We start from the raw sequence: 56,673 nt of genomic DNA, 5'->3' as shown, positions 1-56,673 counted from the left end.
TCTGGTCGCGGGCAAGAGCTCGGCGCGCAAGCACCGCTGGGCCCTGCCGCTCGTCGCGCGCTACAGCACGTACGGCAGCGCCGCGGTCGACACGCCCGCCACCGCCTTCCCCGACAACAACCCCCGGGCCTGCGGTCCCGGCAACGGCGTCCTGTGTCTGAGCACCCTGAGCATCGACCGCTCCGGCGCCACGCCGGTCCTGGTGTCCACGGAGAACCGGGGCGGGGCGGGCGCGCGCATCGTCCGCTGGCCGCTGACGGCCACGGGCCTGGGCGGCGCCACGCCCACGCAGATCTCCTCGGAGACCACCGGCTACACCTCCCCGGTGTGGGGCATCCAGGGCGCGGCCACCGACGGCACCAGCTACTACATGGCCGGCTCCTGCCCGGCCGGCTGGCCCGGCGAATGGGTACCCGCCACGGAGACCACGCCCGGGTACAACAACTCGTACGCCTGCATCCACAAGGCCAAGCCCGGTGAGGCGCCGTACGTCATCTCGCAGGCCCCGTTCCTGACCCAGGGACTCTCCTGGGACCGGCGGGTCAACCGGCTCTGGGGCCTCAACGAGGCGCTCGACTCGAACGGGGTCGGCCGGCGCGTCGTGTTCTCCGTCGACGCGTACGCCGGACAGGCGGACTCCGAGGGCTACACGTGGCTGGCCAACCGCCACGAGCCGGGCTTCGTCTGCGCGACGCCGCAGGGGAACGGCACCGCCAACGGCACACCGATCACCGTGTGGTCGTGCACGGGGTCGGACGTCCAGCGCTGGAAGTTCGACAACGGGCTCATCGTCCACAAGGCGAGCGGCAAGTGCATCACCCCGCAGGGCAACGCCGCCGGCACGGACGGGACGCTGCTGACCCTGTGGACCTGCAACCCGTCGAGCGACGTGCAGAAGTTCGCCACCAACAACGGCGGCACCGCCAACGCCTGGGGCAAGGCGATCACGCCGAAGGGCAACTCCCTGGGCAACGGCGTCTGGCTGACGCTCTGGACGCAGGGGAACCCCAACCCCGACGTCCAGGACTGGCTCGTGAAGGCCCTGTGACCTGACGGCCGGTCCTTGACGATCGGCCTCCGACGATCGGCATCCGACGGTCGATCCCTCGGGTGATGCGGAGCCTCTCGCCCCGCATCACCCAAGGGACACCAGAGGTTCACCCGAAAGGCAACGTGCCGTCGCCCTCCCGCGCCGGGCCGCCGCGTACCTTGCCCGCCATGCCCTCCCTTCTGAGCAACCGGCTCGCACAGCGGATGCTGCGCCCGGCGTTCTCGCTGGTCGAGCAGCGGATGGAACGCGTGACGACGGCCTTCCAGACCGACCTCGACGCGCTCCACCACGAAGTCGCCGACCTGCGCCGCCGCCAGTACGGGCTGTCGCTCCTGCTCGACCGCGCGGGCCGTGACGGCGACCGGATGCCGACCGCCACGCAGATCGACACCCTGGTCCGCGAGGTCGCCGCCGTCACCGGCCGGGACCGCGACCACGCCCGCCGCGAGGTCACCGTCGCCTACCGCCACCTCGTCGCCGTCGAGGCGCTCGGCACCGGCGGGCTCGCGGGCACCCTCTCCGACGTGTGCGGGCGGCTCGCCGCCGTCCCGCAGCTCGCCCCGCCGAACGGCGAGGTGCTGGAGATCGGCACCGGGCACGGCCTGTTCGCCGCCGCGCTGCGGCGGATGCTGCACCGCGGCGGGGTCGAGGCCCGGCTGACCGTCGTCGACCCGCTCGCCGACGCACCCGATCGCGCCGAGCTGATCCGGGGCAACCTCGCGCTCGGCGGCGCGGACGGAGCGGGCACCGCCCGGCTCGTCCGGGGCGACTTCGCGCGGCCGGAGATCCGGGCCCAGCTCGCCGACCGCCACTACGGCATCGTCGTCGTCAACACCCCGCAGGACGGCCCGCGTCACGACCTGGAGCAGGCCGCCGCACTCGCCGCCCCCGACGCGCTGATCCTCGTCATGTCGACCGACCGCTCCCGCGCCGACTCCCTGCGCCCGGCCGGCCGCATCGCCCAGACCCGCTACCTCCGCACCGCCCCGGCGCACACGGACACCCTCGCCTAGAGCACGCGGAACCGCCCCGCTAGCGGCCCATCTGCCGCTGGCGGTCCAGGGCGCGGCGGAGGTCGACGGCGAGCGGGTGGTACGGGCCGTACTGGAGCTCCGCGTCGTAGAGCAGGTTCTGCATGTGCTGCCCGGCCGCCGTGTGGTCGCCCATGGCGAGCAGCAACTGGCCGATGCGGTGGCGGATGTCGAAGGCGCGCGCCGGGTCCGGTGTGCCGCTCTCGTAGGACGGGAGCAGCGCGCGGTACTCGGCGAGGGCGGCCGCGGTCTCGCCGAGCTGTTCCAGGCACTGGGCGGCGTCGTAACGGAACTGCAGGGTCTGCGGGTCGCCCGGCCCGGCCTCGGCCGCGCGGTCGTCGGCGAGCCGGCGCAGTTCGGGCAGGGCGCGGCGGTACTGGCCGTCGTCCATCAGGGTCGTGGCGTACTGCTTGCGCAGGATGCGGACCACCGGGGAGTGCTCGCCGTGCTCGGCCGCGGCGGCCGGCAGGATCCCGCCGAGGATGTCGACGGCCTGCGTGATGCTGCCCTCGCCGAGCAGCCGCTTGACCTCGTCGACGGCCGCGGCCACGTCCGGCCGGGCCGCGGCGGGCGGCGCGGCCGGCGGTACGGGCGCGGGGGCCGGGGCGGAGGCACGGTCGGGCCAGGGGGCGTGCGGGCGCAGGAACGGACGGGTGGGGTCCATCGGGCCCGCCGGGACGCCGCGCGCGGGCAGCAGCGGGACCAGGTGCTCGTACACCTCCTGCGCGCCGGACGGCCGGTGTCGCGGGTCCTTCGCGAGCAGCCTGAGGACGAGGGCCTCCAGCGGCTCGGGGACCTCGGGGCGGAGCTGTCGGAGCGGCAGCGGCGGCTCGTACAGGTGCCGGTGGAGCACGCCAAGGGCGGTGGAGCCGGCGAACGGCACGTTGCCGCTGAGGAGTTCGTGCAGCAGCGCGCCGAGCGCGTACAGGTCGGTGGCCGGTCCGACGGCGCCGCCCATTGCCTGTTCGGGGGCCATGTAGGCGGGGCTGCCGATGGGCGAGCCGGTGTGGGTGAGGCGCGTGGTGTCGGTGTCGAGCACGGAGGCGACGCCGAGGTCGAGGACGGTGACCGTGCCGTCGGGCTTCACCATCACGTTCCGCGGCTTGAGGTCGCGGTGCACGATCGGCACGGCGTGCACGGCGGCGAGCACCGCGCACAGCTGGGCGGCGACGCTGACGGCCCACTGCCAGGGGTAGGGGTCGTGTTCGGCGAGGTGGTCGGCGAGGTCGGCGCCCTCGACGTACTGCATGACCAGGTACAGGTCGTCGCCGTCGCTGCCGGCGTCGTGGACGGTGACCAGGCCGGGGTGGTCGACCTGGGCGGTCACCCGGCACTCACGGACGAACCTGCGGCGGATCTCGTTCGCGGTCGTGGCGGCGGCCATGTGGTCGGGGCGGAGCAGCTTGACGGCGACGCGCCGGTCGAGCCGGCCGTCGTAGGCCGTCCAGACCTGGCCCATGCCGCCCTGCCCGATGAGCCCCGCCAGCTCGTAACGGCCGCCGATGACCCGTCCGTTCACTTCCCCTCTTCCTTGCGGAGGAGGTCGCTGAGTTCGTCCAGCTCGGCGCGGACCTGGTCGATGCGCGGCTGGGAGTGCGAGGCGGCCGCGGGCTGGGCCGGGGGCTGGGCCGGGGGCTGGGCGGGGGGCGCGGGCGGCTGGGGCTGCGGCGGGGGCGGCACGGGCATCGGGTGGGCGTGCGGCATGGGCTGCGGGTAGCCGGGCGAGGGGACGGTGGCGGAGGTGGCCGGGTAGCCGTAGCCGCCGGTGACCGGCGGCGGCCCGGCCGGGGTGGGCAGGGCCGGGGTGGGCAGGGCCGTCTTCGCGTAGTGCTGGATCTCGGCGACGAGGTAGTACGAGACGGATCCGACCACCAGCGCCATCATCGTGCCGACGCCGATGAACGCCTCCAGATCGCTGCCCTTCTCCTCGGCGGTGACGCCGATGTACGTGAGCAGCGCGATGTCGGCGGCGAGGAAGACCCCGAACAGCACCCAGTCCAGCTTCCGGCGCGTGACGACCGCGAGCCGGATCAGCGGGGCGAACGCCAGGAAGCCGCAACTGAGCATCGCGACCGCGACGAACAGCACGCGCAGCCCGACCAGCACCCCCTGCGAAGGACGGTGCTGCTGCGGCGGCGGGTAGCCGTGGCCGTACATTCCAGCTCCTGGCGGACGAGTCGGTTGCGGAGACGAGCGTATACACCGACACGGACAACGGCCCCTGGGTTGTACGGAACCGTTGTCGAACCGATCACGGTTTCACGGTGCCGTCCGTCAGCCCGTCGTACATGCCCTGCACGAGTTGCTCGCCGAGTCGGCCGGCGAGCCGCAGCGCGTCCTCGAACTCGGCGAGCGCGCGGAACCGCTCCCCGTAGCGCTGTTGCTCCGCGAGGGGCAGCCGCGGCAGTTGGAGACGGCGGACGTCGAGCCGGGTCGCGGTGGAGGCGTAGCTGCTGGCCTGGCGGGTGTTGGCGGTGCCGCGCAGGAAGCCGGCCAGGAACCACGGGTCGAGCGCGGCCGGGTCGGGGCGCAGCAGCTGGAGGTTGCGGCCGAGGGCGGCGCCGGCGGTGGCCACGTCGACGACGCGGGCGACCGCGCCGCCGCCGAGGACGGGGACGACGACATCGCCCGGCGCGACGACGACGGGCTCCTCGGACCGGCCCTCGGGCAGCGTGCCGGAAGGTGCCTGGCCGAGGAGGACGTCGTGGTCGGTGAGGACCCGGCCGGTGCCGGCGCCCGTGCCGCCCGCGCGCAGCTCCAGGGCTCCGGTGCGGGCGAGTTCGCCGACGGTGACCAGGGGGAGCCGGGCGGGGGCCTCCGCGCGGGCCGTGGGCTGCTCGGACGGCGGGGTGAGCGCGGCGGTGCGGCGCAGGGTCTCGGTGAGCCGGTCGCGGACGCCCGCGAGTTCGGCCGCGCCGCCGGCGGCCGCGGGCGGCGGAAGGTGGCGGGCGGGGGCCAGGTCGACGTCGTCGTCGAGGAGTTCGATGACGGGGACGCTGCGGCTGGCGCCGGGGGTCTCGTCGACGGTGCCGTGCTTGTCGAACGGCAGCCAGGCGTCGAGGACCGCGGTGTGCACGGCCTGCCAGTCGAGCTTGTCGCGCCCGCCGCCGGGCGCACCCGCGCCGGCCGGGGCCGCGGCCTGCTCGGCGGTGTCGACGAGCAGCAGCTCCGGGGAGGCCGCCACGCCGGGCGCGGGCCTGCGCAGCACCCACAGGTGGAGCGGGATGCCGTACGGCGGGGCGGCGCCGGCCGGAAGGGCGACGACGGCGCGCAGCGCGCCCTTGCGCAGCAGGTCGGCGCGGATGCGGCGGCCGGAGCGGCGGGAGGCGGCGGCGGGCGGCATCAGCAGGACGGCGGTGCCGCCGGGGCGCAGCCGGGCCAGGGCGTGCTGCACCCAGGCCAGTTCGGACTCGGTGCGGGCGGGGAAGCCGTACTCCCAGCGCGGGTCGTAGGCGAGTTCGTCGTGGCCCCAGTTGCGCTCGTTGAACGGCGGGTGGCAGAGCACGGCGTCGGCGGCGAGCTGCGGGAAGGCGTCGGCGCGCAGACTGTCGCCGGGGCGGACGCGGACCTCGGCGCCGTCGGCGAGGGCGAGGCGGAGCGCGGTGAGCGCGGCGAGGTCGGGGTCGGCGTCCTGCCCGTACAGAGCGGTGGCCCGGTCGACGGCGCGGAGCAGGGTGCCGGTGCCGGAGGCGGGGTCGAGGACGGTCCCGGCGGGGCGGGCGGCGGCGGTGCCGGAGCCCGTGGCGAGGGCGGCCATGAGGGCGGCGGGGCCGGGCGGGGTGAGCGTGTGCTGGCGCGGGTTGGCGTCGAGATGGCGGCCGAGCAGGAACTCGAAGGCCTGGCGGGCGCCGGTCTCGGCGGCGAGGTCCACGACGGCGCGCAACAGGGGGACGGCACCGTCGAGTTCGGCCGGGGCGGGAGTGCGGACGGCCCGCTCGAGCCCGTAGCGGGCGGTCAGGACCTCTTCGAGGGCGACCGGCAGCAGGCCGGCGAAGCGCTCGTCGGAGAGGGCGGCGAGGCCGGGCCAGGCGGCGGGCCGGTCGTGCACGAGCAGCAGGACGCTGCCCGACTGGACGAGGGCGGTGACCGCTCCGGCGGGGTGGCCGGCGATCTGCTGCCAGACCCGCTCGCGCAGCGGGACCTCGGCGAGCTTGCCCTGGGCGCGCAGCCACGACTCCACCTCGGGGAGGGCGAAGGAGGGGCTGGCCTCCGTGCCGCCGACGGGCTTGGGGAAGTCGGCGTGGCGGCGGCGCCAGTTGCTGACGGCGGCCCGTCCGACTCCTGCCAGCCGGGCGATCCCGGCCGCGGTCACCTCTGCTGCGCTCTCCGGCACCTGGCTGACTCCCTTCACGCCCTGCTCCGTCCATCCGCTGTGACGCCGATCTTACCGATGAACACCCCCGACACCACTTCACAGTGTGAGCGGAACGAATTCTCGTGAACCGTGTTGACTCGGTTCACAGTCTCTGTTGTTATTGATCCATCGCTCCACGGGACTCCGTGAGAGCCGGTCACACACCTGCATCACGTCCCATGTCCGGGAGGGCATCCATGTCGCACACCACGCTTCAGCCGACGACCCTGCGCAACGGGCTCGGCACCGCCGCACTGATCCTCGGCGTCATCGGCGCGATCTCCGGGCTGATCCCGCTGTTCTTCTGGCTCGCCGGGATCCTCGGCCTGATCGCGCTGATCCTGGGCCTGTCCGGCCGCGGCCGGGTCAAGCGCGGCGAGGCGAACAACAAGGGCGTCGCGACCACCGGCGCGGTCCTCGGCCTGGTGGCGCTGATCCTCTCGGTGGTCGGCGCGGTGATCACGTTCACGGCCGTCGCTGACGCGGTGGACGAGGTCGACAAGGCGATCAAGGACGCGGCCCCGGAGAAGCCGGGCGGCGCTGCCAAGGGGAAGAGCCTGGCCGGCGGGGAGAGCTCCGTCTACGACAAGGACGGGCTGAAGGTCACGGTCTCCGCCCCCACCGCCTACAAGCCGAGCGAGTTCGCGGCCGGGCACACCGAGGGCAACAAGGCGTACCAGGTCACCGTGGTCATCGAGAACGGCGGCAAGAAGAAGTTCGACGCCACGCTCGTCACCGCGGACGCCCGCGCCGGCAAGGACGGCGTCGCCGCCGAGCAGATCTTCGACGAGAAGGTCGGCACCGGCTTCAACGGCTCGATCATGCCCGGCAAGAAGTCCACGGTCGTCTTCGCCTTCGACGCCCCGGCCGACGCGAAGAACCTCACCGTCGAGGTCAGCCCGGGCCTGGAGCACGAGGCCGCCCAGTGGGACCTGAAGCTCTGACCCGCGCGTAGCGCACCGCTCCCCCACCCCCGCCGTCCCCCCGGAGAACCCCCATGCCTGCCCTCGGCCGCCGCCTCCCGTCCCCCCGCCGCCGCGCCGCCCTCACCACCGCCCTGCTCGTCGCCGCCGTCGCGGCCGGCGCCACTGCATGCGGGCCCTTCGAGGAAGAGGCGTCCGGCCCCTTCAAGGGCCTGACCGGCCCCCAGATCGTGAACAAGTCGATAGGGGCGACCAAGGGCGCGAAGTCCCTCACCCTCGACGTCGCCACCACCTCCGCGGACGGCCCGCTGAAGGCCTACATGTCGATCGACCGGAGCGGGCAGTGCGCCGGCACCCTGTCGGTCGGCGTCACCGGCACCGCGGAACTGATCAGGTCCGGCGGCACCGCGTACATGCGGTTCGACGAGGCGTTCCTGCGGGAGCAGGGCAAGGGCGAGCCCAAGGAGCAGCAGGAGGCGGTCCTGAAGATGCTCAAGGGCAAGTGGGTCGAGACCGACGCCTCCGACCCGGAGGCCAAGGACAGCCTGGAACTGTGCGATCTGAACGCGCTGCTGTCCGAGTTCGAGCAGGGCGTGAACTTCGCCGACGCCGGCGAGGAGACGACGGTCAACGGCAAGAAGGCCCTGCGGCTGACCGAGGGCGCGGGCGCGGAGAGCACCACGGTGTACGTGGCCACGGAGGGCACGCCGTACCTGCTGAAGATCGTCTCCAAGGGCGGCGAGGAGCCGGGGACGATCACCTTCTCCTCGTACGACAAGCCGGTGCCGGCGCGGAAGCCCGCGGCCGAGGACGTGGTGGACCTGGAGGACTGATCGCCGATCGGAACGGACCGGAACGCGAACGGGCCTGGTGGGCCGCCGGACGGGCGGCTCACCAGGCCCGTTCGCACGTCGTGTCGTACGGCGCTCAGAGCTTGTGGCGGACCCAGATGTTGGGCTCGACGTACACCGCGTACCCGCGCGAGGCCTCGCAGTGGACCGGCACCAGCGCGCCCTCGACCTCGACCGGACCGTCCGTGTCGAACGGCAGCCCGGTCCAGGCACGCCACTGCTCCACGGAACCGGACACGGTCATGGACGCCGGCGCCACCGCCTGCACGATGCCGCCGGCCCGGACGTGCACCCGCAGCCACGGGTCGTGCGGGAGACCGTCGGACTCCCGGGTACGGAAGGCGTATTCATGGATGGAACTGCCCGCCTCCAGGTGCTTGCCGTTGGGCCGCACCGGAGCGACGACCTCGGTGAACCCGAGCCGCCGCGCGTTGTCCCGCATCGCTCCGAGCATCCGCGACGAGAGCCCCCGGCCGAGCGCACTCGTGTCGACGGTCACCTCGATCGCGCTGACGGTGTCGGGCTCCGCGCCGTGCCGCAGGTCGGAGAAGGCCCACAGCAGGATCTGGTCCCAGCCGGTGGCGGGCAGTTCGCCCCGCCCGTCGGCACGCAGCCGGAACGGCACGCTGAACGCCCGCGCCACGACCTTGCCGTCCCCGTCCGTGGCCACGAGCACGAACTCGGGGAACTCCCGCACGATCCGCCCCATGTTGGCCCACCCGACCGGGTCGTACATCATGAACTCCGGCCAGAGGTCCTTCATCCCCCAGAGCGCCCCCTCGAGTTCGGGGCGTGCGGCGAGGGTCGTGATGTCCAGTTCCATTCCCGCAGGTTAACGACGCCCCGCCGCCTCGCCCAACGGGTTTTCAGCCGCCGCAGCGATTGAGCATGGTCTTCTTGTCCGCCTCGGTCACCGGCAGGTCGTAGGCGAGGGCGACCTGGGCGAAGCGGACGGCGTAGGCGCAGCGGATGCTCTTGTTCGGGGGGAGCCAGGAGGCCGGGCCCGAGTCGCGTTTGGCGCTGTTCGCGGGGCCGGAGACCGGGAGGAGGTTCAGGGGGTCGTTGGCCAGCCGCTGCCGCTTCTTCCTGTCCCAGCGCGCGGCGCCCATCTGCCAGGCGTACGACAGCGGCACCATGTGGTCGATCTGCACCTTCGCGGCCTGCTTCTTGCGCCACTCGATCGCCTTGCCCGTGTACGGGTCGTGCAGCGTCATGGAGACGACCACGCAGTCCGAGCCCGAGCGGAACCGGAGGTCCTGGCCGTCTCGGCGGATCAGGTCGTTGCGGGTGTCGCAGCCGTTCCGGGCCAGCGGTACGCCGTCGGCCGAGTCCATCCACGCGTACCCGAACTCGTCCCGGGCGTAGCCCGTCCTCGGGCCGCGGCCCTTGGTGGACAGCCGCTCGACGATCCGTCGGGCCTCGGCCCGGTCCGCGTCGGAGGTCACGGGCGCGAGGCCGGGCCTCGTGCCGTCGGGGTTCGCCAGGGGGCTCACGCCCCGGCCGTACGAGGCGTCGCCGCCGGACCCGGACGAGGGGCGGCCCTTCCCGGGCCCGTCGCACCCGGCCACCGCGGCCACGACGGCGGTCGCCACCACGGCCCAGCGGGCGGGCGCTCCACGCCGTCCCGTGCGTCCGCGTCCCATGCGACTCCCCCTGTTGTGCTGTGCCCCGTCGTCAGGCGAAGCATAGAGAGGGTGTTCGACGCGCGGATCCGGATGGGCGGGGGTAGCGTCGAATGCGCTGTATGTCCCCTTCCGAAGGAGTCACGCATGGGGATCATGGACAAGCTCAAGGGCATGATGGGCCAGCATCCGGAGAAGGCCCGGCAGGCCTCGGACGCCGCGGAGCGGAAGATCAACGAGAAGACCGGCGACAAGTACACCTCGCAGGTCGACCAGGCCCAGCGGAGGGCGGAGGGCTCGCTCGGCATGACGGACAAGCCGGAGCAGCCGCCGACCTGACGCGCCGACCGCGTCCGCCGGGCCGACCTGGCCCGGCGCCCGGCTGCGCGTCCGCAGCCCCACGAACCCCGGCCGCGGAGTGCTTCGAGCACTCCGCGGCCGGAGCGTTCGCGCGGTAGAGCGGCTCAGACCTTGCCGATGCCGAGGGTGTTCTCGGCCGGCAGCAGCCCCGAGGCGATGACCGTGAGCCAGGGCTCGCCCAGCAGGTCGGCGAGGCGGGCGGTGTCGTCCGGCCCGAGGGCCGCCCAGGGTCCGGCGGCGAGCTCGTCCGTGCGCCGCTCGACCTCCTCGCGCAGGGCGCGCCCGGCCTCCGTGGCCGTGCCGTCCGGGCCGACGAGCCCACGAGCGGCGAGCCGTTCGCGGGCCGCGGCCCACTCGGCCGCGCTCCAGCCCCGGCTCTCGAAGACCTGCTCCCCCGCCGCGCCGATCGCCGCGAAGGACACCAGCGCCTCCACCGGGTCGAGTCCGGCGGCCAGCAGCGCCACGAGATGCCCGTCGCCGCGGTGCTCACGCAGGATCATCGCGGCCTGCCACAGCACGAGGTGCGGCTCCTCGGGCCAGGGCAGCTCGGCGTTGGCGGCGCCGAGCGGCCGGCCCGCCGTGTCCGCGGCCTCGGCGGCCCGCCGGGCGAGCGCGGCGGCCTCGGCGAGGGCCGGGCCGTCGACGGTCTCGTCACCCAGCAGCGTCCGGTAGACCCGGTCGACGGCGCGCAGCCGGCCGGCCAGCACCGCGGCGGGCGGGGCGGTGCGCCAGGCGTCGCGCACGTACCGGTCCACCATCTCCGGGTTGAAGCTGTAGAACGCGGAGGCGACCGGGCCGGGCCCGACCGGCCCCAGGGGCGCGGCGCGCCAGGCGAAGTAGCTCGACCACCGCTCCTCGACCCCGTAGCCCAGGGCCCCTGCCTCCTCGAAGGCCTCGGGGGCGTAGTAGAGCACGGCGTGCAGCGGCTCCAGGAGGTGCCACATCTGCCGTACGCGCCCGAGGTCCTGGATCACCTGGCCGGCCTGCTGCTGCTGTGCGTCGTGCGTCGCGCTCATGACGTTCTCCGTCCTCCGCTGCCACATCTTGACGCTGACAAGATTGCCCCCGGGCAGGGGAACTTGTCAATGACTAGATTCGGCGTAGGCTGAGTCCATGACCCGGCAGCAGCGCACCTATCACCACGGCGACCTGCGGCAGGCCGTGCTCACCGCCGCCCTCGACGTCATCGCCGCCGAGGGGCCGTCCGCACTGAGCCTGCGCGACCTCGCCCGCCGGGCCGGCGTCTCGCACGCCGCGCCCGCGCACCACTTCAAGGACCGGGCCGGGCTGCTGACCGCCGTCGCCACCGAGGGGTACGACCTGCTCGCGGGGGCACTGGGCGAGGCGACCGACCTGCGGGACGCGGGCGTGCGCTACGTACGCTTCGCCACCGACCACCCGGCGCACTTCCAGGTGATGTTCCAGCCGGAGCTGTACCGGACCGACGATCCCGACCTGCTCGCCGCCCGCGAGCGGGCCGGCGAGCGGCTGCGGGCCGGGATCACGAACCTGCCCGCCGGGAAAGGCGGCCCCGACCCCCGGCTCGCCGGCGTCGCGGCCTGGTCCCTGGCGCACGGCTTCGCGACGCTGCTGCTCAGCCGGAACCTGACCGCGCCGCTGGAAGGCCGGGACCCCGAGGACGTGTTCCGTACCCTGACCGGACTGCTGTTCGCCGCCGAGCCCTCGGGAGGAACTCCATGACCGCTGCCGCCACTTGGGACCCGGACGGCCCCGGCGTCATGCCGCTGCCCTCCGGCCGACTGGTCCGCGGCCGCGGGCTCGGCCGCCCGCTGCCGCCCGGGCCGCGCCCTGACTTCGGCCTCTACCTCGTCGGCAAGCGACCGCCCGAGATGCCCTGGGAGACGCTCTGGGTCCGCTGGACCGACTTCTGGCTGCCCAGCAGCCACACCGCGGCCCGCAGGGCGCTCGGCGAGGCCTGGGAACGCGCCGCGGTCGAGCGCGTCGAGCTGGCCTGCCAGGGCGGTCGGGGCCGTACCGGCACCGCCCTGGCCTGCCTCGCCACGATCGACGGCGTCCCCGCGAACGAGGCGGTGGCGTACGTGCGCGAGCACTACCGCGAGGGCGCCGTCGAGATGCCCTGGCAGAAGCACTATGTACGGCGCTTTCCGGCCAGTTTCTGACCGGTCCGCACTGCCCGGGGAATGCTCGGAGCCGGCCTCCGCTTGAGCCGTTCTGACAACGGAACGTCAGAACGGGCGGATGAAGATGAGCACCTCAAGCACCTTGAAGCGCAGCGGTGTTGCCGTGGTGGCCGCACTCACCCTTGGCGCGGTGCCGTTCGCGGCCTCCGGCACCGCGACGGCCGCCGCACCGCACGACGGCGGTGCGTGGAAGGGCGGTTGGGCCACTTCCCCGCAGAAGCCGACCGCGCCCTTCGGGCCCAACTGGTCGCCGGCGGGCTTCTCGAACCACACGGTCCGACAGGTCGTCCGCGTCACCACCGGCGGCACCAAGGCCCGCATCGAGCTCTCCAACCGGTACGGCACGACCCCGCTGAAGATCACCGGCGCGACCGTCGCCCTCACCGACGAGGGCGCCTCCGTGAAGGCCGGCACGGTCCGCGAACTGACCTTCGGCAAGGGCCGGTCCGTGACCGTTCCGGCCGGCGGCACCCTCCGCAGCGACGGTGTGCCGTTCAAGGTCGGGGCCCTGCAGTCGGTGACCGTCACCCTCTACCTGGCCGACCCGACCGGGCCGGCCACCTTCCACAATTTCTCCTCGGCCACCAGCTACCGGGCGGACGGCGACCACCGCGCCGACCGGGACGGTGCGGCCTTCAAGGAGACCAGCGACTCCTGGTACTTCCTCACCGGGGTCGAGGTCAGCGGCGGCCACTCGGCCCGCCGGGACGGCATCGTCACCTTCGGCGACTCCATCACCGACGGCGTCGGCTCCGGCCTGAACGCGGACAACCGCTACCCCGACGAGCTGGCGGAACGTTTCGCCGCCGCCGGGAAGCCGCGCAGCGTCGTCAACCACGGCATCGGCGGGAACGAGGTCACCAACGACACGACCTGGGCCGGCGAGAAGGGCATCGAGCGGTTCAAGAAGGACGTCCTCACCGAGCCCGGCGTGCGCACGGTCATCGTCCTCGAAGGCATCAACGACATCGGAGGCAGCGGACCGGCCTTCCCCGGCGGCCCCACCCCGGAGGTCTCCGTCGAGCAGCTCATCGAGGGCCACCGTTCGCTGATCCGGCAGGCGCACGCCAAGGGCATCAAGGTGGTGGGCGCCACGCTCACCCCGATCGGGGGCTCGTTCTACGACGACGCCGAGAAGGTCAACGAGGCCAAGCGGAACGCCGTCAACGAGTGGATCCGCACCTCGGGCGAGTACGACGCCGTGGTCGACTTCGACCGCGCCGTAGCGGACCCGGAGCACCCGGACCGCATCCTGCCGGCGTACGACTCGGGCGACCACCTGCACCCGGGCGACGCGGGCTACCGCGCGATGGCCGAGGCGCTCGACCTCGACCGGCTGTAGGACGGACGCGGGGCGTCCGGGGCAGCGGCCCCCGGACGCCCCCGCGCCCTACGAGCCGAGGATCGTGGTCAGGAACTCCCCGGTCCACGCCAGCAGCTCGCGGCCGACGACCGGCTTGCCGCCGATCTTGCCGCTCGTCGGGCGCGGCACCAGGATCTGCTGCGTCGGGGCCTTGATGACCGTCCGCGGGTACAGCCGCTTCAGCCGCAGCTCCTGCGACTCGCGCAACTCCACCGGCGCGAACCGGATGTTCGGGCCCTGCAGCACGATCTCGCCGACCCCGCAGGCCCGCGCCAGCATCCGCAGGCCGGCCACGAGCAGCAGGTTCTCCACCGGCTCCGGCAGCTTGCCGTAGCGGTCGGTGAGCTCCTCGCGGACCGCCTTGATGTCGTCCTCCGAGTTCGCCGAGGCGATCGCCCGGTACGCCTGGAGGCGCAGCCGCTCGCCCGGCGCGTAGTCGTGCGGAACGTGCGCGTCGACCGGCAGCTCGATCTTGACCTCGAGCGGCGCCTCCTCCTCCGCGCCGCCCTCCAGCGAGGCCCGGTAGTCCGCAACCGCCTCGCCGACCATCCGCACGTACAGGTCGAAGCCGACGCCCGCGATGTGACCGGACTGCTCGCCGCCGAGCAGGTTGCCCGCGCCGCGGATCTCCAGGTCCTTCATCGCCACGTACATGCCCGCGCCCATCTCGGTGTGCTGGGCGATCGTCGCGAGCCGCTCGTGCGCGGTCTCGGTCAGCGGCTTCTCCGGCGGGTACAGGAAGTACGCGTAGCCGCGCTCGCGGCCCCGGCCCACCCGGCCGCGCAGCTGGTGCAGCTGGCTGAGGCCGAAGTTGTCGCCGCGCTCGACGATGAGGGTGTTGGCGTTGGAGATGTCGATGCCGGACTCGACGATCGTCGTGGAGACCAGCACGTCGAACTTCTTCTCCCAGAAGTCGACCACGACCTGCTCCAGGGCCGACTCGGACATCTGGCCGTGCGCGGTCGCGATCCGCGCCTCGGGGACGATGTCGCGCAGCCGGGCCGCGGCCCGGTCGATCGACTCGACCCGGTTGTGGATGTAGAAGACCTGGCCCTCGCGCAGCAGTTCGCGGCGGATCGCCGCGCCGATCTGCTTCTCCTCGTACGGGCCGACGAACGTGAGGACCGGGTGCCGCTCCTCCGGCGGGGTGGTGATCGTCGACATCTCGCGGATGCCGGTCACCGCCATCTCGAGCGTACGGGGGATGGGGGTGGCCGACATGGTGAGGACGTCGACGTTGGCGCGGAGCTTCTTCAGCTGCTCCTTGTGCTCGACGCCGAACCGCTGCTCCTCGTCGACGATGACCAGACCGAGGTCCTTGAACTTGGTCTCGGAGGAGAACAGCCGGTGGGTGCCGATGACGATGTCGACCGAGCCGTCCTTCAGTCCGTCGAGCGTCGCCTTCGACTCGGTCTCCGACTGGAATCGGCTGAGTGCCCGGGTGGCGACGGGGAACTGCGAGTAGCGCTCGGTGAAGGTGCCGAAGTGCTGCTGCACCAGGAGCGTCGTCGGCACGAGCACGGCGACCTGCTTGCCGTCCTGCACGGCCTTGAACGCCGCCCGGACCGCGATCTCCGTCTTGCCGTAGCCGACGTCGCCGCAGATCAGGCGGTCCATGGGGATGCTCTTCTCCATGTCCTCCTTGACCTCGGCGATGGTGGACAGCTGGTCCGGCGTCTCCACGTAGGGGAAGGCGTCCTCCAGCTCCCGCTGCCAGGGCGTGTCCGCGCCGAAGGCGTGGCCGGGGGCCGCCATCCGCGCGGAGTAGAGCTTGATCAGGTCGGCGGCGATCTCCTTGACCGCCTTCTTCGCCCGGGCCTTCGTCTTCGTCCAGTCCGCGCCGCCGAGCCGGTGCAGGGTCGGGGCCTCGCCGCCGACGTACTTGGTGACCTGCTCCAGCTGGTCGGTCGGGATGTACAGCCGGTCGCCGGGCTGGCCGCGCTTGGCCGGCGCGTACTCGACGAGCAGGTACTCGCGGGTCGCGCCCTGCACCGTGCGCTGCACCATCTCGATGTACCGGCCGACGCCGTGCTGTTCGTGCACGATGTAGTCGCCGACCTCCAGGGTCAGCGGGTCGATGGTCTTGCGGCGCTTGGCGGGCATCCGCTGCCCGTCCTTGCCGGCCGCCTTCTGGCCGGACAGGTCCGTCTCGGTCAGTACGGCCAGCTTCAGGGCCGGGTCGACGAAGCCGTAGTCGATCGAGCCGGTCGAGACGTGGACGACTGCCGGGGAGATGTCGGCGAGGTTCGCGTCGAGGCGGGCGGCGATGCCCTCGCCGCCGAGCACCTCGACCGTGCGGGCGGCCGGGCCGGGCGCCTCCGTCACGTACACCGTGCGCCAGCCGTCGGCCAGCCAGCCCTTGGTGTCGGCGAGCGCCCGGGCGGTGTCGCCGCGGTACGTCTCCGGGGCGTGCATGCCCAGCTTCAGCGTGTCGGCGTCCAGCTCCTCGTCCGCCGCGAACGGGGAGACCGACCACCACATCATGTCCAGCTCGCGGGCCCGGTCCCGGACGTCCGCGATCCCCCACAGCGAGGCCGCGCCGACGTCGATCGGCGCCTCGCCGCCACCGGCGGTGGCCGCCCACGACGCCTGCAGGAACTCCTGGCTCGTCGCTACGAGGTCCGCCGCCCGCGTCCGGACCCGCTCGGGGTCGCAGACCACGGCCATGCTGCCCTTCGGCAGCACGTCGAGCAGCAGCTCCATGTCGTCGACGAGGACCGGGGCGAGGGACTCCATGCCCTCGACGGCGATCCCCTCGGCGATCTTGCCGAGCAGCTCGCCCAGCTCGGGGTGCTCCTCGGCCAGGGCCGCGGCCCGCTCCTTCACCTGGTCGGTCAGCAGCAGCTCGCGGCACGGCGGCGCCCACAGGCCGTGCTCGGCGACCTCCAGGGAGCGCTGGTCGGCGACCTTGAAGTAACGGATCTCCTCGATGTCGTCGCCCCAGAACTCGATCCGGAGCGGGTGCTCCTCGGTCGGCGGGAAGACGTCCAGGATGCCGCCGCGGACGGCGAACTCGCCACGCTTCTCGACCAGCTCCACCCGCGCGTACGCGGCGGCCGCCAGGCCCTCGACGACCTCGTTCAGGTCGGCCTGCCGTCCGGTGCGCAGGCTGACCGGCTCCAGGTCGCCCAGGCCCTTGACCTGCGGCTGGAGCACCGAGCGGACGGGGGCGACGACGACGGACACCGGGCCCGCGGCCGGGTCGTCGAGCGAGGGGTGGGCGAGCCGGCGCAGCACGGCGAGGCGCCGGCCGACGGTGTCGGAGCGGGGCGAGAGCCGCTCGTGCGGCAGGGTCTCCCAGGACGGGTAGTCGACGACCGTGTCCGGGTCGAGGAGGCTGCGCAGCGCCGCCGCCAGGTCCTCGGCCTCCCGGCCGGTGGCGGTGACCGCGAGCACCGGACGCCGCGCCTCGCGGGCCAGCGCCGCCACCGCGAAGGGGCGCGCGGCGGGCGGGCCGACCAGGTCCACATGCATGCGGTTGCCGTCCGTGGCGGCCTTCACCGCTTCGGCGAGGGCCGCGTCTCGTACGACGGCGTCGAGCAGACCGTGCAGGCTCATCAGGAGGATCCATCCCGGTTGGACTACGGGGGCGGGCAACGCGAACAGCCCGACACGTCTCACGGGCCGGGGGTTCCCAGCCTACGGCGTGGGCCGGACACTCACAGCGCGAAACGGCCCCGGTGGGATGGAGGACATCCACCGGGACCGTCGCGGTCCACCGTATAGCCCGGCCCCCGGCCGGTACGGCGGGACGGGACCACTGGTCGGGCTACTCGCTGGCGATCGCGTTCAGCACGTTCATCCGGCCGGCCCGGAAGGCCGGGACGAGGGCCGCGAACAGGCCCACGAACGCCGACCCGACGAACACCGTCAGGATCGTCGGCCACGGGATCTCCAGGACCCCGAGGCCCTCCAGGGCGAGCAGCTGCTGCGCCGCCGTGCCCCAGCCCATACCGAGGCCCAGGCCGAGCAGGGCGCCGAAGAGGGCGATGACCACCGACTCCAGGCGGATCATGCGGCGCAGCTGGCGGCGGGAGAGACCGATGGCCCGCATCAGGCCGATCTCCCGGGTCCGCTCGACCACCGACAGGGCGAGGGTGTTCACCACGCCGAGGATCGCGACGATGATCGCCAGGGCGAGCAGCCCGTAGACGATGTTGAGCAGCTGGCCGATCTGGTCCTGCAGGTCCTTCTTGTAGTCGGCCTGGTTGCTGACCTTGTACTGCGGATAGTCGGCGAGCGAGGCCTTGAGGGCGGCGTACGCCTCGGTCTCCTTGCCGTCCTCGGCCGTGGCGAACATGACCACGTTCTTGGGCATCTTCTCGGCCGGCAGGTACTGGGCGGCGGTCGCGATGTCGGTGTACATCACGCCCTTGTCGACGTTGTTGGCGTCCGAGGTGATCGCCGCGACCTTCAGCTTCGCCGTCTCGCCGCCCTTGAAGGCGACGGTCAGCACGTCGCCGACCTTCACGTGGTGCTCGGCGGCGTAGTCGCTGCCGACGGACATGGCGTTCTTCCCGTAGGCGTCGGCGAGCCGGCCGGCGGTCGTGTCGCGGCGCAGGTCCTGCGCATACGTCGGGTCGGCGGCGACCAGGCCCTTGTCGAAGACCCCGCCCTCGGGATCGGTGATCTTCGCGTCGACCCACTTGTACTCGGTGACGTGGTCCAGGCCCGGGGTCTTCTCCAGGGCGGCCTGCGCCTGCGGCACGATCGGCTGGCCGTTGCCCGACTGGACGATGAAGTCCGCCCCGACGGAGCGGTCCAGTTCGTCGGTGGCCGAGGCGACCATGGAGGAGCCGACCACGGACAGGCAGGCGACCAGGGCCAGGCCGATCATCAGGGCCGCGCCGGTGGCTCCGGTGCGGCGCGGGTTGCGCAGCGCGTTGCGCTCGGCCATACGGCCCACCGGCCCGAAGACCCGCAGTACGACGGCTCCGAGCACCCGGACGACCCCGCCGGCCAGCAGCGGACCGACGACGATGAAGCCGATGAGCGAGAGCACGATCCCGGCTCCCAGCCACAACGAGCCGGTGACAGCCTTCTCGGCCTGCGTCGCCGTCCACAGGGCGGCCGCGCCGAGCCCCGTCAGGAGCAGGCCCAGGCCGCCCCGGACCAGCCCGGCCCGTCCGTCCGCGGGCGTCCCGGCGTCGCGGAGCGCGGCCATCGGGGAGACCTTGCCGGCCCGGCGGGCCGGTATGTAGGCGGCGAGGACGGTGACCACGATGCCGAGGACCAGGCCGACGGCCGGGGTCGTCCACTTCACGGTCAGGTCCTGCGTGGACAGGTTCATCCCCATCGAGGACATGAGCTTCATCAGGCCGATCGCCAGCCCGACGCCCGCGCCGACGCCGGCGACGGAGCCGATGACGCCGAGCAGCAGCGCCTCGACGAGCACGGACCGGTTGACCTGCTTGCGGCTCGATCCGATGGCCCGCATCAGGCCGATCTCACGGGTGCGCTGGGCGACCAGCATCGAGAAGGTGTTGACGATGAGGAAGATGCCGACGAGGAAGGCGATCGCGGCGAAGCCGAGCATCGCGTACTTCATGACGTCGAGGAACCCGGCGACGTCCTTGCGGCCCTCGTCCGCGGCCTCGGCGGCGGTCTGCAGCTTGTAGCCGTCGCCGACCGCGCCGGCGATGTTCTTCTTCAGCTGCTCGTCCGAGACACCGACGGCGGCGTCGGCGGTGATCTGCGTGAACAGCCCTTCCTTCCCGAGGAGTTCACGCTGCGCGGTGACGGTGTCGAAGTAGACGACCGTGGCACCGGGGTTGGTGACCTTGAAGTCGGCGATTCCGGAGATCTTCGCCCTGTGGTCGCCGCCCACAGAGATCGTGCGCAGCTCGTCGCCGATCTTCAGCTTGTGCTTCTCGGCGGTGTCGCCGTCGACCAGCACCTCGGTGGGTCCGCGCGGCTCGTGGCCCGAGGTGATCTCCACCGAACGCAGCTCGTTGGGGCTCCAGTTGACGGCGATGGTCGGCGCGCCGCTGGTGGGCCCGAGGTTCTTGTTGTGCGCGTCGACGACGGTCACGCTGAGCGAGATCACCGAGCCCTGGGCGTCCTTGACCCCCTCGGCCTTCCTGACCTGCTCGACGAGCGAGGCCGGGAAGGAATCGGGCCGGCCGGTGTCCGGGCTCGAGTCGGACGGATCCGCGCTCTTGGCACTGAGCGTGACGTCCGAGGCGGTGGACGCGAAGAGCTTGTCGAAGGTGGTGTTCATGGTGTCCGTGAACACGAGCGTGCCGCTCACGAACGCCACGGAGAGCAGGACGGCAACGGCGGAGAGCGCCATGCGGCCCTTGTGCGCGAAGAAGTTGCGCAGCGAGGTCTTCAGGACGGTCATGACGTGCGCCCCCGGGCGTCGAAGTCCTTCATGCGGTCCAGGACGGCGTCGGCGGTGGGCCGGAACATCTCGTCGACGATCCGGCCGTCGGCGAGGTAGAGCACCCGGTCCGCGTAGGAGGCGGCCACCGGGTCGTGCGTCACCATGACGATCGTCTGGCCCAGCTCGTCGACCGACTGCCGCAGGAAGCCAAGCACTTCGGCGCCGGCCCGTGAGTCCAGGTTTCCGGTCGGCTCGTCACCGAAGATGATCTCGGGCCGGGCGGCCAGCGCGCGGGCCACGGCGACACGCTGCTGCTGACCGCCGGAGAGCTGCGTCGGCCGGTGCTTCAGCCGGTCGGCGAGACCGACGGTCGCGACCACCCGGTCCAGCCACTGCCGGTCCGGCTTGCGGCCCGCGATGTCCATCGGGAGCGTGATGTTCTCGATCGCGTCGAGCGTCGGCAGCAGGTTGAACGCCTGGAAGATGAAGCCGATCCGGTCGCGCCGGAGCTGCGTCAGTTTCTTGTCCTTCAGCCCGGTGATCTCGGTGTCGTCGAGGAAGATCTGGCCGCTGGTGACGGTGTCGAGCCCGGCGAGGCAGTGCATCAGCGTCGACTTGCCGGACCCCGAGGGCCCCATGATCGCGGTGAACTGCCCCCGGTTGATGTCGACGTCGACGTGGTCGAGCGCGACGACCCGCGTCTCCCCCTGGCCGTACGCCTTGACGACCTGCCGCGCCCGCGCGGCGACGGCCGTACTCGCTCCAGTACCCCCGTGCCTGGAAATGGTCACAGCCGAAGTCACGGTATGTCTCCTATGTCGGTGAAGCCTGAATGAAGCCGAATGCAGTGGGATGAAGCGGAAGTGGAGCTGTCGAGCGGGATGGATCCAGTCTGTTCGGCGACAGGCACAGGCACAGTGGTGCTCCCCGTAAACCCGCCCTGTGGTTTTCCTCAGGCCCCCGTGACCCGAGGTCGATCCCGTAAGAACAAGTTAAGAACCGTGCCGCCCCCGGCACCTCCTCCGCCGGAACGAACGTCCCCTGGGCGCAAGGGGGGAGATCCCCCTAGGGGTTCTCCACCCGTGGACGGAGAGCCCCTCGGGGACGTTTTCCCCGAGCCTGCCCCCTCCCGCAGCGTGAGGTGCAAGTGAGAGGGTGTCCCCCGAAGAAATAGATGCATAGGGAATACATCCGGGCGGCAAGGGGAGGACATCCGGTGGCCGAGACGACGACCGCGAGCGCGAGCACGACCACGCCCCGCGGCAGGGGCCCCGTCGTCGCCGCCCTCATGCTCGGCATGGGCCTCGCGGCCCTGGACGGCACCGTCGTCGCCACCGCCGTCCCGCAGATCGTCGGCGACCTCGGCGGCCTCGCCGTCTTCTCCTGGCTCTTCTCCGGCTACCTGCTCGCCGTCACCGTCACGCTGCCCGTGTACGGGAAACTCTCCGACACCTTCGGACGCAAGCCCGTCCTGATCACCGGCATCGTCCTCTTCCTCGTCGGCTCGCTGCTCTGCGCCGCCGCCTGGAACATGGCCGCCCTCATCGCCTTCCGCATCGTGCAGGGCCTCGGCGGCGGCGCGCTCCAGGGCACCATCCAGACCATCGCCGCCGACCTGTACCCGTTGAAGGAACGCCCGAAGATCCAGGCCAGGCTCTCCACCGTCTGGGCCACCGCCTCCGTCGCCGGACCCACGACCGGCGGCCTGCTCGCCGGCTACGCCGACTGGCGCTGGATCTTCCTCGTCAACATCCCGGTCGGCCTGATCGCCCTCTGGCTCGTCGCCCGCTACCTCGTCGAACCCGCCCGCGCGAAGGCCCCCGCGGGCACCACGGCGGCCCCGGGGAAGCGCGCCGTTGTCGACTGGCCCGGCGCCCTCGCCATCTTCGGCACCGGCGCCCTGCTGCTCACCGCACTCGTCCAGGGCGGCGTCGCCTGGCCCTGGCTGTCTGCCCCCTCCCTCGCCCTGTTCGGCGGCAGCCTCGCCCTCGGCGTCCTCACCGTCCTCATCGAACGGCGCGCCGCGGAACCGATCATCCCCGGCTGGGTGTGGCGCCGCCGCACCATCGCCGCCGTCAACCTCGCGCTCGGCGCGCTCGGCCTGCTCATGGTCGCCCCGACCGTCTTCCTGCCCACCTACGCGCAGGCCGTCCTCGGTCTCGGCCCGATCGCCGCCGGGTTCGTGCTGTCCGCGATGACCCTGAGCTGGCCGGTCACCGCCGCCTTCGCCAACCGTGCCTACAGCCGCATCGGCTTCCGGCTCACCGCCGTCGCCGGCATGTCCGCCGGCCTGCTCCTCCTGCTCGCCTTCCCCCTGCTGCCGTTCCCCGGCGAACCCTGGCAGCCCGCCCTGCTGATGCTGCTGCTCGGCGGCGCCCTCGGCTTCGTCCAGCTCCCGCTCGTCGTGGGCGTCCAGTCGACCGTCCCGTACGAGGAGCGCGGCACCACCACCGCGTCCGTCCTGTTCTGCCGCCAGGTCGGCCAGAGCGTCGGCGCCGCCCTGTTCGGCGCGATCGCCAACGGCGTCCTCGCCGCCCGCCTCGGTGGCAGCGGCGACCTCGACTCCCTCGCCCGCGCCCTCGACGCCCCCGGCACCCTCACCGCGTCGGCGGCCGACCACCTGCGCCGCGCGGTCGACGCCGCCGTGGAGTACGTCTTCGTCGGCGCGGCCGTCGCGGCGGCCCTGGCGCTGGTCGTCCTGCTCACGATCGCGCCGCGCCGCTTCCCGGTCCTCAAGGAGGTCGCGGACGGGGCCGAGGACACGGCGACGGAGCAGCCGTCCGAGGAACCGGCGAAGTAGCCCCTCATCCCTCCGTCTCCTCCTCGTCCCCCTCGCCCTCCGAGGCCTCCTCGCCCTCCGAGGCCTCCTCCCGCGCCGCCCGGCCCGTCAGCGTGGCCAGGCTGTTGCGGACGTGCGCCATGTGCGCCCGGGTGGCCTCGCACGCGGTCGTGTGCTCGGCGAGGATCCGGTCCGTCTCCCGCGCCACCCGCTCGCCGGTCGCCCGGGCGCCTGCCAGCAGCTCCCCGGCCCGGCCGTCGGCCGCCTCCTGGCGGCGCCGCGCGCTCTGCTCCGCCTCCGCGAAGACCCGCTCGGCCTCGGCGAGTTCCGCCTCCGCCACCGCGACCCGCTCCGCGTACCGGGCCGACCACTCCTCCTCGTGCGCGGTCGCCGCCCGCTCCGCCTCCGCCCGCCGGACCGCCTGCTCCTGCTCCCGCGCGTCCACCAGCGCCGCCGCCCGCAGCCGGGCGTCCCCGACGGCCGTACGCGCCTCCTCCCGCAGCGCCGCCACGTCGCCGCGGGCCCCCGCCCGTACCGCCTCCGCCTCGCCCCGGGCGGCCTCCAGCAGCTCCTCCGCAACCCGGTCCACCGCCCCGAGCGCGCCGTCCGCCTCCGCACGCGCGGCCTCCGCGGAACGGTCCGCCTCCACCCCGGCCTCGTCCCGCAGCGCGCGGGCCTCCTCGGTCGCCGCCGCGACCAGCTCGTCCGCCTCCTCCTCCGCGAGGACCAGCAGCCGCCGGGCCCGCTCGCCCAGCACCTCGTACCGCTGCGGCGCCAGACCCTCGACGCGCTCGCACAGCCGCGCCGCCTCCTCCTCCATCTCCCGGGCCAGCACGGTCAGCCGGGCGGCCCGCTCCCAGGCGGCGTCACGGTCCTCGGAGAGCGCGGCGAGGACCCGGTCCACCTGCGCGGGGCGGTAGCCGCGCACCCCTCGTACGACGGCGAAGACGTGCGGCTTCCTCATCGGCGGAGCCCCTCTCGTGCGCGGAACCCCCTGCTCCGATCTTGCGGGATCGCACCGAACCGGCCGCGACCCGACACTCCGGGCACACCGCGCCGCCGGAACCCGAAGGGCCCGGTCCGCACCCGGACCGGGCCCTTCACGCGCTCACCGAGGAGCGGACCTCACAGAAGCCCGTCCCACATCTGCTCGAGCAGCACCGACCACCAGTTCTCCGGCGACGCCAGCGCCGCCGGGTCCAGCATCGCCAGCTGCGCCTGGAAGTCGACCGTCCAGCGCCCCGCCTGCTCCGGCGTCAGACCGAACCGCAGCCGCCACATCCGGCCGAGCAGCGCCATGGACCGGGTGAACTCCGGCAGTCCGCTGTTCACGAACTGCGGTGCCATGCACCGGCCGTCCGGCCCCGGCTCCACCGGCACCGCCACGATGTGCGCCGTGCCGTACTGGACACAGATCGCTCGCCCGAAGTCCGAACCGAGCACCAGGTACGAGCCCGCGTCCGAGGGCGGCTGGACCTGCCGCTGCGCCGCCAGCTCCGCCAGCGTCGGAACGACCGGCTGGGCCGGCTGGGCCCAGAAGAACGGACCGAAGTCCGCCGGCAGACCCGCCCACACCAGCGTCACCGCCACGACCTCGGGCACGCCCTGCCGGGACACCGCCCGCTGGTCGAACCGGCAGATCGCCGGGCCGAACGCCCCGGCCAGCTCCTGCGCGACACCCTCCGGCGGGATCGGCGGCGCCGGCTGCACCTGCGGCAGCGGCGCGCGCACCGGCGCGGGCCGCGCCGGACCGTCCGCGACCTGGTGCAGCTCGCCCTGGTGGGTCAGCAGCTGCTGCATGCCCTGCTGCCGGCCCGCGTGGTCCCGGCCGTACGGGGCGATGTTGGTGATCCGCGCCTGCGGCCAGGTCTCCCGGATCATCCGCGCGCAGTACCCGCCCGGCAGCTCGCAGGACTCCAGCTCCGTGTGCAGCTCCAGCACCTGCTGCGGCGGCACGTTCATCGCACGCAGCTCGTGCAGGATCTGCCACTCCGGGTGCGGCGTCCCCGGCGCCGAACGCCGGATGATCTGCGCCTCGGAGCCGTCGGGCGCGCGGTAGCGCAGGACGGCCTGGTAGCCGGGGCCGACGGTCGGCTGACCGGTCGGCTGGGCCTGCTGCGGCGGGAACGGAGCCGGACCGCCGGGAGCACCGGGCGGGGCGGGCGGCGGAGGTACTCCGGGACCGCCGATCTGGTTCGGGCTCGCCAGCATCGTCGCGGCGTGATGCACCGGCTGCGCCGGCGTCGCACCACCCGGAACACCCGGCGGCGCGGGCGGCGGAGGCGTACCCGGAGCACCCGGCGCGCCCGGAGGACCCGGCGGCGGAGGCGGAGTCGCCCCACCCGCACCACCCAGGCTCTGCGGACTCGCCAGCATCGTCGCCGCGTGATGCACCGGCTGCGCCGGCGTCGCACCACCCGGAACACCCGGCGGCGCGGGCGGCGGAGGCGTACCCGGAGCACCCGGGACACCCGGAGGACCCGGCGGCGGAGGCGGAGTCGCCCCACCCGCACCACCCAGGCTCTGCGGACTCGCCAGCATCGTCGCGGCATGGTGCACCGGCTGCGGCGGAGTGTGCGGGCCGGGCGGCGCCGGGGGCGCGGGCGGACCGGCCGGGCCGGGCTGACCGGGCGGCGTCGGGCCGCCGGGACCCAGCTGCGAGACCAGCTGCGTCGGAATGTACGCGTCACCGCCCGGAGCGCCCGGCGGAGGCGGCGGGGTCGCGCCGCCCGCACCCGGGCCGCCCGGAGCGGCGGGGCCGTGCGTCAGCGCGGGCGTGGCGATCGCCGTCTTCGGCAGCTGGCTGCCGCCCGACATCAGGGCCGTCGGCGCGTCCGCGCCGGTGATCGGCGGCGGCGTGTCGTCGTCGTCGGCACCCGACAGCGGCGGCGCGAACACCGTCGCAGGCAGCGGCACGGACACATCGCCGTCGCCGCCCGCGCTCACGTCCGCCCACGCACCACTGCCACCCGACGCCGAAGCCGGGGCGGGCGCCGGGGCGGGCGCGGGAGTCGGGGCCGGCGGCGCCGGCGCGGCAGCCGGGGCCGGCGCCGGTACGGGATCCGGCGACGGCGCCGCGGCACCCGCCCCCGAGCTCCGGCCGTCCGGGATCCCCGCCCGGTCCGCCGCCTCCTGCAACCACTCCGGCGGCGTCAGAAGGAACGACGTCTGATTCAGATCGATGCGCTCCGGTGGGGCCGGCGGCGCCGCACCCGGCGCCGCGTCCGGACCGCCGTACTCCTCCTCGTACCGGCGGATGACCTCACCCACCGGCAGCTCCGGCCACAGCGTCGCCTCACCGCTGTCCCGCGCGATCACCAGCCGCTGCCGCCCGCCGTCGGACCTCGGACCGTCCTCCCGGTCCTCCGCCCACACCACGAAGCCCAGCTCGAACTCCCGCACCCGCACCTCACGGTGCTGGTACGCGGGCAGATCGCCGTTCACCCACTCCTCGGCGCGCTCCTGCGCCTGTGCGAACGTCACCATCGAGCTCACTCCCCCACCGCGACGACCTGCGCGAAGCCGCCGTCGACCATCAGGTTCGCCACCGTCTCCAACTCCGGCGGATTGCCCGCCAGACGCTGCAGGAAATCGTCGAAGTCCGTACCGCACGGCAGCAACAGGGTCTCCGCCCGCTCCTGCACGCTCAGACCGTTCCGGTCCCGCGCGTCGTCGTACGCGCAGAACCACACCGAACCGACACCCTCGCCGCGCACCTTCACCGCCAGGATGCCGCCCTGCACGAACGCGACGCCCAGGTAGTCCTTCGTCAGATGGTCCCGCAGACACTTGTTGACGTACACCAGGTCGTTGACGCCCGCCTCCTCACGCACCGTGAAGAACGGCTGGTCCACAAGGAGACCCAGCTCCGCGTCGAGCGCCGCGCCGACCGGCGCACAGCCGCCCGCCGCCTTCAGGAACGACCGGTACCCGCCCGGCAGGCGGTACCCCAGGTCCTCCTCCACGCCCTGCAACTGCTGCTCCGACACCGACATCCGCGCCTTCGGCAGCCCGAAGTGCGCGGGCCGGGTCTCCTGCAGCGGCCGGGTCCCGCGCTTGCCGTGGTCCACCGCCGCCGTCGCCACACCACCGTGATGCCGCAGCAGCGCCTTCACCTCGACCGGGACCAGCTCCATCCGCCGCGTCCCCGCCACGTGATGCCACGTCCAGCCGTGCGGCGTCGCCACCGCAGGGATCGTGTCCCACAGCTCGTGCCCCGAAGCGGCCAGCGCCGCGTTCGCGGACACATAGTCCGTCAGCCGCAGCTCGTCGACGCCGAAGCCCTGCGGCGGCTCCGCGATCTCCGCCGCCGCACGGGCGTACGGCGAGAAATCCGGGTAACCGTGCTCGTCGACCCGCACCCCTCGGGGATGCCGGGAAGCCCGGACCGGGTCCGGGAAGTGCACGACCTGCCCGGCGTAGGCCGCGTTCGGTGGCGCGGCATCCTGCCCGAGCCGACCTGTCGTCATGGCGGTTGCCCCCTGCGCTGGCTGCTGGCTGATTCCGCACAGCCTATGCGGTGCCCGGCCAGGGCCGCCCGAGTCCGAACCCCCACCCGCACCGACCGTGACCAAGTGTCACGACCGCATGACGGAACGGCTATGACCGCGACACACCGAAGGGCACGTTTCTCCACCCAGCTTCCACAGCGGGCACCCCGTTTGGCAGGCTGTTCACGCAACTCGGGGGATTGCAGGGAGGGAAGACGAGCACCATGTACGCAACACAACCACCCGCACCACCCCACACACAGGGTGACCCACGCCTCAGCTGGAGCACCACGGAGCCCCACCGCGCACCCTCACTCCGACACCGCCGCGACGGCATCCTGCCCACCGTCGGCGCCGCCCTCTCCGTCCGCGGCGAAACCCTCACCTGCACCGCAGGCCGCGGCGACCAGGCACCCGTCCTGCACGCCCTCGTCCAGGACTTCCTCGACACCCTCACCAGCAACCAGCGCGAACGCTTCACCGGCCGCTGCCCCGAAGCCATCCTGCTCTCCCGGCACCTCACATCCGCCGAGAGCAGCCGATCCAAGCGCGCCCAGCGCAAGCCGCTCACCCACAGCGAGGCCCGCCGCTCCCTCAAGCACGCCAAGCTCACCGCGCGGCGCATCCGCGAGGACGGCGACCCGCTCCACGGCAGCTACGCCGCACCCTGCCGCACCTGTACGGCGATGCTCGCCCACTTCGGCGTCCAGCCCGTCGAACCCACTGCCCCGACCGCCCAGAACGGCTGACCCGCACCGCATGCCCGACCTCCACACCACCCGGTTCCCCGGCAACGTCGACGCGGTCCTCCGCGAGGCGGGCTGGCAGCCCGGCCGATGGGACATCAAGCAGGCCGAACACTGGGCCGACACCCTGCGCGCCCACGTCTCCCCGGCCGGACACCGGCACGCCGTCTTCCCGGCCGCCGTCGAGGCCTGGGCCGAATTCGGCGGACTCCAGGTCACCGGCCCCGGCACCGGCCGGCACATCGCCCCCGCCGCCGTCCGCATCGACCCGCTCGCCGGACTCCACCTCGCCCGCACCCTCGGCGACCTCGGCCGCGCCCTCGACACCGAGATCACGCCCCTCGGCGAGGAGGGCGACCACCAGGCCGTCCTCGCCATCGACGCGGAAGGCCGCGTCTACAGCCTCGACCACACCGGCGACTGGTACCTCGGCCGCGACATCGACACCGCCCTCGCCACCCTGATCACGGGCACCAGCCCGACCAGACTGACGACAGGGGCCTGAGGACATCAGGCAGCGCGGCGTCCGGCGGCAGCGACAGAACCGGCTACTCCCCGGCCGCCGACGGCAACACCGCCGACACCCGGAACCCGCCCGCGTCCGTCGGCCCCGAGACGAACACCCCGCCCAGCCGATGCACCCGCTCCCGCATCCCCACCAGACCGTTCCCGCCGCTCGGCAGATGCGCGTCCGCGACCGCCGCGTCCGACGGACCGTTCTCCACCTGCATCGCGACCTCGGCCTCCCGATGCGCCAACCGCACCACGACCTTCGCCCCCGCCGCGTGCTTGTGCACGTTCGTCAACGCCTCCTGCACCACCCGGTAGGCGGTCTGCTCGACCGCCGCCGCGTACGCCCGCGCCTCCCCCAGCACCATCAGCTCCACGACCACCCCGGCCTGCCGGGACTGCTCGACCAACTCCTCCAGGGCGTCCAGACACGGCCCGTCCTCCGACGCCGCCTCGGCGGCCGCGGCGGCGGCCCGCCCCACGGCGGCCAGCGGCACGGGCACCGGAGCCCCGCCCGACGGCGCCTCCTCCTCCCGCAGCACGCCGAGCATCTCCCGCAACTCGGTCAGCGCCTGCCGGCCCATGTCACCCACCAGCGCCGCGTTCCGCACCGCCTTCTGCGGATCCTTCAGCGCCACCGCCTGCAACGCCGCCGCATGCACCACCATCAACGACACCCGGTGCGCCACCACGTCGTGCATCTCCCGCGCGATCCGGGTCCGCTCCTCCTGCCGCGCCCACTGCGCCCGCTGCTCGGCCCGGTCCGCCAGCAGCGACAACTCCTGCTCCAGACTGTCCGCCCGCTCCCGCAGGCTCTCCATGAGCCGCCGCCGGGCCCCGATGTACAGCCCGAACAGCACCGGCGGCGCGTTCAGCCCCAGCGTCATGAAGAGCGAGACGACAGGAACGTACCAGCCGCTCGGATCGAAGTCCCGCTGGTCGACGTCGGCCTGCATCACGTCCTGCCGCAGCCGTACGACGGTCACCAGGAACACCGCGACCGTCGACATCCCGGCCAGCAGCGCCGTGATCCGGCGCGGCACCTCGGAGGCGGCGAGCGAGTACAGCCCGACGATCCCCATCAGGTAGCCCATCTCGGCGGGCGTCGTCGCGATCGACACCAGCACCACGACGATCGGCCACCGCCGCCGCAGCACCAGCACGAACCCCGCCGACAGCCCGAACAGCACCCCCACCGGCACCGGCACCGCAGCCCGCTCCGCGAACCCGATCCCCTCCAGGGCGCACTCCAGCGCCGACACGAGCCCCAGCCCGACGTCCAGCACCGCGCTGCGCCGTCTCCCCCACCACAACCAGCCCCGCGCGGGCCCGCCCGCCGCGTCCTGGTGTGCCCCCGTTGCGGTCATGCGTCCCAGCCTACGGGCGGGCGCGAGTCATTTTCCGGAGACTCACGTGTCGCTCGAACTGGTGAATCGCCCGCACTTTCGACCCGGACGTCCGGATTCCGGACGAAGGTGCCCCCATGACCACCGAGACGAGCCGGTACGCCGCCGACTTCGAAACCCTCCGCGAGCAAGCCGTCGCGCTACGCCGCGAGGGCCTCAGCCTCCGCCAGATCCGCGACCGCCTGAAGGTCTTCAACAACGACCTCCTCCACCGCCTCGTGAAGGGCGAGCCCCCGCCGGAGTGGACGAAGCGCCCCAACGCCAAGGACGACCTCCGGGCGAAGGCCCGGGAGCTGCGCCTGCAGGGCATGACCTACGACCAGATCCAGGTCGAACTGGGGTGCTCGAAGAGCTCGATATCCCTGTGGGTCCGCGACCTCCCGAAGCCGGAGCCGCGGACACGGGAGCAGGCGTCCGAGATCGCGAAGCGCGGCTGGGAGCCCACACTCCGCCGACGCGAGGAGGAACGTCGCAAGGTCAAGGCGTCGGCTGCCGCCGAGATCGGGGAACTGTCGACTCGCGAGCTCATGATGTTGGGCACGAGTCTCTACTGGGCAGAAGGCACTAAGGACAAGCCGCACGCCCGCCGGGAGCGGGTGACCTTCGTCAATAGCGACCCAGGCATGATCCGGGTCTTTCTCGCTTGGCTCGACCTCCTCGACATCGAACCGGAGCGGCGCTGCTACTACGTGATGATCCACGAGACGGCCGACATCGCCGGCGCGGAGAAGTACTGGGCCGACCTCGTCGGCATCGACGCCTCGCGGCTCGGCAAGACGACGCTGAAGCGCCACAACCCCACGACTGTGCGCAAGAACGTCGGCGAGAGTTACCGCGGTTGCCTCGTCGTGCGCGTTCGCGACAGCGCAGATCTGTACCGTCGCATCGAGGGCTGGTGGTACGGCATAGTAGGGGCTGCATCCGCGGCCGTTCAGCAAAATCGGACATAGCGGTAATCCCGGGTCGTCTAAGGGCAAGACGTCAGATTTTGGTTCTGATCATGGGGGTTCGAGTCCTCCCCCGGGAGCACACATGCTCAGTTCGGGTCCCGACCTCACCGGTCGGGACCCGCACTCATTTGCGAGCCGGCACCCCCCGGTATCCTTCGGGTGTCCACCACCCGAAGCCGAAGGGCATTTCCGTGAGCGCCACACGCCCGGCCGCCGTCGTCGTACTCGCAGCGGGTGAAGGCACCCGTATGAAGTCGAAGACTCCCAAGGTCCTCCACGAGATCTGCGGGCGTTCGCTCGTCGGACACGTCGTCTCCGCAGCTCGGGAGCTCGACCCCGAGAACCTCGTCGTCGTCGTGGGGCACGCCCGCGAGCAGGTGTCCGCGCACCTCGACGCGTACTACGCCGGTACCCGTACCGCCGTGCAGTACGAGCAGAACGGCACCGGGCACGCGGTGCGGATGGCGCTCGAGGAGCTGGGCCAGGCCCCCGACGGCACCGTCGTCGTCGTGTGCGGCGACACCCCGCTGCTCTCCGGCGAGACGCTGCAGGCGCTCGCCGCGACGCACGCCGCCGACGGCAACGCCGTGACCGTGCTGACCGCCGAGGTCCCGGACTCCACCGGGTACGGCCGGATCGTGCGCGACGCCTCCGGCGCCGTCACCGAGATCGTGGAGCACAAGGACGCCTCCGACGAGCAGCGCGCGATCAAGGAGATCAACTCGGGCGTGTTCGCGTTCGACGGGCAGCTGCTCGCCGACGCGCTGGGCAAGGTGCGGACGGACAACAGCCAGGGCGAGGAGTACCTCACCGACGTGCTGTCGATCCTGCGTGAGGCCGGCCACCGGGTGGGCGCCTCGGTCGCGGGCGACCACCGGGAGATCCTCGGGATCAACAACCGGGTGCAGCTCGCGGAGGCCCGTGGCCTGCTGAACCGGCGGCTGCTCGAGCGGGCCATGACGGCCGGTGTCACCGTCGTCGACCCGTCCTCCGTGTTCGTCGACGTGACCGTGACGTTCGAGCGGGACGCCCTGATCCACCCGGGTACGCAGCTGCTGGGCGCGACGCACATCGGCGAGGACGCCGAGGTGGGTCCGAACACGCGCCTGAAGGACACGACGGTCCGCGCGGGCGCCCGGGTGGACAACACCGTCGCCGATTCCGCGGTGGTCGGCGAGAACGCCTCCGTGGGGCCGTTCGCGTACCTGCGTCCGGGGACGAACCTCGGCGCCAAGGGCAAGATCGGCACCTACGTCGAGACGAAGAACGCCTCGATCGGCGAGGGCACCAAGGTCCCGCACCTCTCGTACGTGGGTGACGCGACGATCGGCGAGTACTCGAACATCGGCGCCGCGAGCGTGTTCGTGAACTACGACGGCGAGAAGAAGCACCACACGAACATCGGGTCGCACTGCCGGACCGGTTCGGACAACATGTTTGTGGCGCCTGTCACGGTCGGGGACGGTGCGTACACCGCCGCGGGTTCGGTGATCACCAAGGACGTTCCGGCGGGTGCGCTGGCCGTCGCCCGTGGCCAGCAGCGGAATATCGAGGGTTGGGTGGCCCGGAAGCGTCCGGGCAGCGCCGCCGCCCAGGCCGCTCAGGTGGCCGCCGAGGAGTCCGCCGGCGAAGGCTGACCGGAAACGGGTACGTCGAACTCGGCGTACCGTGATACGTGCACACAAATTCGGCCGGCTCGCGCACGCGCAAGGGACGCTCGTGTTTCGCGGCCGGAGACACGTCTGAGGAGACAGTGCTGTGACCGGGATCAAGACGACCGGCGAGAAGAAGTTGATGCTCTTCTCCGGCCGCGCCCACCCCGAGCTGGCCGAGGAGGTCGCGCACCAGCTGGGTGTCGGCCTCGTGCCGACCAAGGCTTTCGACTTCGCGAACGGCGAGATCTACGTCCGCTTCCAGGAGTCGGCTCGTGGCGCGGACTGCTTCCTGATCCAGAGCCACACGGCTCCGATCAACAAGTGGATCATGGAGCAGCTGATCATGATCGATGCTCTGAAGCGCGCCTCCGCGCGGAGCATCACGGTGATCATCCCGTCGTACGGCTACGCCCGTCAGGACAAGAAGCACCGTGGTCGTGAGCCGATCTCGGCCCGTCTGGTCGCGGACCTGCTGAAGACCTCGGGTGCGGACCGGATCCTGACCGTGGACCTGCACACGGACCAGATCCAGGGCTTCTTCGACGGTCCGGTGGACCACCTGTCGGCCCTGCCGGTCCTGGCGGACTACGTGGGTGCGAAGGTCGACCGCGAGAAGCTGACGATCGTCTCCCCGGACGCCGGCCGCGTGCGGGTCGCCGACCGCTGGTGCGACCGTCTGGACGCGCCGCTGGCGATCGTGCACAAGCGTCGTGACAAGGACGTCGCCAACCAGGTGACCGTCCACGAGGTCGTCGGTGACGTGAAGGGCCGCGTCTGTGTCCTGGTCGACGACATGGTCGACACGGGCGGCACGATCTGCGCCGCGGCGGACGCGCTGTTCGCGCACGGTGCGGAGGACGTCATCGTGACGGCGACGCACGGCATCCTGTCGGGTCCGGCGGCGGACCGCCTGAAGAACTCGAAGGTGAGCGAGTTCGTGTTCACGGACACGCTGCCGGTGCCGGGTGCGCTGGAGCTGGACAAGATCACGGTGCTGTCGATCGCTCCGACGATCGCGCGCGCGGTGCGTGAGGTGTTCGAGGACGGTTCGGTGACGAGCCTCTTCGAGGAGCACTGAGCCGATCCGGATCGGCATCACGTGTCGCAGGGGCGTGATTCAGCCACTGTCGTGACATGAGTAAGGGCCACTCCCCCAGGGGAGTGGCCCTTACTGTTTCGCCCCGTGCGGGGTTTCGTCCTAGGGGCGGTCGATGGTGAACGTCGGCGACGTCCAGGTCTCGGTGTCGGCCGCTTCGGTGCCGAGCGCCTTGAGGACGGTGAGCCGCATGACGTACCGCCCGTCGGGCACGGTGACCGTCGTGTTCCCTCTCCTCGTCTGCCCGTTGAAGGGGAAGAAGTAGAAGGGACCAGGGGGCCGGTTCTCCTGAGCATGTCTCCTCCGTCGCGAGGTGGCGTCTTCTGTCGACGCCCGCGACGTGGTTTCTCCCTGGACCGCCCGGTTTCGACGCCTGGTCGGTCCGCTTGCCGCTCCGATGACGCAGTTGATGAGGCCACCGGGAGGACCCCGCCCGGAGGACCGGGTGATCCAATTGGGTGCGACGGCGGTCGGCCGGTAGACTGCCGTAGTTGCTCGGCGAGGGAGGCCGTCCGCGTTCTGCGGATCGGCGGTCCGTTATCGACGCGCTCTTCGTAGCAGGCCATCGCCAGTCGTGGCCGGGTGACCACTGATTTTCGTCACCGTCTACGAGGAGTGCACATGTCCGAGGTCAAGCTCGCCGCTTCCGTCCGCACCGAGTTCGGCAAGGGCGCCGCCCGCAAGATCCGTCGCGCCGGCCAGGTTCCGGGCGTTCTCTACGGTCACGGCTCGGACCCGATCCACCTGAACCTGCCGGGCCACGAGCTCCAGCTCGCGCTCCGCACCCCGAACGTCCTGCTGTCCCTGGACATCGAGGGCAAGGGCCAGGAGCTGGCGATCCCGAAGGCCGCCCAGCGTGACCCGCTGAAGGGCTTCCTGGAGCACGTCGACCTGCTGCTCGTGAAGCGCGGCGAGAAGGTCACCGTCGAGGTCGTCATCGAGACCGAGGGCGAGCTCGCCCCGGGCAGCTTCCTCGTGGAGCACGTCCTCAACACCCTCTCCGTCGAGGCCGAGGCCACCCACATCCCCGAGTCCGTCACGGTCTCCATCGCGGGCCTGGAGGCCGGTGCCTCCATCCTCGCCAAGGACATCGCGCTGCCGAAGGGCACCACCCTGGTCACCGACGAGGACGCCGTCGCCATCCAGATCCTGGCCGCGCAGGCCGAGGAGCCGGCTGCCGAGGCCGCCGAGGGCGAGGCCGCCGAGGGCGCCGAGGCCTGAGCCGTAGGCTCTGCCTGACGTGACGGGGTGACGGGCCGTACGGCTCGTCACCCCGTTTCCTATGCTCGTACGGACACGAGGAGACGACCCACATGACGACCGACGCGAACGCCCCCTGGCTGATCGTCGGCCTCGGCAATCCCGGGCCGGAGTACGCGGCGAACCGGCACAACGTGGGGTTCATGGTGGCGGACCTGCTGGCAGAGCGCATCGGCGGGAAGTTCAAGCGGGCGCAGAAGGCGCAGGCGCAGGTCGTGGAGGGCCGGATGGGTCCGCCGGGGCCGGCGAACCGGCGGGTGATCCTGGCGAAGCCGATGTCGTACATGAATCTGTCGGGCGGTCCGGTGACGGCGCTGCGGGATTTCTACAAGGTGCCGACGGCGCACGTGGTGGCGGTCCATGACGAGCTGGACATCGACTACGGCGTGCTGCGGCTGAAGCTGGGCGGCGGGGACAACGGGCACAACGGTCTGAAGTCGATGACGAAGGCGATGGGCGCGGACTACCACCGGGTGCGGTTCGGGATCGGGCGTCCGCCGGGCCGGATGCAGGTCGCGGATTTCGTGCTGAAGGACTTCTCGTCGACGGAGCGCAAGGAGCTCGACTACTTCGTGGACCGGGCCGCCGATTCGGTGGAGTGCCTGGTGGCGGAGGGTCTGGAGCGGGCGCAGTCGGCGTACAACTCCTGATCGACCCCGAGCATCGGTACGACTGTACGATCGCGGGTCATGACGCACGCTCGTAACGCCGCCATGGCCCTGGTCGCCCTGCTGCTCGTGGTCGCGGGCGCCTGGTCGTCGTGGGGGACGGCGCAGCACGTCCTGCTGTCGAAGGGGCGTGAGCACGGCACGCTGACGGTGACCGGCTGCAACGAGGAGATGTGCAGCGGCCGTTATGTTCCGGCCAGTCCTCCCTCCCAGCACACGACGCTGTCCATCGCGCATTCGGTCGCGGCGGGTAAGGGCCAGAAGGTGCCGGTGGTGGTGAAGCCGGGCACGGAGGAGGCGGTCCGGGCGGGCTGGGCGGGCGGGTTCCACGCCTGGGTGCCGCTGGGCGGCGCGCTGCTGCTGGCGGCACTGGTGATCGGCGGCGGGCTGCGGATGACCCGTACGGCGTGGTCGGTGGCGGCGGCCGGCGGGGTGCTGTTGCTGGGAACGTTCTTCGCGCTCTGAGAGGTTCTCGCCAATAGGTTCTCGCCAACTGGCGAGATTGTTATAGGCCCTTGGGTTAAGAGTGACTTAAGGCGACGGATAGGCTGCCTCCGCTACCCCCCACGGCATCCTTTTCATCTCTCAGATGGACAGCCCATATGCGACGTACCCTCATCCCCGCCTGCGCCGTCGTCGCCGCTCTGTCGGCGACCGTTCTGCTGGCCCCCACCGCCTCCGCGACCGGTAAGCCCAAGGGCGACAACGGCACCGTGAAGATTCACGACGCCAAGACCGGCGAAGAGCTCATGAAGAACGAGCCGCACGTGTGCACGTTCTACCTCGACGGTTTCAAGTTCGACGGTGCGCAGAAGGTCGACTGGACGATCAAGGGCCACGCCCCGACCAAGGACCTCGAGGGCACCTCGGGTTCCCTGACCCTGGACGGTTCGGGCCACGAGCGGACCGCCGACCTGTCCCTTCCGGACGGCCACTACAAGCTGACCTGGAAGTTCGACAACGAGAACGGCGCCGGCAAGCACAAGGCGTTCTGGGTCGACTGCGCCCCCGGCGAGGAGCCGACCAAGCCGGGCGAGGAGCCCACCACCCCGGGCGAGGAGCCCACGAAGCCCGGCGAGGAGCCCACCACCCCGGGCGAGCCCGGCAGCTCCGCGTCCCCGACCCCGGGTGCCCCGGGCGAGCAGTCCACCGGTGGCAACGGTGACAGCAAGGACGCCGAGGGCGACCTGGCCGAGACCGGCTCGTCCGCCCCGGTCGGCATCATCGCCGCGGCTGCCGTCGCCCTCGCGGGTGTCGGTGGCTTCCTGGTGACGCGCCGCCGCAAGGCCGCGCAGGGCTGAACCCCGTAGGAGGACGACAGCGCCCCCACCGGCCGGGCCGGTGGGGGCACTTCGCGTTCCGGGGCCCGTCAGCCGGTGTTGCGCAGGCCGGCCGCGACGCCGTTCACGGTGAGCAGCAGCGCCCGCGACAGCAGCGGGTCCTGCTCCTCTCCGCGCTCGGCCGCGGCCCGCTGGCGGGCGAGCAGCGAGACCTGGAGGTAGGAGATCGGGTCCAGGTAGGCGTCGCGGATCGAGAAGGTCTGCTGGAGCACCGGGTTGGAGTCGAGCAGCTTCTCGCCGCCGGTCACCTTCAGCACCTCGGCAACGGTGAGCGCGTGCTCGGCCTCGATCGCGTCGAAGACGTGCTTGAGCTCGTCGGGTACGAGGGTGTCGACGTAGTGGCGGGCGATCCGCAGGTCCGTCTTGGCCAGCGTCATCTCGACGTTGGAGAGGAAGTTGCGGAAGAAGTGCCACTTCTCGTACATCTCGCCGAGCACGCCGTCGAGGCCCGCCTCGCGCAGCGCCTTGAGGCCGGAGCCGACGCCGAACCAGCCGGGGACGATCTGCCGGGACTGGGTCCAGCCGAACACCCACGGGATGGCCCGCAGTCCGTCGAGGGAGACGCCCGAGCCGGGGCGGCGGGAGGGCCGCGAGCCCAGGTGCAGGTCGGCGAGCTGGTCGACGGGGGTCGAGGCGAGGAAGTACGTCGGGAGGTCCGGGTCCTCGACCAGCTTGCGGTACGCGGTGTGGGCGGCGTCGGAGACGGTGTCCATGGCCGCGTCCCAGCGGGCCAGGGCCTCGTCGGACTGGCGCGGCGCGGTGTGCAGCGCGGAGGCCTGCAGGGTGGCCGCGACGGTCAGTTCGAGGTTCTCCCGGGCCAGCGACGGGATGAGGTACTTGTCGGAGATGACCTCGCCCTGCTCGGTGACCTTGATCTCGCCCTCCAGGGTGCCCCAGGGCTGGGCGAGGATCGCGTCGTGCGAGGGGCCGCCGCCGCGGCCGACGGTGCCGCCGCGGCCGTGGAAGAGGCGCAGCCGGACGCCGTAGCGGTGGGCGACGTCGCGGAGCCGGCGCTGGGCGCGGTGGATCTCCCACTGGGAGGTCGTGATGCCGCCGAACTTCGACGAGTCGGAGTAGCCGAGCATGACCTCCTGGACATCGCCGCGGAGCGAGACGAGGCGGCGGTACGAGGGGTCGGCGAGCATGTCGTTGAGGATGACGTCGGCGGCCTTGAGCTCGTCGGTGGTCTCCAGGAGCGGCACGATGCCGATCTTGGCCCAGCCGGCGTGCAGGTCGATCAGTCCGGCCTCGCGGGCGAGGACGGTGGCGGCGAAGACGTCGTCGGCGCCCTGGCACATCGAGATGATGTACGACTCGATGACCTCGGGGCCGAACCGCTCGAAGGCTTCCTTGACGGTGTGGAAGACGCCGAGGGTCTTCTGCCCGGCCGCGTCGAGCGGGGCGGGCGTGGGGGCGAGCGGGCGGCGCGAGCGGAGCTCCTTGGCGAGGAGCTTCTGCCGGTAGTCGCGCGGCATGTCGGCGTACCGCCAGGACTCCTCGCCGAGCCGGTCGAAGAGCTGGCCGAGGACGTGGTGGTGGGCGTCGGCGTGCTCGCGGACGTCCATGGTGGCGAGCTGGAGGCCGAAGGCGGACAGGGTACGGATGACCCGGTCGAGCCGGCCGTCGGCGAGCAGGCCGCCTCGGTGGGCGCGCAGGGACTCCTGGACGAGGGTGAGGTCGGCGATCAGCTCGGCGGTGCCGAGGTAGTCGCGGCCGTCCTGGTGCGGGGTGCCCTGGGCGAGGCGCTCGCGGGTGTTGAGGAGCTTCTGCCGGATGCAGGTGGTCTTGAGCCGGTACGGCTCCTCCGCGTTGAGGCGCTTGTAGCGGGGGCTGATCTCCGGGAGCCGGTCCAGGTCGGCCTGGAGGGAGGTCAGCAGTTCCTCGGTGGCGCCGGCGTAGCGGATGGAGTTGGACAGCAGTCCGCGCAGCTCGTCGATCATGGCGAGGGCGTCGCCGATGCCGTGCTCGTGCTGGAGGATCAGCACGTCCCGGGTGACGGCGGGGGTGACGTTGGGGTTGCCGTCGCGGTCGCCGCCGATCCAGGTGCCGAAGGTGAGCGGGCGGGTGCCGGCGGGCAGCTCGATGCCGACCCGCTCCAGCTCGGCGGCGAGGTCCTCCAGGACGTCGCCGACGGCGCCGGCGTGCAGCTCGTCGAGGTAGTAGATCGCGTTGCGGGCCTCGTCGGCGGGCTCGGGGCGGACCACGCGGAGTTCGTCGGTCTGCCAGACGAGGTCGATGTTCTCGGCGAGCCGGAGGTCGTGGCGGCGCCGGTCGGCCTCGATGACCGGGGTCTCCAGGAGGGCGGCGATGCGGCGTAGCTTGTTGAGGACGGAGCGCCGGGCGGCCTCGGTGGGGTGGGCCGTGAAGACGGGCCGGACGTTGAGGTTCTTGACCGTCTCGCGTACGTGCGCGGGGTCGCCGTCCTTGAGCATGTCGGCGGTGCGGGCGAGCAGGCCGCCCTCGGCGGCGCGCTTCTCGCGCATCTCGCGGCCGCGGTGCACCTGCTCGGTGACGTTCGCCAGGTGGAAGTAGGTGGAGAAGGCGCGCACCAGCTTGGCGGCGGTCTCCAGGTCGGTGTCGCCCAGCAGGGCTGCGGCTGCGTCGCCGTCCTCGCGGGTGAGGCGGCGGACCTTCTCGACGAGGTCGAGGATGTCGCGGCCCTCCTGCCGGACGAGGGTCTCGCCCAGCAGATCGCCCAGTCGGCGGATGTCGGCGCGCAGCTCGGCGGCGGCGGAGGGGGTCTGGTCGGCACTGCTCACAGGTGCGGCTCCTTGCAGTGTTTGAGCACGTCTGGAGGGTTTCCTTCAGGCTGCGGACCGCGCTGTCCGACGCACCCAGGATAGGTGCCCGCTCCGGTCACGCAGTGCACGGGCCCGCTTGTGCCCTCTTGCCGCGCGCCTCGGCGCTGACATACTTACGTCGCCGTAGGTTACGCACCCGTAACCAGGGCCGCGGCCAGGCGTCCGGCTCTTCCTCCTTCACCCCCCAGGGGACCCACCCATGACCTCCAGCCCCCAGGTGCTCGACCCTGCCCCGGATCTTCCCGCCGCAACGCTGGGCGGGGATCGGAAAGGCTCGGTCGAGCAGATCGCGCTGTCGCTCTTCATCACGGTGCCGTTCGTGGCTCTGCTCGCGGCGGTGCCGCTGGTCTGGGGCTGGGGCGTGAGCTGGCTCGATCTGGGCCTGATGACGGCGATGTACTTCATCGGCTGCCACGGCATCACGATCGGCTTCCACCGTTACTTCACGCATGGCTCCTTCAAGGCGAAGCGCCCGCTGCGTATCGCGCTGGCGATCATGGGCTCGCTCGCGGTGGAGGGGCCGCTGGTGCGCTGGGTGGCCGACCACCGCAAGCACCACAAGTTCTCCGACGCGGAGGGCGACCCGCACTCGCCGTGGCGGTTCGGCGAGACGGTTCCGGCGCTGATGAAGGGCCTGTGGTGGGCGCACATCGGCTGGATGTTCGACGAGGAACGCACGCCGCAGCACAAGTACGCCCCCGACCTGATCAAGGACCCGGCGCTGGTGGCGATCTCTCGCCAGTTCGTGGTGTGGACGATCGTGTCGATGGCGATCCCGCCGGTGGTGGGCGGTCTGGTCACGATGTCGTGGTGGGGCGCGTTCACCGCGTTCTTCTGGGGGTCGCTGGTCCGGGTGGCGCTGCTGCACCACGTGACCTGGTCGATCAACTCGATCTGCCACGCGGTCGGCAAGCGCCCGTTCAAGTCCCGTGACCGTTCGGGCAACGTGTGGTGGCTGGCGGTGCTGTCGTGCGGCGAGTCGTGGCACAACCTGCACCACGCGGAGCCGACGTCGGCGCGGCACGGCGTGCTGCGCGGGCAGGTCGATTCCAGCGCGCGGCTGATCCGCTGGTTCGAGAAGCTGGGCTGGGCGTACGACGTGCGCTGGCCGGCGCAGGCCCGCATCGAAGCCCGCCGCCGGGCCGCGTCCGCCGACGCGGCATGATGGAGGACGTGGCGAGCGACGGCGGTATCAGCAGCGGTGACAAGCCCCGTAGGGGGCGCAGGGTCCGGATGACCGGCGCGGAGCGCCGGGAACAGCTGCTGGACATCGGCCGCACGCTGTTCGCCGCGAAGGGTTTCGAGGGCACGTCGGTGGAGGAGATCGCGGCGAAGGCCGGCGTCTCCAAGCCGGTGGTGTACGAGCACTTCGGTGGCAAGGAGGGCCTGTACGCGGTCGTCGTGGACCGGGAGATGCGCCAGCTCCTCGACATGGTGACCGGGGCGCTGACCGCGGGGCATCCGCGGGAGCTGCTCGAACAGGCCGCGTTCGCCCTGCTCGACTACATCGAGCGGTACACGGACGGGTTCAGGATCCTGGTGCGTGACTCGCCGGTGGCGCAGTCGACGGGCACGTTCGCGTCGCTGATCAGCGACATCGCCACGCAGGTGGAGGACATCCTGGGCCTGGAGTTCAAGGCCCGCGGGTTCGACCCGAAGCTGGCGCCGCTGTACGCGCAGGCGCTGGTGGGCATGGTGGCGCTGACCGGCCAGTGGTGGCTGGACGTCCGCAAGCCGAAGAAGGCGGAGGTCGCGGCGCATCTGGTGAACCTGGCGTGGCACGGCCTGGACGGCATGGAGCAGAAGCCCCGGCTGATAGGTCACCGCAAGGCCTGACGGACGGACGCGGGGCCGTCGCACGTGACGTGCGGCGGCCCCTTTCGCGTCTCAGTTCACCGGCTCCAGGAACTCCAGCCGGTTGCCGACCGGGTCCTCGGAGTAGAAGCGGCGGTGTCCGGGCAGGTTGTCGTCCCAGACGACGTCGGCGCCGCGTTCCTCCAGTCGGGCGGCGTAGGCGTCGATGGCGGTGACCCTCAGGCCCGGGTGCGCCTTCCTCGCGGGCCGGAAGTCGTCCTCGACGCCCAGGTGCAGCTGGACGGCCCCGCCGGCGGCGGCGAACCAGCAGCCGCCGCGGGCGGCGAGCACGGGCGGCTTGGGGATCTCGGTCATGCCGAGGACGCCGGTGTAGTAGGCGCGCAGGGCGTCCTCGCTGCCGGGCGGGGCGGCGAGCTGGACGTGGTCGACGGCGGTCAGCATCAGATCTCCTTGCGGGCGACGGCGAACAGCCGGCGGAACGGGAAGACGGTGCCGTGCGGGCCGGCCGGGTAGGCCTCGCGGAGCCGGTCCCGGTACTCGGCGAGGAAGGCGTCGGCGGCCTCCTCGTCGCCCTCCAGGGCGGTGAGCACGGGCCGCAGGGCGGTGCCCTTGACCCAGTCGAGGACGGGGTCGTCGCCGGTGAGCAGCTGCAGGTAGGTGGTCTCCCAGACGTCGGTCTCGCAGCCGAGATCGACGAGCCGGTTCAGGTACTCGGCCGGGGCGAGGACGTCCGTGGCGCGGCTCGGCGCGCCGAGGCGGGCCCGCCACCGCGGGGAGTCGCGCAGCTCGGCGAGCAGGGTGTGGCTGGGCGCGTCGAAGTTGTTCGGCACCTGGAAGGCGAACACGCCGCCGGGGGCGAGGCCGGCGATCCAGGCGGCGAAGGACTCGGCGTGGCCGGGCACCCACTGGAGTGCGGCGTTGGAGACGATCAGGTCGTACGGCTCGTCCGGCGTCCAGTCCGCGGCGTCGGCGGTGCGGAAGTCGAGCGAGCCGCCGCCCGGGGTGGGTCCGGCGAAGTCCTTCTCGGCCTGCCGCAGCATCTCCGGCGAGAGGTCGAGGCCGGTGATGCGGGCGTCGGGCCAGCGGTCGGCGAGCAGGACGGTGACGTTGCCGGCGCCGCAGCCCACGTCGGCGATGCGGGCCGGGTGCGGGCCGTTCGGCAGCTCGGGGACGCGAGCGAGCAGGTCGAGGAACGGGCGGGTGCGGTGTCCGGAGTGGCGGAGGTACTGCTGCGGATCCCAGATCGGCGCGGAACGCATGGGTGTGCTCCCTCACGAGTGCTCAGCACTTATCTCGATATCAAGATACTTCACGTCAACAGACTTTATGTCAACAGACCCTCTACACTGATCGTCATGGAGGACGAGGTCGACCGTCTGGTCGCTGCATGGCGCCGCGAGCGCCCGGACCTCGACGTGGAACCGCTCGAGGTGCTCAGCCGCGTCTCACGGCTCGCCCGCCACCTCGACCGGGCCCGTCGGCTCGCCTTCTCCGAGCACAACCTGGAGCCCTGGGAGTTCGACGTCCTGACGTCGCTGCGCCGCGCCGGCTCCCCGTACCAGCTCTCCCCTGGCCAGCTGCTCACCCAGACGCTGGTCACCTCGGGCACGATGACCAACCGGATCGACCGGCTCGCCAAGAAGGGCCTCGTCGAGCGGCTCCCGGACCCCAGCGACCGGCGCGGCGTCCTCGTCCGGCTGACCACCGAGGGCCGCGACCGCGCCGACCAGGCGCTGGCCGGACTGCTGGCCCAGGAGCGCGCCATCCTCGCCCAGCTCTCGCGCGCCGAGCGCGGCGATCTGGCCGGCCTGCTACGCCAGCTGACCGCCCCGTTCGACAACGTCCCCGGCTAGCTCGGCCGGTCCGACGCCCGCTCGGCGGGCCAGCGCGACCGCCGCGAGCGTGGAGTGCACGCCCAGTTTCCCCAGCACGTTCTGCATGTGCGTGCGGACCGTGTGCGGGGAGAGGAACAGCCGCTCGGCGACCGCCTTGCGGCCGAGGCCGGCCACCATGCAGCGCAGCACCTCGCGCTCGCGCGGGGTCAGCGACTCCACCAACTGCTCGCTCTCGGTGCGGTGCTTGCGGGCCGCCGTCAACTCCCGCAGGACGCCGGTGAGCAGCGCGGGCGGCAGATGCGTCTCGTCGCGCAGGACGCCCCGGATCACCGCCAGCAGCCGCTGCAGCGAACAGTCCTTGGCGACCCAGCCGCAGGCCCCGGCCTGCAGCGCGAGGGCGGCCCGGCGCGGGTCGTCCTTCTCCGCGAGCACGATCGTGCGGACGCCCGCCTGGGCCGAACGCACCCCGGCCACCAGCGAGATGCCGTCGACGGCGGCCTCGCCGTCGTCCGGCACGGCGCGGGCGACGGCCGGCGCTCCCATGACGCCGAGGTCGGCGTCGACGAGCAGCACGTCGAACCGGCGGCCCTCGCCGGCCGCGCGGTCCAGACAGCGCAGCGCCGCCGGGCCGCTTCCCGCGGCGGCGACGTCGACGTCCGGCTCGGCCGCGAGGGCCGCGGCGAGCGACTCGGCGAAAATGCGGTGGTCGTCCACCACCAGGACCCGGATACGGACCACGGACACCCCCAAGCGTCGAGGAACCAAGACCGGCGCGGGCACGACGCCGGGGCGGGTCCGTCACAGCACACGGCCGCCGCCGTGCAGTGACTGTTACCCCGCCCTGGGCGTCGTACCCGACGCTTCTCGCCCCCTGATCAGCACCGGCCCCCACCGGCGCTGCGCATCAGAGTACGGGTGGAGGCCGCCGGTAGCGCAGGTTTCGCTCAAGTCGGCCGAACTTATGCCGTCCCTGTGATAGTTGGGGCCCTCAGAGGCGCCGCGCGCCTTCGGAGGGCACCGCCTCGAAGATCCTCGGCGCGGTGAACCCGGCCTCGGCGAAGGCCTTTTCGACCGCCGCGGCCACCACGTCCGCACCCTGCGGCCCGGTCGCCTCGACGAGGACGACGGCGGAGCCGCCGAAGCCGCCGCCGGTCATCCGCGCGCCGAGCGCCCCGGCCGCGTTCGCCGCCTCGACGGCGAGGTCCAACTCCGCGCAGGAAACCCGCAGATCGTCCCGGAGCGAGGCGTGCCCCTCGGTGAGCACCGGACCGACCTTGCGGACCTCGCCGGCGTCGAGCAGCTCGATCGTCCGGCGCACCCGCTCGTCGTCGGAGACCACGTGCCGGACGTAGCGCCGGACCGTCGGATCGCTCAGCCGGGCGAGGGCGTCGGGCAGGTGCACGTACGGCACGTCGCGCAGCGCGCGCACCCCGAGCGCCCGCGCACCGGCCTCGCAGCCGGCGCGGCGCTCGGCGTACGCGCCGTCGCCGAGCGCGTGCTTCACGCGGGTGTCGACGACGAGCAGCCGCAGCCCCACCGCGCCGAGGTCGAAGGGGACCTGACGGTACGAAAGGTCGCGGGTGTCCAGGAACAGGGCGTGCCCGGGGGCCGCGCACGCCGAGGCCATCTGGTCCATCACCCCGCACGGCACGCCGACGAAGTCGTTCTCGGCGCGCTGGGCGAGCCGCGCCAGCTCGGGCCGGGTCAGCCCGAGCCCGTACAGCTCGTCCAGGGCGAGCGCGGTGACGACCTCCAGGGCGGCCGAGGAGGAGAGCCCGGCGCCGGTGGGGACGGTCGAGGCCAGATGGATGTCCGCCCCGGTGACCGGGTGCCCCGCCTCGCGCAGCGCCCGCACGACGCCGGCCGGGTACGCGGCCCAGCCGGCGCCGGAGCGGGGTTCGAGGGCGTCGACGTCGAGCTGGACGACGCCCTCCTCGACGTCGGCGGAGTGGACCCGCAGGACGCCGTCGTCGCGCCGGGCGACGGCCGCGACCGCGGTGTGCGGCAGCGCCATCGGCAGCACGAATCCGTCGTTGAAGTCGGTGTACTCGCCGATCAGGTTGACCCGGCCGGGCGCCGCCCAGACGCCGTCCGGCGCGGTCCCGTAGAGCCGGGTGAAGTCCGCTGCGACCGTCATGCGTGCTCACCCTCCCGGTCCTGCCTGCGGGCGAACGCCCAGGCGTCCGCGACGATGTCCGCCAGGTCCGGGCGGGACGGGATCCAGCCGAGCCGCTCCCGGGCCGCCTCCGCCGAGGCGACCAGGACGGCCGGGTCGCCGGCCCGGCGGGCGGCCAGGACCTCGGGCACGGGGTGGCCGGTGACCTTGCGGACCGTCTCGACGACCTCACGGACCGAGAAGCCGTTGCCGTTGCCGAGGTTGCAGATCAGGTGCTCGCCCGGGGTCATCGCGCCGAGCGCGAGCAGGTGCGCCTCGGCAAGGTCGGCGACGTGGATGTAGTCGCGCACACAGGTGCCGTCGGGGGTCGGGTAGTCGTCGCCGTACACCGAGATGGACTCGCGGCGGCCGAGGGCGACCTGGAGGACCAGCGGGATGAGGTGGGACTCGGGGTCGTGCCGCTCGCCCTGGGTGCCGTACGCACCGGCCACGTTGAAGTAGCGCAGGGAGACGGCGGCCAGGCCGTGGGCGCGCGCCTCGCCGCTGATCATGTGGTCGACGGCGAGCTTGGTCGCGCCGTAGGGGTTGGTCGGCGCGGTGGCGGCGGACTCGGTGATCGGGGTGACGGCCGGTTCGCCGTAGGTGGCGGCGGTGGAGGAGAAGACCAGCCGGCGCACCCCCGCGTCGCGCATCGCGGCGAGCAGGGCGGTGGTGCCACCGACGTTGTTCAGCCAGTACTTCTCCGGGTCCGCGACGGACTCGCCGACCTGCGAGAACGCGGCGAAGTGCAGCACGCCGTCGTAGGAGTCGTCGAGCCAGCGGGCGGCGTCCTGGATCCGGCCCTCGACGAACTCGGCGCCGGCCGGGACGCCCGCGGCGAATCCGGTGGAGAGGTCGTCCAGGACCGTCACCGCGTACCCCGCCTCGATCAGGTGCGCGGCGACGACCCCGCCGACGTACCCCGCCCCGCCCGTCACCAGGTACTTCGCCTTGCTCACTTGCCCGCCACCTCTCGCAGTCGACGGGCCGCGGCCTCCGGCGGCACGTCGTTGATGAACACGCTCATACCGGATTCGGTACCGGCGAGGTACTTCAGCTTGCCGGACGTACGGCGGACGGTGAAAAGCTCGAGATGGAGCCCGAACTCGTCCCGCTCGGCGTCGTGGAACGGCGCCTGGTGCCAGGCGGCGATGTACGGCGTCGGCGGTTCGTCCGGGCCGAAGATCCGGTCGAAGCGCCTCAAGAGTTCCAGATAGATCTGTGGGAACTCTGTGCGAGCCGCGTCGTCCAGCGCGCGCAGGTCCGGCACCCGGCGGTTCGGGTACAGGTGGACCTCGTACGGCCAGTGCGCGGCGTACGGCACGAAGGCCGTCCAGTGCTCTCCCTCCAGGACCACCCGTTCGACGTCGGCGCGTTCGCGGGCCACGACGTCGTCGAAGAGGTTCCGGCCGGTGGCGGCCCGGTGCTCGGCGGCCCGGCGCTGCATGAGGGCGGTGCGCGGGGTGGTGAACGGGAAGGCGTAGATCTGGCCGTGCGGGTGGGCGAGGGTGACGCCGATCTCCGCGCCGCGGTTCTCGAAGCAGTAGACCTGGCGGACCTGCGGGTGTGCGGCGAGTTCGGCGGTGCGGTCGGTCCACGCCTCCAGGACGAGCGCGGCGCGCTCCTCGGTGAGGTCGGCGAAGGAGGCGTCGTGGTCGGAGGTGAAACAGACCACCTCGCAGCGGCCGGTCCGGCCGGCGAGGGAGGGGAAGCGGTTCTCGAAGACGACGACCTCGTAGTCGGCGGCCGGGATCTCGCTCTGCCGGCCGTCCCGGGACGGGCAGAGCGGGCACTCGTCGGCCGGCGGGTGGTAGGTGCGGGCCTGGCGGTGCGAGGCGATCGCGACCGCGTCGCCGAGGAGCGGGTCGTGGCGGATCTCGGAGCCGGAGGCGGGCGGATCCAGCGGCCGCTCGTCGACGGCGTCGCGGACGGTGTCGTCGCCGGCGTCGTAGTAGATCAGCTCACGCCCGTCGGCGAGGGTGGTCACGGTCTTCTTCACGGGCAGCCTCCGCGCGACATTCAAACAGAACCACGCACAACGAAGCACATTTAAACATCGAGAGTCAACAAGAAGGGGCTTGGGGAGACCCCAAACCCCTTCAATCCGCGCATCGCGACCGGGCGGTAAGGACCGGTGCCGTCAGACCTCTCCCGGCCCGCGCGGCCGCGGCGCCCGGTCGAGCAGGCCGCTGCGCGCCGCGAGCGCCGCCGCTTCGAGCCGGGACCCGACGCCCAGCTTCATCAGCACCCGCTGCACATGCGTCCGGGCCGTGCTGGGCGCGATCCGCATGCCCTGGGCGATCAGCCGGGTGTCCTCGCCCTCCGCGACCCGGACCAGCACCTCGACCTCCCGCGGCGTCAGCACCCGCAGCAGCCGCTGCCCCTCGTCGTCCGGCTGCGCCGTCGGGTTCAGCAACTCCTCGAACGCGCCCTGGAGCAGCTGCGGCGCGACCGCCGCCTCCCCGGCCCTGGCCTTCAGCAGGGCCCGTTCCACGCCCTCGATGCGCTCGTCGTGCCGGACGTACCCGGACGCGCCGGCCGCGAACGCCGCCGCGATCCCGAGCGGCGACGGCACCGGCCCGAGGACCACCACGGCCACCTGCGGCCGCTCCCGTTTGATCCGGACGATCGGCTCGAAGGCCCCCGGCTCGGCCGGCGCGGCCGTGCCCAGCAGGCACACCTCGGGCGCCCTGGCCACCACGAGCTCGGCGGCGCCCGCCGCGGGCGCCGCCGCCGCGAGCACCCGGTGCCCGCGCAGTTTCAGTGCCGAGGCGAGCGCCTCCGCCAGCAGTCGGTGGTCGTCGACCACCATGAGCCGCACGCCCATCGCATCAAACCCCCATCACCCCCTGGAGCTGGCCCCCCGGCCCTCCTGACCCGGCAAGCTACACGCTTGTTCGACCTTGCGCGTCCCTTACGTGCCAGAAGCCCCCCAGACTGCCCGAATTCTTCGCCAATCAGGGCCACTCGCAAACAGCCCGGCGCACCGATGTGAATCGATGCGCCGGGCTGTCGGGGTACCGCGGGGTGTCAGCCGGTGGTGGAGTAAGCGACGACCAGGTACTCCTTGTCGTCGCCGGCGGACTTGCGCGGCTCGCTGATCATCGTCTCGGAGATGAACATCCGCCCGCCGGAGTAGAGGATCTCCGCGTAGTCCGAGGAGAAGCTCGACTCCGCGTCACGGACCGCCTCGTCGCCCGGGTTCTCCAGCAGGGTCGTCTGCTTGAAGGTCGCCCCGTCGATCGAGACGATCTGGCCGCCCTTGTCGTACGGCGGGGTCTTGTACGCGATGACGTTGCCGCCGTCCATGCGCAGCGGGAACATCGAGTACCGGTCGCCGGCGTCGGCCTTGTCGCTGGTCGGCTTGCCGGTGGCGAGGTCGAACGACACGATCTCGTTGGTGTCGCCGTACTCGCCGCTGCCCTCGTGGTCCTCGGTGGGCAGGTAGATCCGGCCGTTGCCGACGACGACCTTGGAGCAGGTCTCGACCTCGGTGGAGCGGCAGCGGGCGGCGAACCGGTCCGCGTCCGCGGCGATCTTCACCTTGAGCTTGCCGGTGGCCTCGTCGATCGAGAAGAAGTCCGAGATGCCGCTGCCGTCGTCGGCGGTGTCGCCGACGTCCGCGGCGACGACCAGCGGCTTGGTGGACACGATCGACGCGTACTTCACGCCGGCCGGCATCTTGAACTGCGAGATCGGCGCGCCCGTGGCCGGGTTGAGGTTCTGGATGACGACGTACTGGCTGTCGTACGGCCCGCACTTGCGCGCCGCGACGAGGCCGGCGCCGCCGCCGTAACCCATGTCGTAGCAGTTCTCGGCGTTCGCCTGCGGCTTCCACCGCGGGTTGCCGTTGGCCAGGTCGAACGCGGCGCCGCCGTCGGTGCCGCCGGCCGCGACGGTGGTGCCGCTCAGCGTGACCTCGCTGAACTTCACCTTGTCGTCGCCGGAGCTGGCGCTGGTGACCGACTTCGTCCACACCAGCTTGCCCGCGACCAGGTCGACCACGGCGACCTCGGTGCACGGCTGGTAGTTGCGCGGCGGGAGGCGCTTGGACGCCTCGTAGACGATCGCGGTCTTGTTGTCCGCGGTCGCGTGCCGGGAGGTGGCGCAGACCTGGCCGGGCAGGGCCAGCGTCCACACCGGGGTGCCCTTGGCGAGGTCGTAGCCGACGATCGAGTTGACGCCCGTCTTCACGTACGCCTTGTCGGTCACCCAGGAGCCGGCCACGTCCGTGACGTCGGTGACCTTGGGGTGCGGCAGCTGGAAGGACACCTTCGACTGGACGTTGGACGGGACCTTCTCCTTGCCCGGTCCGTCCGCGGCGGCCTTGCCCTTGCCGCCGTCGGTGCCCTGGCTGCTGCCGCCCTTGCCCTCGTTCGCCGGCTCGTCGTCACCGGAGGAGGCGTACCAGACGCCGCCGCCGATGATCAGGACGACCGCGACCACGGCGGCGATGATGATCTGCATCTGGGTGGTCAGCTTCTTGCCGCCGCCGGAGCCCGGCGGCGGGGTGGGCTGGTACCCGTACTGCGGCTGCGTCGGGTAGCCGTACTGCGGCTGGCCCATCGGCTGGGTCGGCGGCTGCTGCGGGTAGCCGTACTGGGGCTGCCCCGCCGCCTGGTCGGGCTGCTGGGGGTAGCCGTACTGCGGCTGCGCGGACGGCTGGCCCTGCGGCTGCGTGGGCGGCTGCTGCGGGTAGCCGTACTGCGGCTGGGCCGGCGGCGGCGTGGGGGCGCCGAAGCCGCCCGCCGGGGGGTCCTGGGGGGCGCCGAAGCCGCCCTGGGGCGGACCCGGGGGCTGGTTCGGCGGGGGAGGTGGCTGAGTCATCGGTCTGCGTGCCTCACTTGCTGAACGCCATCATCGTCTTGGTCTCTTTCTCCTCCGCGTCGTTGGTGGCGCTGACGCGGCCCGACGCGATCACGAACGTGCCGTTCGCGTACGCGTAACGCGCGCTGTAGAAGTCGTTCTCGATCTCCGACGTCGACGCCGGGTGCTGCTGCACGATCTTCGGCGCACCGCCGGTCGGGGCGAGCGTCGCGAGCGCGCCGCCCTTGTCGTACTTCGCGTCCATGTAGAGCAGCACGCTGGAGCCCTGCATCTGCAGCGGCGTCACGACCCGCTCGGCGGGCGCCTTGGCGCGCCACTTGGGCTTGCCGGTGCTCAGGTCGAAGGCGACCACGGCGTTGGTGCGGGCCAGGCCGCTGGTGTCTTCCTCGGTGGACATGTAGAGGGTGTTCGCGTCCGCGGCGACGCCGACGCAACCCTGCAGGTGCTTGCCGAAGATGACGTAGTTGCCGCCGCAGCGGGGAGCGAACTTGTCGGTGCTGCCGGTCAGCTGGGAGCGCTGGCTGCCGTTGGCGTTGAGCGCGAGGACGACCCACTTGCCGTCGTCACTGGTCTCCCCCTCCTGCCGGAGGGAGACGACCACGGGGTTGACCGAGTAGACCTTGTCGACCTCCCACATGGGCTTCAGCCGGAAGGTCCACTTCGGCTTGCCGGTGTTCGGGTCGACCTCGCTGAGCTCTTCCTGCTTCTTCTTGTAGTCGCTGGTCTTGCAGCTGTACGCGCCGATCAGCTTGGAGCCGCCGGCGTAGGCGTACGGCTTGCAGTCGCCGTTCGGCCGGGTGAAGAGCTGACGGCCGTCGGTGAGCGAGAAGCCCCAGGCGTTGCTGGTGCCGGCCGCGGTGACCGTGTTGCCACTGATGGCGAGGGTGATGTCGGACAGCGAGGCGAAGCCGCTGCCCTTGGGGAGCGTCTTCTTCCAGCCCGCCTTGCCGGTCTTGAGGTCGACCTGCTGCAGGACGAGGCAGTCGGCGCGGTCACCGGCCTTGTCGTTGACGCCGATGACGATCTGGCCGGTGGCGGAGATCTGGGACGGCGCGGCACACATCTCGAACGGAAGCGGAAGGTTCCACTTCTCCTTGCCGTCCTTCAGGCCGTAGCCGACGAGGCTCTTGTACATGCCCTTGACGACGGTGTCGCCGAAGACCCACGGGCCGTACACGTCAGCGCCGTTGCGGGGCAGGTCGACGGTGTTCTTGACCAGCCAGTTCACCTTCGCCTCGCCGGGCTTGCGGCCGGCGTTGAGGTCGTCCGCGGCGTTGCGGCCGTCGCCGCTGCCGTCGCCCTGGTCGACCGAGGCGGAGGAGCTCGGGGTGGAACTCGGCTTGGCGATCGGCTTCTTGTCGTCGTCCCCGCTGAGCGCGAACCACGTACCGCCGCCGATGACGAGCAGCGCGGCCGCCGCCGCGGCGATGATGACGCCGGGCTTGCCCTTGAAGGGGTTGCCGCCGGACGGCGCGGGCGCCGGGGCGCCGGGGTACTGAGGCTGCGTCGGGTAGCCCCCGTAGGGGTTCGGCTGCTGGCCGTACGGCCCCGGCTGCGACTGCGGCTGCCCGTACGGACCGGGCTGCTGGGCGTACGGGCCCGGCTGTTGCGGGTACCCGTAACCGGCGGGCGGCTGCTGGGGGTACCCGTAACCGGGCTGCGGGGCCTGCGGCGGCTGCGCCGGCGGGACCGGCGGGGCATGCGGCGGCTGGGCCGGGGGCTGGGGCGGCTGGCCGGGCGGCTGGGCCGGCGGCCCGTCCTGCGGCGCGCCGAAGCCGCCCTGCGGCTGGTTGCTGGGCGGCTGAGTCATCAGCTTCCCCCTTCGTGCGGTCCGGTGTCCGACCGGCCTCCCCCGCGATTCCACCGGTCAAGTCCCGGCGGAAAGGAGCGAATCGGACATGGATGGCGCACTGTGCAATGGGTCGAGCGGGATTTCTTTGTACCACCCGGGGGGTGGCGCAAAAGTGACCGGTCCACCCCTGTTCCCAAGGGAGGACCGGCCCGTGATGCCCTCGTTACCGGGTCTCCACGCCTTCTCTACGCGTCTTCGGCGAGCTCCAGCCAGCGCATCTCCAGCTCCTCGCGCTCGCCCGCCAGTTCCCGCAGCTCGGCGTCCAGTTTGGCCACCTTCTCGAAGTCCGTGGCGTTGTCGGCGATTTGGGCGTGCAGTTTGGTCTCCTTCTCGGAGAGTTTGTCTAGCTGCCGCTCGACCTTCTGCAGCTCCTTCTTCGCCGCCCGTGCGTCGGCGGCGGAGACGCCCTGCTTCTGCTGCGCGGCCGGAGCCGGGGCGGGCAGCGCCGCCTCGATCATCTTCTGCCGCCGCTCCAGGTACTCGTCGATGCCGCGCGGCAGCATGCGCAGAGTCCGGTCGCCGAGCAGCGCGAACGTCCGGTCGGTGGTGCGCTCGATGAAGAACCGGTCGTGCGAGATCACGACCATGGAGCCGGGCCAGCCGTCGAGGAGGTCCTCCAGCTGGGTCAGGGTCTCGATGTCGAGGTCGTTGGTGGGCTCGTCGAGGAAGAGGACGTTCGGCTCGTCCATGAGGAGACGGAGCAGCTGGAGGCGGCGCCGCTCGCCACCGGACAGGTCGCCGACCGGCGTCCACTGCTTCTCCTTGGTGAAGCCGAACTGCTCGCACAGCTGGCCCGCCGTCATCTCCCGGCCCTTGCCGAGGTCGACGCGGTCGCGCACCTGCTGCACGGCCTCCAGGACCCGCAGCTCGGCGGGGAGTTCGGTGACGTCCTGCGACAGGTAGGCGAGCCGCACGGTCTTGCCGACGACGATCCGGCCGGCCGCGGGCTGGATGTCCCCCTGGGTGACGGCGGCGTCGGCCAGCGCGCGCAGCAGCGAGGTCTTGCCCGCGCCGTTCACGCCGACCAGACCGATCCGGTCGCCCGGGCCGAGCTGCCAGGTCAGGTGCTTCAGCAGCTCCTTCGGGCCGGCCGTGATGTCCACGTTCTCCAGGTCGAACACCGTCTTGCCGAGACGGGCGTTGGCGAACTTCATCAGCTCGCTCTTGTCGCGGGGCTCCGGCACGTCCGCGATCAGCGCGTTCGCCGCCTCGATCCGGAACCGGGGCTTGGAGGTGCGGGCGGGGGCGCCGCGGCGCAGCCAGGCCAGCTCCTTGCGGACCAGGTTCTGCCGCTTGACCTCCTCCGTCGCCGCGATGCGCTCGCGCTCGGCGCGGGCGAAGACGTAGTCGGAGTAGCCGCCCTCGTACTCGTACACGGCGCCGCGCTGCACGTCCCACATGCGGGTGCAGACCTGGTCGAGGAACCAGCGGTCGTGGGTGACGCAGACCAGTGCGGAGCGGCGCTCGCGCAGGTGGCCGGCGAGCCAGGCGATGCCCTCGACGTCGAGGTGGTTGGTGGGCTCGTCCAGGACGAGCAGGTCCTGGTCCTCGATGAGCAGCTTGGCGAGCGCGATGCGCCGCCGCTCGCCACCGGAGAGCGGGCCGATGACGGTGTCCAGGCCCTTCTCGAAGCCGGGCAGGTCCAGGCCGCCGAACAGGCCGGTGAGCACGTCGCGGATCTTGGCGCTGCCGGCCCACTCGTGGTCGGCCATCACGCCGATGACCTCGTGCCGGATGGTCGCCCGCGGGTCGAGGGAGTCGTGCTGGGTGAGCACGCCGAGGCGCAGCCCGCCGCTGTGCGTGACGCGGCCGGTGTCGGCCTCCTCCAGCTTGGCGAGCATCCGGATCAGGGTCGTCTTGCCGTCGCCGTTGCGGCCGACGACGCCGATCCGGTCGCCTTCGGAGACGCCGAGGGACACGCCGTCGAGCAGGGCACGGGTTCCGTACACCTTGCTGACTGCCTCGACATTGACCAGGTTGACGGCCACCTTGACTCCTGTACCGGGGGATGGATCGACGTCCAAGGGTAGACGGCGCGGGGCGTGGGATAGCGTGCGGTGATCGTTCGACGACGCGTACGAAGACGGGGGGGCGGGGATGTCCGACTCGGTGTGGACACGGTTCCGCCGCCATCGGTGGTTGCCGCAGGCCACCGCCGTGGCCGTCCTGGCGGCGGTCTTCGCCGGGTATCTGCTGGTACGCGCCGAGCGGCGGGCGGACCACAACGAGGCGGTGCTCGCGCGGGCCTGCGGCGGGGCGCTGCCGGCCGAGATCCTGCGCGGACTGCTCCCGGACGACTCCCGGTGGCGGCTGCGGACCGGGCCGGGGCCGCGTGCCCTGATGGCCTGTTCGGTCACCGGCGAGGACGAGGACGACCCGACGCTGGAGATCGCGGCCGTCCCCGTGCTCGACCCGCCGCTGGAGGGCGTCACCGTCGACGACGTCGCCGGGGAGTCCCCGTACGACGACGCGCCCGAGTGGGCGGACGCGTACGAGCAGGCCGAGGCGCAGGTGACCGTCGCCTGCCCGAAGGGGCTGCGCGGGTACGCCCGGCCGGTGACGGCGTTCCGGGTGCACGGGTCGCTGCTCGACGGGCCCGACGCGGCGGCGGAGGTCGGCACGGCGGTCGTGGCGCTCGCCGAGGACCTGCGCGAGCGGAACGGCTGCGGCGGGAAGCCGGTGCGGTACGACGACGCGAAGCCGGGGCCGCGGGACCGGGGCGCCTCCGAGGACGAGGACGCGGCCCCGGAGCCCTGCCGCTGGTTCCGGCCGGCGGACCTCGGCCGGGTACCGGGCGGGGCGCCGCGGCCCGCGCAGAACGGGATGCACGGCGGAAGCCCGGAGTGGGCGCGGGGCTGCACGCTCTCGTTCACGCGCGCGGACGGCAGGGGCATGTCGGTGTCGTCGGCGAGCTGGTGGGGCGTGGCGCTGCCGGAGGTCCGCACCGAGTACGGCGCGGAGCTCGCCGGGGCGGGCCGCGGCGGGGCGCCGGCGAAGGACCGGCGCTCGTACGAGGTGGCCGCGTGGGCCGAGTCGGTCTGCGCGGACGGCCGGACGCTGCACCGGGTCAGCACGTCGGGGCCTGAGCCGACGGGTCTGACGGAGCGGGCGGACGCGCTCCTCGACCGGTACCTGGCATCGGCGAAGGACTGCCGCGGGACGAAGCGGCTCGGAAAGGTGTGGGCGCGGTGAGCGCGTTCTGGAAGCGGCGGCGGGTGCGGCTGACGGCCGCGTGGACGGCGGGCGCCGTCGCCGTCGCGGGCGGGCTGTTCTGGCTGTCCGGCGGGTACGACGCCTGGCGGCACGACAGCGCCCTGGACTCGGCGTGCGAGGGCGACCTGGCGGCCGGTCCGCTGCGGGCGCTGCTCGACGGCGCCGAGGTGACGACGTCGATCCGGTCGGGGACCCGCGGGTGGTCGTGCAAGGTGGACGGCGTCGACTCCGAGGAGGACGGCCGCAACTGGCTGGTGGTGTCGGTGCAGCGGGCCGACGACCGGGCGGTCGGCATCGACGCCGACGGCCGGGACGCACCGCTCGGCCACGGCTGGACGGGCTCGTTCTCCTTCTCCCCCGACCGGGACGAGGACGACCGGGGCGAGGCGACCGCGGCGCTCATGCTGGACTGCGGCAAGGAGCCGGGCGACGGCCTGGTGGCCACGGTCTCCGCGCGGTTGCACGGCGCCGACTTCACCAGGCCCGCCGCGCGCACCCGGCTCACCGAGGTGCTGACCGGTACGGCGGCCTCGTACGCGCGGCGCACCGGCTGCGCGGCGGCGAAGCCCGGCGGAGCGGTCGGGGACCCCGGGGTGTCGGTGACGTCCTGGGACTACAGGCCGTTCGGCACGGTGTCGGGGGCCTGCGCAGGCGTCCTGGACGCGGCGACCGCGGCTCGTTGGGGCGTCGTCACGGCGGTCGAGTCCCCGGCCGGCCCGAAGCCGATCGAGGGCTGCACGCTCGGCGGCCTCCAGGGCACGGAGCTGTACGCCCTCACCGCGCACTACGGCCCGTTCGTGGGCCTGCGCCGCCTCGACGCCCGCGACGCCGCCCGTGAGCCGGGCGACCGCCCCGACGGCCACTACTTCCTGACGGCCCGGTGCCCGGGAGCAGGGGACACGGCGGTCTACGAGATCCGCCCCCGAGCCGACCGCTTCGCCTCCCCACTGGCCCTGGACCACACGTCGCTCCGCGCGGCTCTCAAGACGTTCGCGGACCGGTCCGCGAAAACCCACGCCTGCGCCCCGCCGAGCTGACGTCCGCCATGCCCACCCCCGTTGTGGGCATTCGTTCCTCCCCCAGACTCCGTCCGGGAGGTGCCCCCAGGGCGATGGGGTCCCCTGCTCGAGCGAAGCCGAGAGCTCGGGGGAGGGTGGGCACAACGGAGCGGCGCCCCGGCGGGCGCCTCCGTCCCGGGTTCGTACCCGCGCCGCTCAGACGATCCGCGCCCCC

General features: G+C 72.4%; 48 protein-coding genes and 1 tRNA gene (2 of these 49 cut by a window edge). 24 read left to right on the top strand and 25 right to left on the bottom strand.

The features are described 5' to 3' along the window. A protein-coding gene (locus R2D22_RS22275; protein ID WP_318106396.1) for an RICIN domain-containing protein crosses the window boundary here: on the top strand, positions 1–1,048 show its 3' portion. The gene continues 641 nt to the left of window position 1, outside the view; the window shows 1,048 of its 1,689 coding nt (coding positions 642–1,689); its start codon lies off the left edge, out of view; the stop codon is at positions 1,046–1,048. A gap of 170 nt (positions 1,049–1,218) precedes the next feature. Next, complete coding sequence (locus R2D22_RS22270; RefSeq protein ID WP_318106394.1) at positions 1,219–2,064, top strand: methyltransferase domain-containing protein; 846 nt, start codon at positions 1,219–1,221, stop codon at positions 2,062–2,064. A gap of 19 nt (positions 2,065–2,083) precedes the next feature. On the opposite strand, the gene R2D22_RS22265 is transcribed toward R2D22_RS22270, so the two are convergent. The 3 genes from R2D22_RS22265 to R2D22_RS22255 form a co-directional block, all read right to left on the bottom strand. Beyond that, positions 2,084–3,601: a protein kinase domain-containing protein gene (locus tag R2D22_RS22265; protein WP_318106392.1), complete on the bottom strand. Its 1,518-nt coding sequence runs from the start codon at positions 3,599–3,601 to the stop codon at positions 2,084–2,086. Further along, positions 3,598–4,239 carry a hypothetical protein gene (locus R2D22_RS22260; protein WP_318106390.1) on the bottom strand — a complete coding sequence of 214 codons (642 nt, stop codon included), beginning with the start codon at positions 4,237–4,239 and terminating at the stop codon, positions 3,598–3,600. The genes R2D22_RS22265 and R2D22_RS22260 overlap by 4 nt, the downstream gene beginning before the upstream one ends. 94 nt (positions 4,240–4,333) lie before the next feature. Then, a complete protein-coding gene (locus R2D22_RS22255) occupies positions 4,334–6,415 on the bottom strand; it encodes an N-6 DNA methylase (protein ID WP_318109917.1) in 2,082 nt (693 codons plus the stop codon). A 218-nt stretch (positions 6,416–6,633) separates the two neighbouring features. Here R2D22_RS22255 and R2D22_RS22250 point away from each other — a divergent pair, with 218 nt between their 5' ends. Together R2D22_RS22250 and R2D22_RS22245 are read left to right on the top strand one after the other, a co-directional pair. Beyond that, positions 6,634–7,380 (top strand): DUF4352 domain-containing protein, encoded by a 747-nt coding sequence (locus R2D22_RS22250; protein ID WP_318106389.1) that lies wholly within the window; start codon positions 6,634–6,636, stop codon positions 7,378–7,380. Positions 7,381–7,433: 53 nt separating this feature from the next. After that, positions 7,434–8,192, top strand: a complete 759-nt coding sequence (locus tag R2D22_RS22245; RefSeq protein ID WP_318106387.1) for a hypothetical protein — start codon at positions 7,434–7,436, stop codon at positions 8,190–8,192. A 94-nt stretch (positions 8,193–8,286) separates the two neighbouring features. On the opposite strand, the gene R2D22_RS22240 is transcribed toward R2D22_RS22245, so the two are convergent. After that, the gene (locus tag R2D22_RS22240; protein ID WP_318106385.1) at positions 8,287–9,033 is read right to left on the bottom strand and encodes an N-acetyltransferase; all 747 of its coding nucleotides are present in this window, start codon (positions 9,031–9,033) and stop codon (positions 8,287–8,289) included. A 43-nt stretch (positions 9,034–9,076) separates the two neighbouring features. Further along, positions 9,077–9,853: an HNH endonuclease family protein gene (locus tag R2D22_RS22235; protein WP_318106383.1), complete on the bottom strand. Its 777-nt coding sequence runs from the start codon at positions 9,851–9,853 to the stop codon at positions 9,077–9,079. 126 nt (positions 9,854–9,979) lie between these two features. On the opposite strand from R2D22_RS22235, the gene R2D22_RS22230 reads away from it, so the two are divergent. After that, on the top strand, positions 9,980–10,171 hold the full coding sequence (locus R2D22_RS22230) for an antitoxin (RefSeq protein ID WP_318106382.1): 192 nt from the start codon (positions 9,980–9,982) through the stop codon (positions 10,169–10,171). A 125-nt stretch (positions 10,172–10,296) separates the two neighbouring features. Here R2D22_RS22230 and R2D22_RS22225 read toward each other — a convergent pair whose 3' ends face one another. Then, entirely contained in the window at positions 10,297–11,208 is a 912-nt protein-coding gene (locus R2D22_RS22225; protein ID WP_318106380.1) for an SCO6745 family protein, read from the bottom strand. A 97-nt stretch (positions 11,209–11,305) separates the two neighbouring features. On the opposite strand from R2D22_RS22225, the gene R2D22_RS22220 reads away from it, so the two are divergent. The 3 genes from R2D22_RS22220 (at position 11,306) to R2D22_RS22210 (ending at position 13,696) form a co-directional block, all read left to right on the top strand. Further along, positions 11,306–11,893: a TetR/AcrR family transcriptional regulator gene (locus R2D22_RS22220; protein WP_318106379.1), complete on the top strand. Its 588-nt coding sequence runs from the start codon at positions 11,306–11,308 to the stop codon at positions 11,891–11,893. Beyond that, positions 11,890–12,333, top strand: coding sequence for a protein-tyrosine phosphatase family protein (locus R2D22_RS22215; RefSeq protein ID WP_318106377.1), 444 nt, complete (start codon positions 11,890–11,892; stop codon positions 12,331–12,333). The genes R2D22_RS22220 and R2D22_RS22215 overlap by 4 nt, the downstream gene beginning before the upstream one ends. Before the next feature lie 85 nt (positions 12,334–12,418). Next, positions 12,419–13,696: an SGNH/GDSL hydrolase family protein gene (locus R2D22_RS22210; protein WP_318106375.1), complete on the top strand. Its 1,278-nt coding sequence runs from the start codon at positions 12,419–12,421 to the stop codon at positions 13,694–13,696. A 48-nt stretch (positions 13,697–13,744) separates the two neighbouring features. On the opposite strand, the gene mfd is transcribed toward R2D22_RS22210, so the two are convergent. From mfd to R2D22_RS22195, 3 genes are all read right to left on the bottom strand, one after another. After that, positions 13,745–17,275, bottom strand: coding sequence for a transcription-repair coupling factor (gene mfd / locus R2D22_RS22205; protein ID WP_318106373.1), 3,531 nt, complete (start codon positions 17,273–17,275; stop codon positions 13,745–13,747). Positions 17,276–17,486: 211 nt separating this feature from the next. Next, positions 17,487–20,060: an ABC transporter permease gene (locus tag R2D22_RS22200; protein WP_318106372.1), complete on the bottom strand. Its 2,574-nt coding sequence runs from the start codon at positions 20,058–20,060 to the stop codon at positions 17,487–17,489. Beyond that, the gene (locus tag R2D22_RS22195) at positions 20,057–20,845 is read right to left on the bottom strand and encodes an ABC transporter ATP-binding protein (protein ID WP_318106370.1); all 789 of its coding nucleotides are present in this window, start codon (positions 20,843–20,845) and stop codon (positions 20,057–20,059) included. Before R2D22_RS22195 ends, R2D22_RS22200 begins: the two co-directional genes overlap by 4 nt. 371 nt (positions 20,846–21,216) lie before the next feature. On the opposite strand from R2D22_RS22195, the gene R2D22_RS22190 reads away from it, so the two are divergent. Beyond that, positions 21,217–22,842, top strand: coding sequence for an MFS transporter (locus R2D22_RS22190; RefSeq protein ID WP_411977061.1), 1,626 nt, complete (start codon positions 21,217–21,219; stop codon positions 22,840–22,842). Positions 22,843–22,846: 4 nt separating this feature from the next. Here R2D22_RS22190 and R2D22_RS22185 read toward each other — a convergent pair whose 3' ends face one another. The 3 genes from R2D22_RS22185 to R2D22_RS22175 all read right to left on the bottom strand — a co-directional run bounded on the left by R2D22_RS22185 (position 22,847) and on the right by R2D22_RS22175 (position 27,290). Beyond that, the gene (locus R2D22_RS22185; protein WP_318106365.1) at positions 22,847–23,785 is read right to left on the bottom strand and encodes a DivIVA domain-containing protein; all 939 of its coding nucleotides are present in this window, start codon (positions 23,783–23,785) and stop codon (positions 22,847–22,849) included. 161 nt (positions 23,786–23,946) lie between these two features. Beyond that, the gene (locus R2D22_RS22180) at positions 23,947–26,307 is read right to left on the bottom strand and encodes an SUKH-4 family immunity protein (RefSeq protein ID WP_318106364.1); all 2,361 of its coding nucleotides are present in this window, start codon (positions 26,305–26,307) and stop codon (positions 23,947–23,949) included. 5 nt (positions 26,308–26,312) lie between these two features. Continuing rightward, the gene (locus R2D22_RS22175) at positions 26,313–27,290 is read right to left on the bottom strand and encodes an SMI1/KNR4 family protein (RefSeq protein WP_318106363.1); all 978 of its coding nucleotides are present in this window, start codon (positions 27,288–27,290) and stop codon (positions 26,313–26,315) included. 245 nt (positions 27,291–27,535) lie between these two features. Here R2D22_RS22175 and R2D22_RS22170 point away from each other — a divergent pair, with 245 nt between their 5' ends. Next, a complete protein-coding gene (locus R2D22_RS22170; RefSeq protein WP_318106362.1) occupies positions 27,536–28,060 on the top strand; it encodes a YwqJ-related putative deaminase in 525 nt (174 codons plus the stop codon). Positions 28,061–28,070: 10 nt separating this feature from the next. Continuing rightward, the gene (locus tag R2D22_RS22165; RefSeq protein WP_318106361.1) at positions 28,071–28,562 is read left to right on the top strand and encodes an SUKH-3 domain-containing protein; all 492 of its coding nucleotides are present in this window, start codon (positions 28,071–28,073) and stop codon (positions 28,560–28,562) included. A gap of 43 nt (positions 28,563–28,605) precedes the next feature. On the opposite strand, the gene R2D22_RS22160 is transcribed toward R2D22_RS22165, so the two are convergent. After that, entirely contained in the window at positions 28,606–29,934 is a 1,329-nt protein-coding gene (locus tag R2D22_RS22160) for a sensor histidine kinase (RefSeq protein WP_318106359.1), read from the bottom strand. Positions 29,935–30,050: 116 nt separating this feature from the next. Between R2D22_RS22160 and R2D22_RS22155 the strand changes: the two genes are divergently transcribed. The 8 genes from R2D22_RS22155 (at position 30,051) to R2D22_RS22120 (ending at position 36,903) form a co-directional block, all read left to right on the top strand. Further along, the gene (locus tag R2D22_RS22155) at positions 30,051–30,923 is read left to right on the top strand and encodes a hypothetical protein (protein ID WP_318106357.1); all 873 of its coding nucleotides are present in this window, start codon (positions 30,051–30,053) and stop codon (positions 30,921–30,923) included. A 6-nt stretch (positions 30,924–30,929) separates the two neighbouring features. Then, positions 30,930–31,000: transfer RNA gene (locus tag R2D22_RS22150), tRNA-Gln, on the top strand. A 114-nt stretch (positions 31,001–31,114) separates the two neighbouring features. Further along, positions 31,115–32,560 carry a bifunctional UDP-N-acetylglucosamine diphosphorylase/glucosamine-1-phosphate N-acetyltransferase GlmU gene (gene glmU, locus R2D22_RS22145; protein WP_318106355.1) on the top strand — a complete coding sequence of 482 codons (1,446 nt, stop codon included), beginning with the start codon at positions 31,115–31,117 and terminating at the stop codon, positions 32,558–32,560. A gap of 121 nt (positions 32,561–32,681) precedes the next feature. Then, positions 32,682–33,656 carry a ribose-phosphate diphosphokinase gene (locus R2D22_RS22140; protein WP_318106354.1) on the top strand — a complete coding sequence of 325 codons (975 nt, stop codon included), beginning with the start codon at positions 32,682–32,684 and terminating at the stop codon, positions 33,654–33,656. A 639-nt stretch (positions 33,657–34,295) separates the two neighbouring features. Further along, positions 34,296–34,895 (top strand): 50S ribosomal protein L25/general stress protein Ctc, encoded by a 600-nt coding sequence (locus R2D22_RS22135; RefSeq protein WP_318106352.1) that lies wholly within the window; start codon positions 34,296–34,298, stop codon positions 34,893–34,895. A 92-nt stretch (positions 34,896–34,987) separates the two neighbouring features. Further along, positions 34,988–35,584, top strand: coding sequence for an aminoacyl-tRNA hydrolase (gene pth, locus R2D22_RS22130; RefSeq protein WP_318106351.1), 597 nt, complete (start codon positions 34,988–34,990; stop codon positions 35,582–35,584). Between the two features lie 39 nt (positions 35,585–35,623). Further along, positions 35,624–36,067, top strand: a complete 444-nt coding sequence (locus R2D22_RS22125) for a hypothetical protein (protein WP_318106348.1) — start codon at positions 35,624–35,626, stop codon at positions 36,065–36,067. Between the two features lie 137 nt (positions 36,068–36,204). Further along, complete coding sequence (locus R2D22_RS22120) at positions 36,205–36,903, top strand: LPXTG cell wall anchor domain-containing protein (protein WP_318106347.1); 699 nt, start codon at positions 36,205–36,207, stop codon at positions 36,901–36,903. A gap of 68 nt (positions 36,904–36,971) precedes the next feature. Here the strand turns inward: R2D22_RS22120 and ppc are convergent, their stop codons facing one another. Continuing rightward, positions 36,972–39,701 carry a phosphoenolpyruvate carboxylase gene (gene ppc, locus R2D22_RS22115; RefSeq protein ID WP_318106345.1) on the bottom strand — a complete coding sequence of 910 codons (2,730 nt, stop codon included), beginning with the start codon at positions 39,699–39,701 and terminating at the stop codon, positions 36,972–36,974. A 241-nt stretch (positions 39,702–39,942) separates the two neighbouring features. Here ppc and R2D22_RS22110 point away from each other — a divergent pair, with 241 nt between their 5' ends. Further along, positions 39,943–40,908 (top strand): acyl-CoA desaturase, encoded by a 966-nt coding sequence (locus R2D22_RS22110; RefSeq protein WP_318106343.1) that lies wholly within the window; start codon positions 39,943–39,945, stop codon positions 40,906–40,908. Beyond that, complete coding sequence (locus R2D22_RS22105; RefSeq protein ID WP_318106341.1) at positions 40,905–41,579, top strand: TetR family transcriptional regulator; 675 nt, start codon at positions 40,905–40,907, stop codon at positions 41,577–41,579. Before R2D22_RS22110 ends, R2D22_RS22105 begins: the two co-directional genes overlap by 4 nt. Before the next feature lie 51 nt (positions 41,580–41,630). On the opposite strand, the gene R2D22_RS22100 is transcribed toward R2D22_RS22105, so the two are convergent. Continuing rightward, entirely contained in the window at positions 41,631–41,999 is a 369-nt protein-coding gene (locus tag R2D22_RS22100; protein ID WP_318106339.1) for a VOC family protein, read from the bottom strand. After that, the gene (locus tag R2D22_RS22095; RefSeq protein WP_318106337.1) at positions 41,999–42,817 is read right to left on the bottom strand and encodes a trans-aconitate 2-methyltransferase; all 819 of its coding nucleotides are present in this window, start codon (positions 42,815–42,817) and stop codon (positions 41,999–42,001) included. Before R2D22_RS22095 ends, R2D22_RS22100 begins: the two co-directional genes overlap by 1 nt. 96 nt (positions 42,818–42,913) lie before the next feature. On the opposite strand from R2D22_RS22095, the gene R2D22_RS22090 reads away from it, so the two are divergent. Continuing rightward, entirely contained in the window at positions 42,914–43,411 is a 498-nt protein-coding gene (locus tag R2D22_RS22090; protein WP_318106336.1) for a MarR family winged helix-turn-helix transcriptional regulator, read from the top strand. Here the strand turns inward: R2D22_RS22090 and R2D22_RS22085 are convergent. The 8 genes from R2D22_RS22085 to R2D22_RS22050 form a co-directional block, all read right to left on the bottom strand. After that, entirely contained in the window at positions 43,370–44,131 is a 762-nt protein-coding gene (locus R2D22_RS22085; protein ID WP_318106334.1) for a response regulator transcription factor, read from the bottom strand. The genes R2D22_RS22090 and R2D22_RS22085 overlap by 42 nt on opposite strands. Positions 44,132–44,381: 250 nt before the next feature. Further along, a complete protein-coding gene (galK, locus tag R2D22_RS22080; RefSeq protein ID WP_318106332.1) occupies positions 44,382–45,530 on the bottom strand; it encodes a galactokinase in 1,149 nt (382 codons plus the stop codon). Beyond that, on the bottom strand, positions 45,527–46,507 hold the full coding sequence (gene galE / locus R2D22_RS22075) for a UDP-glucose 4-epimerase GalE (protein ID WP_318106330.1): 981 nt from the start codon (positions 46,505–46,507) through the stop codon (positions 45,527–45,529). The genes galK and galE overlap by 4 nt, the downstream gene beginning before the upstream one ends. Beyond that, positions 46,504–47,547, bottom strand: a complete 1,044-nt coding sequence (galT, locus tag R2D22_RS22070; protein ID WP_318106328.1) for a galactose-1-phosphate uridylyltransferase — start codon at positions 47,545–47,547, stop codon at positions 46,504–46,506. The genes galE and galT overlap by 4 nt, the downstream gene beginning before the upstream one ends. A 141-nt stretch (positions 47,548–47,688) precedes the next feature. Beyond that, positions 47,689–48,375, bottom strand: a complete 687-nt coding sequence (locus tag R2D22_RS22065) for a response regulator transcription factor (protein WP_318106326.1) — start codon at positions 48,373–48,375, stop codon at positions 47,689–47,691. Positions 48,376–48,578: 203 nt separating this feature from the next. Beyond that, positions 48,579–50,375, bottom strand: a complete 1,797-nt coding sequence (locus R2D22_RS22060) for an outer membrane protein assembly factor BamB family protein (protein WP_318106324.1) — start codon at positions 50,373–50,375, stop codon at positions 48,579–48,581. Positions 50,376–50,388: 13 nt separating this feature from the next. Beyond that, positions 50,389–52,185 carry an outer membrane protein assembly factor BamB family protein gene (locus R2D22_RS22055; RefSeq protein ID WP_318106322.1) on the bottom strand — a complete coding sequence of 599 codons (1,797 nt, stop codon included), beginning with the start codon at positions 52,183–52,185 and terminating at the stop codon, positions 50,389–50,391. Between the two features lie 227 nt (positions 52,186–52,412). Continuing rightward, the gene (locus R2D22_RS22050; protein WP_318106320.1) at positions 52,413–54,215 is read right to left on the bottom strand and encodes an ABC-F family ATP-binding cassette domain-containing protein; all 1,803 of its coding nucleotides are present in this window, start codon (positions 54,213–54,215) and stop codon (positions 52,413–52,415) included. Positions 54,216–54,324: 109 nt separating this feature from the next. On the opposite strand from R2D22_RS22050, the gene R2D22_RS22045 reads away from it, so the two are divergent. Both R2D22_RS22045 and R2D22_RS22040 read left to right on the top strand, forming a co-directional pair. Then, the gene (locus R2D22_RS22045; RefSeq protein WP_318106318.1) at positions 54,325–55,419 is read left to right on the top strand and encodes a hypothetical protein; all 1,095 of its coding nucleotides are present in this window, start codon (positions 54,325–54,327) and stop codon (positions 55,417–55,419) included. After that, positions 55,416–56,477, top strand: a complete 1,062-nt coding sequence (locus R2D22_RS22040) for a hypothetical protein (protein WP_318106316.1) — start codon at positions 55,416–55,418, stop codon at positions 56,475–56,477. The genes R2D22_RS22045 and R2D22_RS22040 overlap by 4 nt, the downstream gene beginning before the upstream one ends. Positions 56,478–56,654: 177 nt before the next feature. Here R2D22_RS22040 and R2D22_RS22035 read toward each other — a convergent pair whose 3' ends face one another. Further along, positions 56,655–56,673, bottom strand: the final stretch of a protein-coding gene (locus R2D22_RS22035; RefSeq protein ID WP_318106314.1) for a 4-(cytidine 5'-diphospho)-2-C-methyl-D-erythritol kinase. It continues 887 nt past the right edge of the window; only the last 19 of its 906 coding nucleotides appear in the window; its start codon lies beyond the right edge, outside the window — the gene reads right to left on this strand; the stop codon is at positions 56,655–56,657.

The sequence above is a fragment of the Streptomyces sp. HUAS YS2 genome (assembly GCF_033343995.1).
In the GTDB taxonomy this organism is placed as follows: Bacteria; Actinomycetota; Actinomycetes; order Streptomycetales; family Streptomycetaceae; genus Streptomyces; species Streptomyces solicathayae.
This window is presented reverse-complemented; position numbering and strand designations above follow the sequence as displayed.

Bases quoted from the DNA above. Each gene is read 5' to 3' on its own strand.
- R2D22_RS22270 (WP_318106394.1), top strand. From the start codon at position 1,219: ATGCCCTCCCTTCTGAGCAACCGGCTCGCACAGCGGATGCTGCGCCCG.
- R2D22_RS22260 (WP_318106390.1), bottom strand. From the start codon at position 4,239: ATGTACGGCCACGGCTACCCGCCGCCGCAGCAGCACCGTCCTTCGCAG.
- R2D22_RS22250 (WP_318106389.1), top strand. From the start codon at position 6,634: ATGTCGCACACCACGCTTCAGCCGACGACCCTGCGCAACGGGCTCGGC.
- R2D22_RS22245 (WP_318106387.1), top strand. From the start codon at position 7,434: ATGCCTGCCCTCGGCCGCCGCCTCCCGTCCCCCCGCCGCCGCGCCGCC.
- R2D22_RS22240 (WP_318106385.1), bottom strand. From the start codon at position 9,033: ATGGAACTGGACATCACGACCCTCGCCGCACGCCCCGAACTCGAGGGG.
- R2D22_RS22235 (WP_318106383.1), bottom strand. From the start codon at position 9,853: ATGGGACGCGGACGCACGGGACGGCGTGGAGCGCCCGCCCGCTGGGCC.
- R2D22_RS22230 (WP_318106382.1), top strand. From the start codon at position 9,980: ATGGGGATCATGGACAAGCTCAAGGGCATGATGGGCCAGCATCCGGAG.
- R2D22_RS22225 (WP_318106380.1), bottom strand. From the start codon at position 11,208: ATGAGCGCGACGCACGACGCACAGCAGCAGCAGGCCGGCCAGGTGATC.
- R2D22_RS22220 (WP_318106379.1), top strand. From the start codon at position 11,306: ATGACCCGGCAGCAGCGCACCTATCACCACGGCGACCTGCGGCAGGCC.
- R2D22_RS22215 (WP_318106377.1), top strand. From the start codon at position 11,890: ATGACCGCTGCCGCCACTTGGGACCCGGACGGCCCCGGCGTCATGCCG.
- R2D22_RS22210 (WP_318106375.1), top strand. From the start codon at position 12,419: ATGAGCACCTCAAGCACCTTGAAGCGCAGCGGTGTTGCCGTGGTGGCC.
- mfd (WP_318106373.1), bottom strand. From the start codon at position 17,275: ATGAGCCTGCACGGTCTGCTCGACGCCGTCGTACGAGACGCGGCCCTC.
- R2D22_RS22200 (WP_318106372.1), bottom strand. From the start codon at position 20,060: ATGACCGTCCTGAAGACCTCGCTGCGCAACTTCTTCGCGCACAAGGGC.
- R2D22_RS22190 (WP_411977061.1), top strand. From the start codon at position 21,217: ATGCATAGGGAATACATCCGGGCGGCAAGGGGAGGACATCCGGTGGCC.
- R2D22_RS22185 (WP_318106365.1), bottom strand. From the start codon at position 23,785: ATGAGGAAGCCGCACGTCTTCGCCGTCGTACGAGGGGTGCGCGGCTAC.
- R2D22_RS22180 (WP_318106364.1), bottom strand. From the start codon at position 26,307: ATGGTGACGTTCGCACAGGCGCAGGAGCGCGCCGAGGAGTGGGTGAAC.
- R2D22_RS22175 (WP_318106363.1), bottom strand. From the start codon at position 27,290: ATGACGACAGGTCGGCTCGGGCAGGATGCCGCGCCACCGAACGCGGCC.
- R2D22_RS22170 (WP_318106362.1), top strand. From the start codon at position 27,536: ATGTACGCAACACAACCACCCGCACCACCCCACACACAGGGTGACCCA.
- R2D22_RS22165 (WP_318106361.1), top strand. From the start codon at position 28,071: ATGCCCGACCTCCACACCACCCGGTTCCCCGGCAACGTCGACGCGGTC.
- R2D22_RS22160 (WP_318106359.1), bottom strand. From the start codon at position 29,934: ATGACCGCAACGGGGGCACACCAGGACGCGGCGGGCGGGCCCGCGCGG.
- R2D22_RS22155 (WP_318106357.1), top strand. From the start codon at position 30,051: ATGACCACCGAGACGAGCCGGTACGCCGCCGACTTCGAAACCCTCCGC.
- R2D22_RS22135 (WP_318106352.1), top strand. From the start codon at position 34,296: ATGTCCGAGGTCAAGCTCGCCGCTTCCGTCCGCACCGAGTTCGGCAAG.
- pth (WP_318106351.1), top strand. From the start codon at position 34,988: ATGACGACCGACGCGAACGCCCCCTGGCTGATCGTCGGCCTCGGCAAT.
- R2D22_RS22125 (WP_318106348.1), top strand. From the start codon at position 35,624: ATGACGCACGCTCGTAACGCCGCCATGGCCCTGGTCGCCCTGCTGCTC.
- R2D22_RS22120 (WP_318106347.1), top strand. From the start codon at position 36,205: ATGCGACGTACCCTCATCCCCGCCTGCGCCGTCGTCGCCGCTCTGTCG.
- R2D22_RS22110 (WP_318106343.1), top strand. From the start codon at position 39,943: ATGACCTCCAGCCCCCAGGTGCTCGACCCTGCCCCGGATCTTCCCGCC.
- R2D22_RS22105 (WP_318106341.1), top strand. From the start codon at position 40,905: ATGATGGAGGACGTGGCGAGCGACGGCGGTATCAGCAGCGGTGACAAG.
- R2D22_RS22100 (WP_318106339.1), bottom strand. From the start codon at position 41,999: ATGCTGACCGCCGTCGACCACGTCCAGCTCGCCGCCCCGCCCGGCAGC.
- R2D22_RS22095 (WP_318106337.1), bottom strand. From the start codon at position 42,817: ATGCGTTCCGCGCCGATCTGGGATCCGCAGCAGTACCTCCGCCACTCC.
- R2D22_RS22090 (WP_318106336.1), top strand. From the start codon at position 42,914: ATGGAGGACGAGGTCGACCGTCTGGTCGCTGCATGGCGCCGCGAGCGC.
- galK (WP_318106332.1), bottom strand. From the start codon at position 45,530: ATGACGGTCGCAGCGGACTTCACCCGGCTCTACGGGACCGCGCCGGAC.
- R2D22_RS22065 (WP_318106326.1), bottom strand. From the start codon at position 48,375: ATGGGCGTGCGGCTCATGGTGGTCGACGACCACCGACTGCTGGCGGAG.
- R2D22_RS22060 (WP_318106324.1), bottom strand. From the start codon at position 50,375: ATGACTCAGCCACCTCCCCCGCCGAACCAGCCCCCGGGTCCGCCCCAG.
- R2D22_RS22055 (WP_318106322.1), bottom strand. From the start codon at position 52,185: ATGACTCAGCCGCCCAGCAACCAGCCGCAGGGCGGCTTCGGCGCGCCG.
- R2D22_RS22045 (WP_318106318.1), top strand. From the start codon at position 54,325: ATGTCCGACTCGGTGTGGACACGGTTCCGCCGCCATCGGTGGTTGCCG.